This is a genomic window from Microbacterium sp. Z11_20, assembly GCF_057197605.1.
Genome location: NZ_JBXVOQ010000003.1, coordinates 171760 through 229430 on the forward strand (window position 1 = coordinate 171760; position 57671 = coordinate 229430).

A 57671-nucleotide genomic window follows, 5' to 3' on the forward strand; every position below is an offset into this window, starting at 1 on the left:
GAGCCCGGCTGCGATGGTGCTCGACGTCGTTCCGGTCATCCCGCCGGAGCTGCGCCCGATGGTGCAGCTGGACGGTGGCCGCTTCGCGACCAGCGACCTCAACGACCTGTACCGTCGCGTGATCAACCGCAACAACCGTCTCCGTCGCCTGATCGACCTCGGTGCCCCCGAGATCATCGTCAACAACGAGAAGCGGATGCTGCAGGAGGCCGTCGACGCACTGTTCGACAACGGCCGCCGTGGTCGCCCCGTCACCGGTACCGGTAACCGTGCGCTGAAGTCGCTGTCCGACATGCTCAAGGGCAAGCAGGGCCGGTTCCGCCAGAACCTGCTCGGCAAGCGCGTGGACTACTCGGGCCGTTCGGTCATCGTCGTGGGTCCCCAGCTGAAGCTGCACCAGTGCGGTCTGCCCAAGCAGATGGCTCTGGAGCTGTTCAAGCCGTTCGTGATCAAGCGCCTCATCGACCTCGGTCACTCGCAGAACATCAAGGCCGCCAAGCGTGCCGTCGAGCGCACCCGTCCCGAGGTCTGGGACGTGCTCGAGGAGATCATCCGCGAGCGTCCGGTTCTGCTGAACCGTGCGCCCACGCTGCACCGCCTCGGCATCCAGGCCTTCGAGCCTCAGCTCGTGGAGGGCAAGGCCATCCAGCTGCACCCGCTCGTATGTGCCGCGTTCAACGCGGACTTCGACGGTGACCAGATGGCTGTGCACCTGCCGCTGTCGGTCGAGGCGCAGGCCGAGGCCCGCATCCTCATGCTGGCCTCCAACAACATCCTGAAGCCGTCGGACGGCCGTCCGGTGACCCTGCCCTCGCAGGACATGATCATCGGTCTGCACCACCTGACGACCCTCAAGGAGGGCGCAGCCGGTGAGGGCCGCGTGTTCGGCTCCGTCGGTGAGGCGATCCTGGCCAAGGACGAGGGCACCCTCGACCTGCAGGCCAAGGTCCGCATCCGCATCCCGGGTCTTTCGTTCCTCGAGGGCCAGGCGCCCGAGGGCTACGAGCGTCACGGCATCGTGGACGCCTCGCTCGGTCAGGCGATCTTCAACGACACCCTCCCCAAGGGCTACCCGTTCGTACGCGAGCAGGCAGACAAGGGCAAGCTGTCGCAGATCGTCAACAAGCTGGCCGAGGAGTACCCGAAGGTGGAGGTCGCCGCGACGCTGGACCGCATCAAGGACGCCGGCTTCTACTGGGCGACGCGTTCGGGTGTGACCGTGGCGCTGAGCGACGTTCTGACCCCGCCGAACAAGAAGGAAATCGTCGCGGGCTACGAGAAGCAGGCCGCGAAGGTCCAGGCGCAGTACGAGAAGGGTCTGACGACCGACTCGGAGCGGCGCCAGGAGCTCATCAAGATCTGGACCGAAGCGACCGACGAGGTCCAGAAGGCGATGCGCGACAACTTCCCGGAGGACAACACCATCAACCGCATGGTGTCGTCGGGCGCTCGTGGTAACTGGCTGCAGATCCGGAACATCGCCGGTATGCGAGGCCTGGTGAACAACCCCAAGGGTGAGATCATCCCCCGTCCGATCATCTCCTCGTACCGCGAGGGGCTGTCGGTGGCGGAGTACTTCATCGCGACGCACGGTGCCCGTAAGGGTCTGGCCGACACGGCCCTCCGTACGGCCGACTCGGGGTACCTCACGCGTCGTCTCGTGGACGTCTCGCAGGATGTCATCATCCGCGAGGAGGACTGCGGCACGTCGAAGGGCCTCGAGCTCCCGATCGCCGCAGCGGGCGTCGACGGCAGCCTCGTCAAGGACGCGAACGTCGAGAACTCGGTGTTCGCCCGTACCCTCGCCGCCGACGTGGTCGACGCGCAGGGCACGGTCCTGGCCGAGGCCGGCGACGACGTGGGTGACGTGCTCATCAACAAGCTCGTCGATGCCGGTGTCGAGAACATCAAGGTCCGTTCGGTCCTGACGTGCGACTCGGCGGTCGGTGTGTGCGCGAAGTGCTACGGCCGTTCGCTGGCCACCGGCAAGATGGTCGACATCGGCGAAGCGGTCGGCATCATCGCCGCCCAGTCGATCGGCGAGCCCGGCACCCAGCTGACGATGCGTACCTTCCACACCGGTGGGTCGGCGTCGGCGGAAGACATCACGCAGGGTCTTCCCCGTGTGCAGGAGCTGTTCGAGGCGCGCACCCCGAAGGGTGCCTCGCCGATCGCTGAGGCCGATGGCCGCATCACGATCGACGAGACCGAGAAGGCCAAGAAGGTCATCCTCACGCCCGACAACGGCGACGAGCCCGTGGTCTACCCCGTCCTGAAGCGCGCGACGCTTCTGGTCGAGGACGGCCAGCACGTCACCGTCGGCGAGCCGCTCCTGGTCGGAACGCTCGACCCCAAGGAGGTCATGCGAGTCATGGGCGCCCGCGAGGTGCAGCGCTACCTCGTCAACGGCGTTCAGGGCGTGTACCGCTCCCAGGGTGTGCCGATCCACGACAAGCACATCGAGGTCATCGTGCGCCAGATGCTGCGGAAGGTCACCGTGGTCGACCACGCTGACACGACGCTGCTTCCGGGTGAGCTGGTCGACTTCAAGAAGTACCAGAACATCAACCGCGAGACGGTGGCGGCGGGCAAGCGCCCGGCGTCGGGTCGACCGGAGCTGATGGGTATCACGAAGGCGTCGCTCGCGACGGAGTCGTGGCTGTCGGCGGCATCGTTCCAGGAGACCACCCGCGTCCTGACGCAGGCGGCCATGGAGGGCAAGAGCGACCCGCTCGTCGGCCTCAAGGAGAACGTCATCATCGGAAAGCTCATCCCCGCCGGAACCGGACTTGCGAAGTACCGCAACGTCACGGTCGAGGCGACGGAAGAGGCCAAGAGCGAGCGGTACCCCAACCGCATCTTCGCCTCGGACGGCGCCTACAGCGACGCCGACCTGAGCTACGTCGATTTCGACAGCTTCTCGACGGACGACTTCACGCCCGGCACGTACAACTGATCGGGTCGGGATGCGGCTGACCGCCGCATCCCGTCCGCCCGAAGGCCCCCGTCCCTGCGCATCTCGCAGGGTCGGGGGCCTTCGTCGTTCCCGGGCGTCTGCCGGGTGAGGCAGGCGTGGCAGCGGGGGGAATCCGCGCGAGCGCGGCTACCGTGGGTGGGGAGGGGATGACATGGCTCGGGTGAGCGGACGTAGCCTGTGGATCGCGTGGCCGGTCGGCGTGATCTGCGCCGCCGTCGTGGGCGCGCTCGTGTGGATCGCCGCCCCCGGGGTGCCCGTGGTCATCGACTTCGTGGGGAACACCCTGCGGAGTGCGAGCTCGCCCCCGGCTGCTGTGGAGGAGGATTCCGCCGCGACACCTCCCACGGCGGACTCCGACTGCCGGAGCCTGTACCCCGACCGACTCTGGGCCGAGCTGACGTGGACGCCGGAGGCGCTGCTGTCGCAGAACGCGGCGGCGCCGGCGACGGAGTCCACGCTGGCCACGGCCCTCGCCCCGGCCGTGCGTCTCACCTGCTCGTGGCGCGCGGACGACGGCCGGTCGGCCTCCACGACGGTGGCGACGGTCGCTGCGGATGCGGCGCAGGTGGCCCACGCGGCACTCTCGGCCGAGGGCTTCGTCTGCACGAGCGAGGAATCCGCCGTGCACTGCGAGCGCAGGAAGGGCTCCGTGCACGAGATCCACGATCTGCGCGGCGACGTGTGGCTCTCCAGCATGCTGACCGCCTGGCTGCCGGAGGACTACGGCGCGCAGGTGGCTTCGCGCGTCTTCGGGCGCGGGTGAGTCAGTCGAAGATCGCCGCGACGATGCTGTCGGTGTAGCCCGACGGGGCGAGGTTGGAGAACTCGGTGTCGATGAGGATGCCGTCCCGCCAGAACAGGGTGCGTCCATCGGTGACGGGGTAGTGCGGGTTGTCCCACGTCTTCTCGCAGCGCGTGCCGGCGTCGGGGGTGTAGCAGGCGAAGCCCTCCGTGTCGGCGAGGGCATTGAGCATGTCCAGGGCGGGACCCCGGTTCATCCGGGTGATCTCCGTGGCGAGGTACGTCGTGTCTGCCCGCGGATCGCGCCAGAGGCAGATGAGGGAGCCGTCGGACTGCACTCCCACCGGACCGAAACCCTCCGGGTTCAGCGGAGTCTCGCCGAGTTGCGCGAGCACCGGGTCGGCGAGGATCGCGCGGCAGTCGGTGGGAACGACCGCGGATGCCGTCGCCGACGCCGACGGGGTGGGAGAGGCGGTCGCACCGGAGGAGGTCGGGCTTGCGGTCGGCGTCGGACCCGCCGTGCCCGTGGACGACCCCGCCTCGGGCGCGCAGGCCGCCAGACCCAGCATCCCGACTGCCAGCATCCCGACTGCCAGTGTCGCGATCAGCGCTGCGCGGACGGGGGAGCGTCGAACACCGGCGATCATGGCCACACCATAGCCCTTCGGGGGCGACGGACATCGACACACGGCGGCACGCCTCCCAGGAGCGGCGGGAAGCGCACGTTAGCCTTCGAACGCGGGGATATACCCCGCGTGAGGAGTGCTGGGCGATGAGTGATTCCAAGTCGTCGTACGGCGACCCGGTCGACGAACCGACGGACGCAGACCGCGACGCCGACGTGGTCGGCCGTGCGCGCGAGGCTCTGGCCGAAGCCGAGGCTGCACGCGCGGAGGTTCCCGCCGATGCTGCGACACCCGTGTCCGCCGAGCGTCCGGCCGCAGACGAGCCCGAGACCGTCGTGATCGAGGAGACCGTGGTCGTCGAAGATCGCACCGAAGACCCCGATGACGCGCGCTGGGCGATGTACGCCGCCTCTGCCGAGGCGGACGCCCGTGCCGAGGAGGCCCGCGCCGACCAGGCGCGCGCCGACGCCCGTGCCGAGGAGGCCCGCGCCGACCAGGCGCGCGCCGACGACACCCGTGTCCAGGACGCCCGGAGGGACGAGACCCCGACGGTGGCCGCGACGCCCGTGGTCACTCCGAGCGAGCGCGCCCCGGCCTACGGCGGTGCGCAGCCCATCTTCGTCCAGGCGCCGGAGGCCCCGCGCCCCCGCGGGAACCGCGGAGCAGCCGGGGCGATCGGCCTGCTGGCCACCCTCGTCTTCGCCGTCCTCTACCTCGCCGCGACCCTGGGTCTCGGACTCCTCAACCGCGAATTCGAGCTCTCCGGGGTCGTCGAAGCGACGACGCAGGCGGTGACCACGTGGGCGTTCTGGGTGCCCGTGGTCGTCTTCTTCCTCGCGTTCTGGCTCCTCGGCGCGGTCATCAACCGCGGACGTTGGGGTCACTGGGTCGTGTGGGGCATCCTCGTCGGGCTCGCCGCGTACGCCGGTCACCTCCTCGGCGCGCTCTTCCAGGAGCCCTTCTGGATGCTGACCGCCCGCGAAGGCGCCGAGCTCCTGGAGGGCGCGGTGCTCGCGCCCCTGGCGATCGTCGCCTTCGTGCTCGGTCGTGAGCTGACGATCTGGTTCGGTGCGTGGGTCGCCGCCCGCGGACGCCGGATGACCGAGCTCAACGAGGAAGCCCAGCGCGAGTACGAGCGCACGCTCGAAGCCGGTCCGCAGCTGCACCGCGCCTGACGATGACCCGCGACGCGGCGGGCTCGGGCGGCGGGCCGGTCGCACCCGCCGTCGCCCTGGCCTTCGCCGTCGTGGGTTTCGTCGCCGTCGCCATCGCGGGCCTGGGGCTGACGAGCCTCGCCCTCGACGCGGATGTCATCGCCGTGCGGGGGCTCGGACAGATCCCCGGCGTCATCGGGATGCTGCTGGCCACCGCGGGGTTCGCCGCGGCCCTGTGGTCGGGGCTGAGGGCGGAGCATCCGTCGTTCTGGACCGCCGTCATCACGGCGCTGTGCGCGTACCTCGGTGAGGTGGTCGGCGTCGCCGTCGGAGCGCTGATCAGCGGCAGCGACCCGGCGCTCGCCTTCGCCGCGGCCGGCGCCGTCGCCATCGGCTGGCCCGGCGTGGTGATCGCCGTCACCGGCCTGATCGGCGGATGGGCGGGCATCGCGCTCGTCCGCACGCGCGCCCGCCGTCCGCGCTGGCCGTGGGAGCGCGACGAGGACGACTCGTGACGCGCCCGCGGGGACTAGCGTAGGAAACCGTGGAGCGGTCGATCGAGACCCAGGTCAGCCAGGCGGTGGACGCTTGGCTGCGGTGGCTGCCGCGGTGGGAGCCCGCGACGCACCGCGGCCGGGTGGCCCCGTGCCGCCGCTGCTTCGGATCGCCGGTGCTCTCGGCGGCGGGGCTCGGCGCGGATGTCCCCCACGGCGTGCAGCACGGGCTCTCCACGCGCGTGAAGACGATCATCGACACCTCGGTGGCCGAGTACACCGCGCGCAACCTGCCGATGCTGCAGGCCGAGCTCGACCAGCAGTCCGCCCGCAACCGCGCGCGCAGTTACCGTCCCGCTGAGGGACTGGAGCCGGAGTTCGAGGGCCTGCCCCTGGATCCCGATCCGGTGCCCGGCGCACCGTTCCTGTTCACCGTCTCGGGCATGGCTGCGGAGGAAGAGGCGGCGATCCCCGACCTGCCGCCCCTCACCGATGAGGCCAAGGCGGCCCTCCGCCAGGAGGTGGGGCTCGCCGACGACTACGCGAACATGATCGGGCGCGAGGTGTGCGCGGTGCTGCTGCACCATCGCCTCCGCATCCAGAGCGCTGTCGCCGAGTACGTCGAGCCGCAGATCGCGGCGATGCTGGAAGAGCTGACGCGGTCGCTGGACTCGCCGTTCGACCCCAACGACCCCGGCCTGCCCACCGTCTGACCCCGCCGGAAGCGCTCGGGACGCGTCACGCGTTCCTGCGGGATCCGGTGGGTTGGTACCATGACCGGGCTTGTACTGTGATGCGCCGCCGACGGCGCTATGGGCTATACCGACCGGGGGAGGCGGGGTTGCCGACACGCCTGCCCGCTGTGCCCCCGATCCTGCCGGGGCTGGCGTACATCCGGCCGCTCGGCTCGGGGGGCTTCGCCGATGTGTTCCTGTACGAGCAGGACATGCCGCGCCGCAGCGTCGCGGTGAAGGTGCTGCCCAGCGACGTGCGCGACCCCGACCTGCTGCGCATGTTCAACGCCGAGGCCGATGTGCTGGCTCATCTGTCGGCGCATCCGTCGATCGTCACGGTGTACCAGGCGGGTATCTCCGCCGACGGACGGCCCTACATCGTCATGGAGTTCTGCCCCGGCTCACTCGCGCAGCGCTACCGGGTGGAGCGCATCCCCGTCCCCGAAGTGCTCTCGATCGGGGTCAAGATGGCCAGCGCCCTCGAATCCGCGCACCGGGCGGGCCTCGTGCACCGCGACGTGAAGCCGAGCAACATCCTCATCACGACCTTCGGCACCCCCGTGCTCGCCGACTTCGGCATCGCCTCGGCCCTCGCGCGCCAGAGTGCCGATGAGGTTCTCGCGATGAGCGTGCCGTGGAGCGCCCCCGAGGTGGTGGCCGAGCAGACCGCGGGCACGATCTCCAGCGAGGTGTGGAGCCTGGGGGCGACGGTCTATTCGCTCCTGGCCGGACACAGCCCCTTCGAGCGCCTGGAGCGCGGCCAGAACACCCGCGAGCAGCTGCGGCGGCGTATCGCCCGCGCGAGCTACACCGAGATCGCCCGGGCCGATGTCCCGCGGTCGCTCCAGCTCCTCCTCGCCCGCACCATGAGCCGCGACGCGCGCCACCGCCACACCAGCGCGATCGAGGTCGGCGAGGCGCTGCGCGCCGTGCAGGCGGAACTGGGCCTCGCGGTGACCCCGTTGGAGGTCGCGGCGGAAGAGTGGCGTCCGGGCGCGCGTCCCGTGGACTTCTCCGACACCTCGCTCCGCGGCCCCGTGCGCAGCGCCGTCGAGCACAGCGGCCGGCGGAAGGTGCGCTCGGCGACGGGCGTCGCCTCGCTCGCGCGCGATGAGGACACCGGCATCTCCGGGCCGGATCGGCGGGCCCGTCCTGTGATTCCGTGGGTCCTCGGGGGCGCGGCCCTCCTCGCGGCGTCCGCCGTGACGGTGGCGGCGCTGCTGGCGACGGGAATCCTCTGATGCGCAAGCGCTCGATCGCGGCCGTGGCCGCCGGCGCGGCAGCCGTGGCCCTCATCGTCGGGGTGAGCATCGTCTGGCCGGGGCTCGACGCGCAGGAGACCCCGGAGGTGGACACGGCGGTGTGGGCGTTGCAGACGGGGGAGGGGCGCCGCTATGCGCGGGTGAACACCTCCATCGGCGAACTCGACACCGTGCGCAGCGTCAGCAACCCCAGCTCGGTGGCGCAGTCGGGCGAGGGCGCTTTTCTCTTCTCCGACAGCTTCAGCAAGCTCACCCGCATCAACGAGGCGCTGCCGCAGGATCTGGATGAGGAGACCGTTCGCGCGTCCCCGTCCACGCCGGCGGGAACGACGGATGTCGTCACCTCGGGCGACTTCGTGGCCTACCGCACCGACTCCGGTACCGTGCACGCCGGCCGGCTGTCGACGGGCGAGACGATGCCGGTGGATCCGTTCGCCACGGAAGACGAGGACGAGGACACCCCGCCGTACACTGCCGATGCGCTCGCGGTGAACCGCGACGGGATGCTGTTCGCCTACTCGTCGGACGACGAGTCGGTGCTGCGCTACGACCTGCGCCGGGGCGAGATGAGCGGCCGCGACCCGCTGCCCGCCGACCTGGCGAGCCCCGCCCTCACGGCCATGGGGGATATCTGGGCGCTGATCGACCGCGACACCGGCGAGGTGCATCTGCGCGGCCGCGACGAGCCGGTGCCCGTGGAGGTGTCGGGCGACGTCCGCGTCGGCGAGGCAGACCCCGACGGCGACGCGGTCTACCTCGCGGACGAGACCGGACTGGTCGCGGTCTCGCGCGACGGCACGGTCACCGCGGAGGTCGATCGCGGCGCGACCGTGCTCGGTACGCCGGCAGCTCCCGTCGTGCACGACGGCGAGGTCTTCGCCGCGTGGCTCGGACCCACCGACGGGGGCGGACTGCTGTGGCGTTCGCGCTCGCGCGAGACGGTGCTCGACTACGGCGCGGAGACGATCCCCGACGAGCGGCGACCGGTGTTCGTGGCCACCGACGAGGCCGTCATCCTGAACGAAACGCGCACCGGATGGGTGTGGACCGTCCCCGGCGGAGAGCTCGTCCCCTCCAGCCAGGACTGGTCGCTGGATGACCGCACCGATCCGGCCGCCGTCCCCAGCGAAGAACAGCTGAGCGTGGTGCTCGACCCCAAGCCTCCGATCGCCGAGGCCGACTCCTTCGGCGTGCGGGCCGGGCGCCTGGCGACCCTGCCCGTGCTGCTGAACGACCACGACCCCAACGAAGACGTGCTCAGCGTCGACCCCGCCTCGGTCACCGGATTGGACCCCGGCTTCGGCGTGGTCACCGTGACCGACGACGCCCAGCGTCTCGCCGTGCGGCTCGAGCCCGGCGCATCCGGGTCGGCGACCTTCCAGTACGCCGTGACCGACGGAACCGCCGCCGACGGGTTGCGCTCGGAACCGGCGAGCGTCACCCTCACCGTGTCGGGCGGCGACGGCGCCCCGCAGTGGTGCGGTGTGGAGGGATGCCTCGTCGAATGGCCGACCCCCGAGGTCGCGCGCGGCGGGACGGTCACCGTGCCCGTCCTCCCCGGATGGGTGGACCCCGACGGCGACCCCCTCCTGCTGCTGTCGGTGGAGAACGCCTCCGGCATCGGGACGGTGGCCTCCACCCCCGGCGGAGACATCGTGTACCAGCACGCCGACGACGGGTCAGGGGGTGAGCAGCTGATCGAGCTGAACGCCACGGTCGCCGACACGGCGGGGCAGGTCTCGACCAAACCCCTTCTCGTCCGGGTGAGCCCCGACCCTGCACTGGCCGTCCAGTCCTTCGCCGTCGTCGACACCGTCGGCGCCGGGCTCACCGTCGACGTCGCCCCGCACGTCACCGGAACCGCGGGCACGCTCGCCGTCACCTCGGTCCGGGTGCTCGACGACGCCGCGGCCACCGCGACGGTCCTCGGCGGCACGACCACGTTCGACTTCTCCGCGTCCGGGCCCGGCACCTACCGCGTGGGCTTCACGGTGACCGATGGGCGAACGGATGCCACCGGCACGGCGCGCATCACGGTGCTCCCCGCCGACGCACCCGCCCAGCTGGCGACCTCGCCGGTCGTCGCGTTCGTGCATCCGCAGCAGGACGCGACGCTCGACGTGTTCGCCGCGGTGTCCAACCCCACGCGGCGGGTGCTGCTGCTCAGCGACGTCACGGCCACGGCCGATGACGGGGCGACGCTGTCGGTGGATGCGGTGGGGCAGAACAACCTCCGCGTTTCGGGCACCACGGCCGACGGCGCCCCTGGGCGCCTCGGCACGGTGGCGTACACCGTCAGCGACGGCACCGAGGACGCCGGCGCGCGCGTGGTCGGGGAGGCCACGGTCTACCTGCTGCCTCCCGCGCCGGAGATCGCCCCGATCGCCGTCGACGATGCCGTGACGGTCCGCGCGGGCTCGCAGATCGACATCCCGGTGCTCGACAACGACATCTCCCCGGCCGGTGGTCGCCCGAGCCTGGACCCGTCGTCGGTGACCTCGAGCTCGCCCGACGCCCTCGCCTTCGCCTCCGCCGGTGTGCTGCGCTATCTGGCTCCGGCCGAGCCCGGCGACTACGGCGTGGACTACTCCGTCTATACGACGGGCTCGCCCTCGCTCCGCGACACCGCCACGGTCCGCATCCGAGTCCTCCCCGAGGACGAGAACCGCGCCCCCTCCCCGCACACCCTCGAGGGGCGGGTGCTCAGCGGAGGCACCACCGCCGTCGAGTTCGACGGTTTCGGAATGGACCCCGACGGCGACGTGGTCACCCTGGACCGCATCCTCGAGCAGCCCGCGCGCGGCTCGGCCACGATCTCGGCCGACGGCGCGTCCATCGTCTACTCGGCGCTCCCGGGAGACCGCGGCCAGGTGTCCTTCCGCTACCGCGTCGAGGATGCCGCGGGGGAGACGGGCGAGGGGACCGTCCGCATCGGCGTGCTCGACACGGAGGCGAACCCGAGCCCGGTGACCTTCACCGACTACGTCGAAGTGCAAGCCGGCGAAGACAACACCATCCGGGTCAGCCCCCTCGCCAACGACATCGATCCCACCCAGGGCGCTCTGCGGCTCACCGACGTCCGGCCCGACCTGCCCGAGGTGCTCTCGGACGGCAGCGAGAATGCCGAGCACGCGCGCCTTGCGGAGCACATCCTCTCCACCAGCGACACCGGGGTGGTGCTGGCGGCCGGCGAGGCTCCCGCGACGATGTCGTTCCTGTACGACGTCGAGTCCGACTCGGGCAACACCGGCCGCGGCCTCATCGTCGTCCGGGTCGTCCGGGAGAGCGTGCCCGATTACCCGATCGTCGCCGACACCGTGCTGTCGGTGGAGAACCGCGACGAGTTCGAGTCGGGGGTGGACGTGCTCACCGGCAAGGCGACATGGTCGCGCGGTGAGGTCGACGACCTCGAGGTGAGCCTGTGGGGCCAGCCGGAGGGCGTGCAGGTGGGCGGGCGCCGGCTGAGCGGTGCGCTACCGGCCTCCACGCGCGTCATCCCGTTCGCCGTCACCGCCACGGTGGGCGACGACGAGATCACGACCTACGCCTTCCTCCGGGTCCCCGGCGACGACGACCTGGACCTTGCCCTGCGCACCGGCACCCCGCCCCAGGAAGTGCCCGAGCTCGAGTCGGTGGCGTTCGACATGGACGACCTCGTCGCGCTGCCGCGCGATGCCACCCTCGAGGTCGGCGACGACGTGCGCGCCTCGGGAGCGCGCCCCGACGCGGTGTGCGCGCGGGAATCGGGCACGCGCGTGCGCTACGACGCGGGAGCGGGAGCGCCGTGGACGGACTCGTGCCAGGTGCCCGTGCGCCTGGCCGGCACCGACGAGTGGACCTCCGTCTCGGTGCCTCTCGCCGTGGTCGCACGCGATCCGCAGCCGGAGCTCCGCCCCGGGTCCCTCACCGTCGGGCCGGGGGAGACGGCGACGTTCGATCTGCGCAACATGACGACGTGGCAGCTCGCGCGCGAGGACTGGGACGCCATCCAGTACAGCCTCGAACCCGCCGGCGGCGCCTTCGAGGTGTCGCTGGCCGGATCGATCGTGACAGTCGTGGGCGCTGACCGCGCGGTACCCGGCACCGAAACGGCGGCTCTCGTAGGCGTCACCAGTCATCCGTCGGTCGCCCCGGCCCGCCTCGTGCTCAGGGTCGGCGCGGCGCCGTCGACCCTCCCGCAGGGTGGAGCCGTGACGCAGCAGTGCTCGCAGGCTGCGGGCGTCTCCTGCACCCTGACGGTCATCGGCGCGGGCGGGGAGGTCAACCCGCTGCCGCGCACGCCCCTCGAAGTCGTCGACGTCCGGCCCACCGGAGCGTGCGCGGGCGTGAGCTTCCGTGTCGCCTCCGCCTCCGCGGTGACGGCCTCGTGGACACCGGATGCCCCGGGGGCGACCTGCACGGCATCCTTCTCGGTGCGCGACGCGCAGGGGCGCACCACCGCCTCCGAGCGCGACGGACGCATCCTGCTCGATCTCCAGGGGTACCCGAAGGCTCCCGCCAGCATCCGCCAGACCGCCTACGGCGACGGCACCGTGACCCTTCGCGTGGATGCGGGCGAGGCGCGCCTGGCCTACCCGGGGTTGTCGGGCTTCGTGGTCCGCAGCGCCGGCGCCGAGGTGACGCGCTGCTCCGCCGACGGCGCGTGCCCGGTGATCACCGCTCCCAACGGCGAGCAGCGCGTGTACGAGGCGTGGGCCGTGAACGCCGTCGGCGAATCGCGCGCGAGCGTGCGCACGACGGCGTGGGCGTACGCGACACCGGCGACCCCCGCAAGTATCGATTGGGAGCCCGTGCCCAACGGTGACGTCGGCGGTGTCATCTCACTGCGGATAGGCGGCATTGATTCAGCTCAGACCGGTTTCCTGCGGATCCAGAGCGCGACGAACGTGACACGGGACGTCGCAGTGCAACCAGGGCAGGACGCTGTTTCGGTCGATCGCTTCGACCTCGGCTCGAATGCGGCGACGACCGTGTCCGTCACACCGCACTCGCGTTTCAACACGCCGCCTGGCCTCGGCGGTGCTCCGTCGGGTGCGGCCCGCGCGATCACGGCCAACGGCATCGGCGCGCCGAACAACCTGTCCTTGGAGCTCGTGGCTCGGTCGACCGGCGATGACCGCGCCGCGGTCACCGCCATCGCGCGAGCGGATACGAACGGCGCCGGCTCTCGTCTGCTCTTCGACATCGTTCCCGCGAACCAGGCGGGGCGGTGCGACCCGCACGCGGCCGGTTCCCCTGCCTATTCAGAGGAGTTCAGCGGCCTCGAAACGGGCGACGTGGCCGAGTACGTCGCATGCGTGGCGTCGGAACGCAACGGTCAGCGCTTCGGAGACGCCGATACGCGCAGCTCGATTCGCATTCAGATCGCGCGCGACCCGCGGGGATGGCAGTACGCGGTGAACTCGCGCGCGGATGTGTCCTCCCAGCGCGCCGAGTGGCGGATCAGCGAGCCTCGATCGGACGACCGGATCCCGCGCGGCTACCGGCCGCAGTTCTCCGGCTGGCCCGCCAGCATCTTCAACAGCGACCCCGGGATCACCGTGCGTTACGTGCGGGAGGAGGAGGGTTGGCAGCCCTCCGGATGGGTGGCGGTGACGCCAGCAGCCGGGAGCGCGCCGTACCAAGTAGCGATCGAGTGGGGCGTGACCAGTTGCATCGGCGGCTCACCGCTCGCGGTCGGCAAGACGGCGGGACCGGGCACGGTGACGGCCGACACCCAGTCCGTCCTCATCCGATATTTCGATGCGCGCGGGGTGCTTCTCATCCCGTCCACCGCCGGCACTGTTCCGGAGGGCGCCGTCCGGGTTGAGAACATCCCGGTGACCGCTTCCGTCGGGCAGTGGGGGCTGAACGACGCCCCCGGTCACGCCTCTACCACCCGCTGCGATCCGAATCTTCCACCGGAAGACCCGCCTCCGCCCCCGCCCGCCCCATGACCCACGCAACTCCCACAGAAGGACCGCACCGATGACCCTCACCCAGGAGCAGGCGACCTGGTTCGCCACGACCTTCGCGCAGATCGCCGACAACGTCGAGCGGGCCGTCCTCGGCAAGCGCCACGTCGTCGAGCTGGTGCTCACCGCGATGCTCAGCGACGGTCATGTGCTCCTGGAAGACGTCCCCGGCACCGGGAAGACGTCGCTGGCTCGCGCGATCGGGCAGTCGGTGCAGGGAACGAACACCCGCATCCAGTTCACGCCCGACCTCCTCCCCGGCGACATCACCGGCATCACCGTCTACGACCAGAAGACCGGGCAGTTCGAGTTCCACTCCGGCCCGATCTTCGCGAACATCGTGCTGGCCGACGAGATCAACCGCGCGAGCCCGAAGACCCAGTCCGCGCTCCTGGAGGTCATGGAGGAGGCGCATGTCACGGTGGACGGCGTCACCCGGCCCGTCGGCGTGCCCTTCCTCGTCCTCGCCACGCAGAACCCCATCGAGCAGGCCGGCACCTACCGGCTCCCTGAGGCGCAGCTCGACCGCTTCCTGATGCGCACGTCACTGGGGTACCCCGACCACGCCGCCACCGTCCGCATCCTCGACGGCGCGGCGCTCGCCACCGACGAGCTGTCTCCCGTGATCACGCCCCAGGCCCTCGTCGGGATGGCCGACCTCGCCGCCGACACGTACGTCGACGCCCTCGTGCTGGATTACATCGCGCGGCTCGTGGATGCCACGCGCTCGGCCGACGAGGTGCGCCTGGGCGTCAGCATCCGCGGCGCCCTCGCCCTCACCCGTGCCTCACGCACCCGCGCCGTCTCGCAGGGGCGGACCTATGTCACGCCCGAGGACGTTAAGGCGCTCGCCGTCGCCGTGCTCTCGCACCGCCTGATCCTCCACCCCGAGGCGGAGTTCGACGGCGTCACCCAGGAGGCGGTCATCGGCCAGGTGCTGCTGGATGTGGCCCCGCCCCTGCAACGCGAGGCCGTATGAGTTCGACCGAGTCGCGCTTCACCCGCACGTCCGCCGTCACCGGCGCGACCACACGCTCGTCGGTCACGTCGGCGACCACGACGGCACGACGCGGGCGTGCGCTCGTGCGCGCCGCGGTGTGGGCGAGCGCGGCATGGCGGGCGATCGTGGCGTGGGCCGCGGCGGCGGTGCGATGGTGCGCGCGCACGGTGCGGCCGGCCGGCGCGCTCGTGGCGGTGGCTGCCACGGCGGGGCTCGCACTCGGGATGCTGTTCGGGTGGGTCGAGTGGATGGTGGCGGGCGCGGTGTCGCTGCTGCTGCTCGCCATGAGCGTGCCGTTCCTCTTCGGCGCCCGCGCGTACGACGTCGATCTCACCCTCGCGCACGAACGCATCGTCGCGGGGGAGGGCGTGGAGGGAGAGGTCGTCGTCCGCAACGACGGGCGGCGGATCGCGCTCCCCGGGCGCCTGGACATCCCCGTCGGCCGCGGACTGGTCGAATTCGGTGTACCGCTCCTCCGCCCGGGGCACACCGTCGCCCAGCCGCTGGAGATCCCGGCGCTTCCGCGCGGCGTCGTGCGCGTGGGACCGGTCACCACCGTCCGCAGCGACCCGATCGGGCTGCTGCGCCGCGAGCACGCCTTCCAGGACGTGCATGAGCTGTTCGTGCATCCGCGCACGGTGCTCCTCCCCTCCACGAGCGCCGGGCTGATCCGCGACCTCGAGGGCAACCCCACCCGGCGGCTCGTGAACGCCGACATGTCGTTCCACGCCATCCGCGAATACGCGCCGGGTGATGCGCGACGTCAGATCCACTGGAAATCCACCGCGAAGACCGGCCAGCTGATGGTGCGGCAGTTCGAGGAGTCCCGCCGCTCCCGGATGGCCGTGGTCCTCGCCACCGCGCAGCAGGAGTACGCCGACGCCGACGAGTTCGAGCTGGCCGTCAGCGCCGCCGCGTCCCTGGGGCTGCGCGCCGTCCGTGACGCGCGCGACCTCGACATCGTCACCGGCTCGGAGATCCCCCGCGTCGTCCGCGGGCGCCTGCGTGCCATCTCCCACGTCCCCACCGTCTCCCCGCGGGCGATGCTCGACGGCTTCAGCGCCGTCGAACGCCTCGAGAACACGATGAGCGTCGAGGACGTCTGCCGCCTGACCTCCGAGGCGAACGAACGCCTGTCGATCGCGTTCGTGGTCGTCGGCTCGCTCGTGGCGCTCGGCCGCCTGCGCTCGGCCGCGTTGGCGTTCCCGGTCGACACCACCGTCGTCGCCGTGGTGTGCGACGAGCGCGCCCACCCGCGGATGCGGGCGCTGTCGGGCATTTCCGTGCTCACCGTGGGAACCACCGAGGACCTCTCCGGACTCCTCCTCCGCGGGGCCACGTCGTGAACGCGCGGCGGGCGGTGGGCGGGTCGCTCTCGGTGGGCGTCACGGTCGTTCTCGCCGCGATCGCCGCCTGGCCGATCTACGCCTCGGGGGCGTTCGTCGTCCTCGCGGTGGTGGCGTCGGTCGTCGGCGCGGCGATCGCCGCCGCCGTGTCCTGGCGCCGGTGGGGAGGCTGGGTCGCAACGGGACTCCTCGCCGCCGCCTTCGGGGTGCTGTCCGTGCCGCTGGCCGTGCCCTCGCGACTGGGCGGACCGCTCGAGATCGTGCGGGGACTCGGCGACGCGGCCGTGGGCGTCGTCCTCGCGTGGAAGGACCTCGTCACCGTCGACCTCCCCGTCGGCGCCTACCGCAACCTGCTCGTCCCCGCCCTCGTGGTCTTCCTCGTCGGCACCTGCCTCGCCCTGATGCTGTCGTGGCGGGCGGACCACTGGGCCGTCGCGGCGGTGCCGGTGGGCTTCGGGATGCTGGCGTTCGGGCTCTTCTTCGGGCGCACGGCCGTCAGCGATCCGCTGCCGGTGGGGACGTTCGCGCTGCACGCACCGGTGGAGACGGCACTCGGCGCCGCCGGCCTCGTCTCGGCGCTCCTGTGGCTCGCGTGGCGCACGCACGACGAGCGGGTGCGGGCGCTTCACCGCGCGGCGTCGGCGAGCGGCGTGCGCGTGTCGCGGCGACCCTCCCGCACCGATCGCCGCCGCACGGCCCTGGGTGCAGGGATGGTCGTCGTCGCGCTCGTGGGCGCGGTGGCCGTCGTGCCGTGGATGGCCCGCGGCGCCGACCGTGATGTCCTCCGCTCGGTCGCCGGCCCCGAGCGCGACATCGCCGCTGCCGTGAGTCCGCTCGCCGAATACCGGTCGCTCTTCGCCGCCGACCGCTCCGACGAGGTGCTGTTCCGTGTCTCCGGTGACGGGCCGATGCCCGAGCGTGTGCGGGTGGCGACGCTGGACGCCTACGACGGGGAGACCTTCCGCGCCGGCGGGGAGGCGGATACCCCGACGTTCGTCCGCGTGCCCTCGACGCTGGACGCGGGGGAGGGGCGCCCGGTCGACGTCGACGTGACCGTGGAGGATCTCCAGGGCATCTGGGTGCCCACCGCGGGCCGGCTCGTCGCCGTCGATTTCTCCGGCGAGCGTGCGGCCGCGCTGGCCGACCGGTTCTTCTACAGTGCCGCCGGTCAGGCCGGCGTCGTGACGGCCGACGGGGGCCTCCGCCCGGGTGACTCGTACCGGCTGCGTGCCGTGGACCCGTCGCCGCGGGAGCTGGCCGCCGTCGATGCGCCCGGCGGTGACCCCACCGGCCCTGAGGCGCCCGACAACCTCCGGAGGTGGGTCGAACAGCACGCCACCGGGTCGGACGGGGCGGCGCTGGCCGGGCTGGTCGGGCTGCTCCGCGACCGCGGATTCCTCAGCCACGCGCTGTCGGTGTCGGAGGAGGCGCCGCCGTCGTGGATGACGTCTCTCACCGGGTACCGGTTCCAGCCCAGCGCCGCGGGGCACTCCCTCGCGCGCATCGACACGATGTTCTCCCGTCTCCTGGAGCGCGAGAGCGATCCCCGCGCCGAACAGTCCGGCAACTACGTCGCCGCCGTCGGCGACGACGAGCAGTTCGCCGTGGCGACCGCGCTCATCGCCGGGGAACTGGGGTTTCCCGCCCGCGTGGTCGTCGGTGCACGGCTGACCGCCGCCGACCCGGGCGTCGTCACGTGCGAGGGCGGACAGTGCCGGGCTCGCGACCTCTCCGCCTGGACCGAGGTGCTCTCCGACGACGGTGCCTGGATCCCCATCGACGTCACCCCCCAGTGGACGCAGGCGCCGAGCCTGGAAGTGACCGAGCAGCGCGATCCGGAGAACGTCACCGAAGTGCGCCCCGACAGCGTCGAGGAGGTCGTTCCGCCCGAGCCGGTGCAGGACGATACCGCGCGCGACGACGACGACGACGACCCCGCGGGATGGGATCTGTCGTGGCTGTGGCCGATCCTGCGCATCACGGGCCTCGTCCTCCTCGTCCTCCTCGTGCTGCTCGGCCCTTTCCTCCTCGTCGTCGCCGCGAAGGCGCTCCGCCGTCGTGGTCGCCGCCGCGCCGCCGAGCCGGCACGCAGCATCGCCGGCGGATGGGACGAGTACGTCGACGCCGGGGTGGATGCGCGACGCCCGGCACCTCCCACCGGAACCAGGCCGGAGGTCGCCGCCGCATTCGGCACGGCCGCCGGCGCGCACCTGGCGTCCGTCGCCGACCGCGCCGTTTTCTCGGGCCAGAACACCACCGAGGACGACGCGGAGGAGTTCTGGCGCATCGTGGAGGCGGAGCGACGCGCCCTGACCCGCGGCGGGGGGCTCCGGCGGAGCATCCTCGCGGCCGTATCGTTGAGATCGTTCGTGCGCCTCGTGGCGCCGCAGGCGTCGACGGGGAAGTCGCGCATCGTTGAGAGGGGGAAGCGCCGGGCCGTCGGTCGCGGGCGCACAACGTCATGAACACGGAAAGCATCACGATCGCGCTGGGAGTGACCTCGGTCGTCCTCGCCATCGTCCTATACGTCTGGATGGCGCTCGCATTGGCGGCGCTGTTCCGCAAGGCCGGCGAACAGGGGTGGAAGGGCTGGGTGCCGTTCCTCAACCAGGCCATCGTGCTGCAGCTGGGCGCATTCTCCCCGTGGCTCATCCTGCTGGTGCTCATCCCGGTTCTCGGTCAGCTCGCCGTCTGGGTGCTGATCGTGATCTCGGCGCATCGGATCAACCGCTCCTTCGGGTACGGCGGCGGGATGACGGTGCTCGCCGCGCTGCTGTTCCTCATCTGGGCGAGCGTCCTGGGGTTCGGCTCGGCCCGCTGGATCGGGGCGCCCGCCGGGGGTCCCGCTCGTGCGGCGGCACCCCCCGCGCCGCCGGCGCCGCCCCTCGTGGGCGGGTGGACGCCCTCGGCGCAGCCCCCGCCCGTCCCGCCCCTCGGACCGGCGCGAGCCCCCTCGGCCGCACCGGCCGCCGAGCCGGCGTCCTGGGCCCCCGCCTTCCCGTCCGAGCCCGTTGCGCGCGTCGTGCCGACGCTGGACCGCGAGGTCGAGGACAGCGCCGTGGATCCCGGAGACCGCCTGGAGCCCGCGCCGCGCCGCTCCGGTTCGTTCACGCCCCCGCCGGTTCCCCCCACGCCGACCGCACCCGGCGAGCCGGTCGTCCCCATCTCCTCGGTGCCGGGAACGCGGTCGGCCCCGCCGCCGGCACCCGCTCCCGCTCCGGTGGAGAGCGTCCCCGCTCCGCCGCCGGTCGCCGAAGAGCGCGAGCCGTGGTCGGCGGATCGGCACGCGCCGGATGACAGCTTCCCCGAGCCCTCCGAAGCGATCTCGGCCGTCGTCGGTGCCCCCGATGCCGGTGCGCCGCGTTCTGCGCGCTCCTCCGTGTCGGCGTTGTACGCGCAGCCCGAGATCCCCGATGACGAGGTCGGCCCCGACGTCGACGACGACGAGCCCATCGATCAGACGATCATCGCCAAGCGGCGTCGCACGCCGTGGACGCTCGTGCCGCCGATCGGCTCGCCCATCGAGATCGCCTCGGACGTGGTCATCCTCGGTCGCCGCCCGGCGCCTGACCCGGCGTATCCCGACGCGCAACTGGTGTCGATCCCCGACGAGACGCGGACCGTCTCCAAGACCCACGCGCGGCTGGAACTGCGCGGCGAGACCTGGTTCGTCACCGACCTCGGATCCACCAACGGCGTGCTGTTCGCCACCCTCATGGGCACGGAGGTCGAGGCGCAGCCCGGGCAGGAGCTCGAAGCCGGCGAGCGGTTCTTCCTCGGCGACGCCGAGGTGCGTCTGCGCCGCAGCGACACGTGAGGCGGATCGGGCGGTGAATGAGCGCGAGGACGAGGACGACGTCACGATCTGGGCGGGGCGTCTTCGGGGCTGGCCCGCCGCCGAACCGGACCCGGACGCCGACCTCGACGATGCCACCACCCTCGCCGCGCGCCAACCGGCCGGCCCGCGCCGCCGCGGCGGAGAGCCGCTTCCGCCCCGACCGGACGAAGCCGACGGTGCGCCCGAGGAGGCCACCGGCCCCCGTGCCACCGGCGGCCGCGCCCTGCCCCCGGCCGCCGGCCGCGCCCTGCCCCCCGGTGCCCGCCCCGTTCCGCAGGCCCCCGCCGAGGGGCGACGCGTGGCGCAGGTGCCCGACGCGGGGTCGCGCGAGATCTATCGCCCGCGCCCTCCCGAGCCGGAGATCGTGGAGCGACGACCTGCCGCACGACGGGCGCCGCAGCATCCGGCCGGCGATGCGGCGGGGGTTTCGCGCGGTCGCCGCGGACGCCGCCTCGTCTGGATGCTCGTGGCGGGGGCAGGCGCGTTCACCGCCCTCGCCGTGGCGGTGCTCGTCCTCGTGCTCGCTGTGGGCTGAACCGCAGGTTTGCCACCCCCCGGCCAGGCGCGTATCATTAAGTAGGTGTGCGCACGTGCGCGCTCTGCGTCGTGCCTCGGCCGCTGCAGGCGAGCCGGCGCTGCATCTCAGGGAAACGGCCTGCGAACAGGCCACCCCCACGGCATACCCACCACCAGAACGCGCCGGATTTCCGGGCGCGCCGGCGGGTCTGTGGTGAAACCACACGGCTGTCACCGTGCAGCATTATCAAGGAGAGAACGTGCCAACCATTCAGCAGTTGGTTCGCAAGGGGCGTGCGCCGAAGGTCTCGAAGACCAAGGCTCCCGCGCTGAAGTCGAACCCGCAGCAGGCCGGCGTCTGCACCCGCGTGTACACGACCACGCCCAAGAAGCCGAACTCGGCGATGCGCAAGGTCGCCCGTGTCAAGCTGCGCAACGGCGCCGAGGTCACCGCGTACATCCCCGGTGAGGGCCACAACCTGCAGGAGCACTCGCTCGTGCTCGTCCGCGGCGGTCGTGTGAAAGACCTCCCCGGTGTCCGTTACAAGATCGTCCGCGGTGCGCTCGACACCCAGGCCGTCAAGAACCGTAAGCAGGCTCGCAGCCGCTACGGCGCCAAGAAGGGTTGAGTTAGATGCCTCGTAAGGGTCCCGCTCCCAAGCGTCCCGTTGTCAACGATCCCGTCTACGGCGCTCCGATCGTCACGCAGCTCGTGAACAAGATCCTCGTCGATGGCAAGAAGTCCATCGCCGAATCGATCGTGTACACCGCGCTCCGCGGCGTCGAGGCCAAGAACAGCCAGGACGCCGTCGCCACCCTCAAGAAGGCGCTCGACAACGTGCGCCCCACCCTCGAGGTCAAGAGCCGCCGCGTCGGTGGCTCGACCTACCAGGTGCCGGTCGAGGTCAAGCCTCACCGCGCCAACACGCTCGCGCTGCGCTGGCTCGTCAGCTACGCGAAGGGCCGCCGTGAGAAGACCATGACTGAGCGCCTCCAGAACGAGATCCTGGATGCCTCGAACGGCCTGGGTGCCGCGGTGAAGCGCCGCGAAGACACTCACAAGATGGCCGAGTCGAACCGCGCGTTCGCGCACTACCGCTGGTAAACAGCTTTTCTGCATCCGGCCGGGGACACTGTCCCCGGCCGGATGCACCCCACAAGACGTAAAGGAAAACCCCGTGGCACAAGAAGTGCTCACCGACCTCACCAAGGTCCGCAACATCGGCATCATGGCGCACATCGATGCCGGCAAGACGACGACGACCGAGCGCATCCTGTACTACACCGGAACCAACCACAAGATCGGCGAGACGCACGATGGCGCGTCCACGACCGACTGGATGGAGCAGGAGCAGGAGCGCGGCATCACGATCACCTCGGCCGCCGTGACCTGCTTCTGGGACAAGAACCAGATCAACATCATCGACACCCCCGGCCACGTCGACTTCACGGTCGAGGTCGAGCGTTCGCTCCGCGTCCTCGACGGCGCCGTCGCGGTGTTCGACGGCAAGGAGGGCGTCGAGCCCCAGTCCGAGACGGTGTGGCGCCAGGCCGACAAGTACGACGTACCGCGCATCTGCTTCGTCAACAAGATGGACAAGCTCGGTGCCGACTTCTACTTCACCGTCGACACGATCGTCAACAAGCTCAAGGCGAAGCCGCTCGTCATCCAGCTCCCCATCGGCGCCGAGAACGACTTCGTCGGCGTGGTCGACCTCGTCGAGATGCGCGCCCTCGTGTGGGCCGGTGACGCCAAGGGTGATGTGACCATGGGCGCCAAGTACGACGTGCAGGAGATCCCGGCAGACATGGCCGAGATCGTCGCGAAGTATCGCGAGATGCTGCTCGAGACGGTCGCCGAGTCCGACGAGGCCCTGCTCGAGAAGCACTTCGGTGGCGAGGGTCTCACCGTCGCCGAGATCAAGGCCGCCATCCGGAAGATGACCGTCAACTCGGAGCTCTACCCCGTGCTCTGCGGATCGGCGTTCAAGAACCGCGGCGTGCAGCCGATGCTCGACGCCGTCATCGACTACCTCCCGTCTCCCCTCGACGTGCCCGCGATCGAGGCGCACGACCCGAAGAACGAAGAGAACATCATCGAGCGTCACGCCGACCGCGATGAGCCGTTCACGGCGCTCGCGTTCAAGATCGTGACGCACCCGTTCTTCGGTCGCCTGACCTACATCCGCGTCTACTCGGGTCACCTCGACTCGGGGAGCCAGGTGGTCAACTCGACCAAGAGCAAGAAAGAGCGCATCGGGAAGATCTTCCAGATGTACGCGAACAAGGAGAACCCGGTCGACGCCGTCACCGCCGGGCACATCTACGCCGTCATCGGGCTCAAGGACACCACGACCGGTGACACGCTCTCCGACGCGCAGCACCAGGTCGTGCTCGAGTCGATGACGTTCCCCGAGCCGGTCATCGAGGTCGCCATCGAGCCGAAGACGAAGGCCGACCAGGAGAAGCTGGGTCTCGCGATCCAGAAGCTCGCGGAGGAGGACCCGACGTTCCGCGTCGAGCAGAACTCCGACACCGGTCAGACGGTCATCCGCGGCATGGGCGAGCTGCACCTCGACATCCTTGTGGACCGCATGAAGCGGGAGTTCAAGGTCGAGGCCAACGTCGGCAAGCCCCAGGTGGCGTACCGCGAGACGATCAAGAAGGCCGTCGAGCGTCACGACTACACGCACAAGAAGCAGACCGGTGGGTCGGGTCAGTTCGCGAAGATCCAGTTCGCGCTGGCACCTCTCGAGGTCACGGCCGACAAGACGTACGAGTTCGAGAACAAGGTCAGTGGTGGCCGGATCCCGCGCGAGTACATCGAGCCGACCAACCAGGGCTTCCAGGATGCGATGGCCGTGGGCGTGCTCGCGGGCTACCCCATGGTCGGCGTCAAGGCGACGCTGACCGATGGTGCCGCGCACGACGTCGACTCCTCGGAGATGGCGTTCAAGATCGCCGGTTCCATGGGCTTCAAGGAGGCCGTCCGCAAGGCCAACCCGGTCATCCTCGAGCCGATCATGGCCGTCGAGGTGCGCACGCCCGAGGAGTACATGGGCGACGTCATCGGCGACCTGAACTCCCGTCGTGGCCAGATCCAGTCGATGGAGGACGCCGCCGGCGTCAAGGTCGTCCGGGCCAACGTCCCGCTGTCGGAGATGTTCGGCTACATCGGCGACCTCCGCTCGAAGACCTCGGGCCGCGCCGTCTACTCGATGGAGTTCGACAGCTACGCCGAGGTTCCTCGCGCCGTCGCCGACGAGATCATCCAGAAGACCAAGGGCGAGTAACACTCGCCCGGATGCCGGGGGCTCCGAGCCTGGCGACGAGCCCCCGCCATCCAGCAAACTCAATACCCACTCTCTAGTAATCTGAGAACCATCCCCGTAGCTGACCGGTCGCAATCCAGTGCCCGGAAGTCCTACAAGAACGTCCTGAGGAGGACCCAGTGGCTAAGGCCAAGTTCGAGCGCACCAAGCCGCACGTGAACATCGGAACGATCGGTCACGTCGACCACGGCAAGACCACGCTCACCGCCGCAATCTCGAAGGTGCTCGCCGACAAGTACCCGTCGTCGACCAACGTTCAGCGCGACTTCGCGTCGATCGACTCGGCGCCCGAAGAGCGCCAGCGCGGCATCACCATCAACATCTCGCACGTCGAGTACGAGACCCCGAAGCGTCACTACGCCCACGTCGACGCCCCGGGCCACGCTGACTACATCAAGAACATGATCACCGGTGCCGCTCAGATGGACGGCGCGATCCTCGTGGTCGCGGCGACCGACGGCCCGATGGCTCAGACCCGCGAGCACGTTCTGCTGGCCAAGCAGGTCGGCGTGCCGTACCTGCTCGTCGCCCTGAACAAGGCCGACATGGTCGATGACGAGGAGATCCTGGAGCTCGTCGAGCTCGAGGTCCGCGAACTGCTCTCCAGCCAGGACTTCGACGGCGACAACGCCCCCGTCGTCCGCGTCTCGGGCCTCAAGGCTCTCGAGGGCGACGAGAAGTGGGTCAACTCCATCGTCGAGCTCATGGAAGCCGTCGACGAGTCGATCCCCGACCCGGTGCGCGACAAGGACAAGCCGTTCCTGATGCCCATCGAGGACGTCTTCACGATCACCGGTCGTGGCACCGTCGTCACGGGTCGCGCCGAGCGTGGCACGCTGGCCATCAACTCCGAGGTCGAGATCGTGGGCATCCGCCCGACGCAGAAGACCACGGTCACCGGTATCGAGATGTTCCACAAGCAGCTCGACGAGGCGTGGGCCGGCGAGAACTGCGGTCTGCTGCTCCGCGGCACCAAGCGTGATGACGTCGAGCGCGGCCAGGTCGTGGTGAAGCCCGGTTCGGTCACCCCTCACACCAACTTCGAGGGCACCGCGTACATCCTGTCCAAGGACGAGGGTGGGCGTCACAACCCGTTCTTCACGAACTACCGCCCGCAGTTCTACTTCCGCACCACGGACGTCACGGGCGTCATCTCGCTGCCCGAGGGCACCGAGATGGTCATGCCCGGTGACACCACCGAGATGTCGGTCGAGCTCATCCAGCCGATCGCCATGGAAGAGGGCCTCGGCTTCGCGATCCGTGAGGGTGGCCGCACGGTCGGCGCCGGCACGGTGACGAAGATCCTCAAGTAACACGTCGCACAAGGCGGTAGGGGTCGGACCTTCGGGTCCGGCCCCTTCGTCGTTTCCGGGTCGCAACTGGCCGGATTGTTACGCGCCGATGAAGAGTTCCTGACCCTGGATCATCCAAACTTGTGCTTTTCCTGAGAACCCCGATAGCCTGACGCGAGAAGTGGTGGGAAGGTGCCGTATCCCCCACGCCGCGCGACATCGGACGGATCCCCGTCCTCCTTCGCAGCTCACCGCACGTCACAAGCATCGGAGTACTGTATGAAGAACTTTCGGACCAAGTTTGCGGCGGTAGTCATCGCCGCCGCCGCCATCACCGCTGTTCCTGCCGTCGCCATGGCGGCTCCCCAGGGCGGGTCGTACCCCGCTCCGTCCCCCGCCTCGGGTCCGGTCGTCCTGGCTCCCGGCGCCAGCAGCACGTACACGTTCGGCGGCTTCGCACCTGGCGAGGACGTCACCTTCACCCTGACGGGTGAGAGCGTCGCCGATCAGCACCTGGCGCTCGTGCGCGCCGCAGTGACGTCCACGACAGAGGTCAAGATTGCCGCAGCCGACGGCACCGCCTCCGTGGTGGTCACCCTTCCGGCCAACGCCACGGGCACCTACACGCTCACCGCCGACAGCGCGTCGACGAACGCCGGCTCGATCATGATCAGCGTGGCCGCCGCCGGCGGCCTCCCCGCGACCGGTATCGACGCGGCCTCCATGACGAGCGTCTGGATCGGTGGCGGCGCGCTGCTGGCCGCCGGTATCGCCGTCACGAGCGTTGCGATGATCCGTCGTCGCCAGGCTCAGGAGAGCTGAACTCAGCACTGACACTCAGCACTGCACGAAGGCCCCTCGTCCACGGACGGGGGGCCTTCGTCATGTTCACGCGTCTGGGCCGGAGAGCGGCCCGGCCGCTAGCGCGCGTTCTGCTCGCGCAGGCGGGCCACTTCCCGGGCCACCTGGTCCTGGCGCACCCGGAACGGTGCTCCGCCGTAGATCACCAAGCCCGCCACGATGACGACGACAGCCGTGCCGAGGATGGGCCATACCGGCCAGAAGTACCCGCCCGGCGTGGTCAGCCCCCAGATCAGCAGCATTCCGGCGGCGAGGACGACCCAGAGGCCGGCGACCGCCTTGTAGACGTTCTTCGCTATGACGATCGCGCGGGCGCGGTGTTCCAGGGTGTATTGGTCGTTACTCATGATGTTGCTCCGTTGTTCTGGCCGCGGATGCCCGCGGCGCGTTGGTGTGGTGTGGATGGAACGCCCTCGGTCATGACGACACGAGGGACGAGGGGCGGGGGTGGCGGCTGAATGCCGGCACCCGTCCGTACGCGATGGTGGCGAGCACCCCGAGGGCGATGCCGATGGCGCCGCCGATGCCGACGCTCAGCCAGGCGTCGGACAGTCCCGCCGCCGGGTTGCCGTCGAAGTAGAACAGGGCGCGCACCCCGTCGACGATGGGGCGGAACGGGGCGAAGCCCGAGACCCACTGGAAGAACGGGGGAGTGGCCTCCAGGGGCACGGTTCCCCCGGACGAGGTCATGGCCAGTGCGATGAAGAAGACGGTGTTCACGAGCGCACCGAGGCCGGGACCGAAGATCGCGAAGACCGACAGGGCGCCGGCTCCCACGGCCGCGATGACCGCGCTGGAGAACAGCCAGAGGATCAACGGATCCGCGGTGGGAACGCCGATCACCTGAGTGGCCATCAGCTGCGTCGCGATCGCCGCCACGGGTGAGGCGACCAGGAGGATCGCGAGCTTTCCGAGGTAGGTCTGAAGCCGGGAGGCGGGCACATAGGGTCGTCGCTCCACCCTGGGTCCGACCTCGCTCGGGGCGAATCCGAGCGCCGAGTCCACGAGCGGTCCCACGAGGGATGCGCCGATGAAGGCGATGAGAACGAGGATCAGTGCGTAGTAGAAGGCGCTCGTTCCGAGGCCCGCATTCGCCGGCAACTCTGCGAATGCCGTCGTGGTGACGTGGAACGGCTGCTCCAGCAGTGCCGCGTTGGCCGCGGGCAGTGGGGTCTCGCCGGCTCCGGCGGTGAGCCGCGCACCGACATCGGTGGCGACGCCGTGCAGCACCGGTACGAGGTTGCCCGTCAGGAGGCCGTTACTGAGGCCGCCGTCACCGGCGTTCGTGAGGATGGTCACCACCGGGACGGAAACGGGCGCGCCGGTCGGGAGGAGGCTAACGATCCCCTCGTCGAAGCCCGCCGGGATGACGACGGCTCCCGCGATGCGGTCCTCCTCCATCGCGCGGGTCATGTCCTCCTCGGTCATCCGGGTGAAGGCGATTTTGTCGCCGACGCCGTCCTCAAGGGCGTCGGCGACGGTGCCCGCGAGAGGCGGCGCGACTCCGGACTGCTCCTCGAGCACGAGACCGACGGGAAGACCCTCGAGGTTCGACTGCGGGTCGGTCGTTCCCGCGAGATAGATGGTGGGGAACAGTGCGGCGATCCCGATGATGAGCATCAGCGGGATGAGCCACGTGCGGTAGTGGGTGAGGACTCGTGCAGCGGACATGTTGGCCGCTCCTTTCGTAGATAGTAAGCTATCTAGCTACAAGATAGTATAAATATCTACAGGAGGCAAGGTGCGAATTTCCGAACTGGTCAGCCGAGCTGATGTGCCGTTGGCGACGGTGAAGTTCTACATCCGGGAGGGCATGCTCCCGTCGGGCCGTGTGACCAGCGCCCGGCGTGCGGAGTACGACGAAGCGCACCTCGAGCGTCTCCGCCTCATCCGGTCGCTCACCGTCGTCGCGGGGCTGCCGCTGAACCGCGCGAAGCGGATCCTCGACATCATCGACCACCCGGAGGGCTCGCTCTACGCGACGCTGGGGCGCGCGATCGACGCTCTGGCCGACCGGCCCGCCGCCGACGCGACCGGCGAGGGGGAGGAGCGGACGTCCTATCCGCGAGCGAGGGCGGCGTTGCCGGCCCTCGGGGAGACGTACGCGAGATCGGCCGAGCACATGGCGGCCTTCGCACAGCTGGACGATGCCCTCCGGGCAGCCCAGGAGGCCGGCATCGTGCTCGATGAGGAGAGCCTGCGCATCTACGGTGAGCACGTCGCGGCGATCGCCCGCGCAGAGGTCGAGCGAATGCCGCGGGATGACCCGCGGGCGACCGTCCAGTACGCGGTCCTCGGCACGGCGTTGGGGGAGCCCGTTCTGGCTGCCCTCCGCCGCCTTGCGCACCAGAATCTGGCGGCGGCCATCACCTCCGAGGCCGACTGACCCGTGCCAGGAACGGGGACCAACGACCCGGGCCCTTCGTCGTGTCTTTCGACCTGTTTCTGCCCGCTTCGCGCGCCGCCGAGGTGCGTACTCATGGGCCCGCGCTGCGGGCCGGATCCCTGAAAATACGCGGGCCACGGCCCTCGACAGCGCTCACCACAGCCAGGATGATCAGTCGGCGGGGGACGGGTGTAACGGGTCGAACGCACCTTGACCGCGTGGAAAATCCCCCCCTATCGTCGCCCCCAAGAGGCGGCATGCCAGGAGACGTCTGGGGCCTCGTCACAGTCCCCCCCCCCCCGATAGGCGTTAGCCGAGGTAGTCATGGGTGCAAAGGCACGCCCGTCCGGGCCCCCGAGCCATTCGCTCCGCCGCCGGGCCCGGAGAAGGACGAACGACGCTCGTGCGCAGCGCGGACGCCCGCTCTCCATCGCCCTCTCGGCCCTGCTGACGGCGGTGCTGGTCCTCACCGGCACGCCCGCGCTGGCGGCGGTCGAGCCGCCCGCCCCGGCCGGTTCCACGGCGGCCGTTCCGCCGACCGAAGGCCCCCCGGCGGCGCCGGAGACGCCTTCCGCGCCCGCCGAGCCGGCCGAGGAACCCGCCCCGCCAGCCCCGCCCGCCCCGCCGGCCCCGCCCGCGCCGACGCCCGCCCCTGAGCCCGTGACGCCCCCCAGCCCGCCGACCCCCGCGCCGGAGGAGCCGAGTGCCGAGCCCACCGCGGCGCCGTCCGAGGAGGCGCCCGCCCCGGGTCCGGCCGACGATGCCGTCCCCGACGTCGGGGTCCTCGCCGTGCCCGCCCCGGGGACGACCACCGCGGTCATCACCGTGAAGGTGGGGTCGGACCGCACGGGTATCACCGGGGTGACGAACCTCGCCGGCGTGGTGCTCCTGCTGAACGAGGGCGGTGCGTCCGGGCCGAACGGCGTGCGCCCGGACGGGGTGGCCGGCACCGCCGACGGATGGGCCAAGTGCACGTCGGATGCCGCCGGGGACTGCTCGTTCGTGGTGCCCGACACCGGCGTGGGGCCGTTCGGCTTCCCCCAGGCCAACCGAGACGACCGGTACTGGGTGGTTCAGTCCAGCGTGCCGGAGGGGTACTACGCCAACCCGTCGCTGCGCACCGGGCCCGGCACCGGAGGAGGCACGGCCACCGCGTACCAATTCCGTACCGGTACCCAGTTGCGGGCCGGCAACGTCTACAGCTCGCAGAACGCGAGCGACTTCATGCTGTCATCCGGATCGCAGGCCACGGCGTCCGGCGGGATCTGGCAGCAGTCGCGCAACAATCCGCCCCTGGGCGCCTCCTGCGGCCTGGACGTCGCCCTGATCCTCGATCTGTCGGGATCGGTCGGATCCAGCACCGGGCAGTTGAAGGCCGCCGCGGATACCTTCGTGAACTCCCTCCAAGGCACCCCGTCGCGCATGTCGCTCTTCTCTTTCTCCACCGTGTCGCCGGCCCAGGGTGCAACCGCGAATTACCCCAGCCTGACCTCCGTGGCCACCTCCACCCAGGCCGACGCCTTCAAGAACCGGTACGCGAACTGGACGGCGGTGGGCGGCACGAACTGGGACCGGGGACTCGGCGTGGCGGCCGCGGCGAACACGGCGGCGAACAACTTCGACCTCGCCGTGGTCATCACCGACGGCGATCCCACCTTCTACAACCAGCCCTCCCAGGGGCCGGGCAACTTCAATCGCTTCCGCGAGACCGAGAACGGCATCTTCTCCGCCAACGCGCTGAAGGCGGGCCCGGCCGGCGGATCCCCCACACGGCTCGTAGCGTTCGGCGTCGGTGACGGAGCGAGCGGCGCCGCAACGGCGCTGAACCTCCGCGCCATCTCGGGCCCCACCGCCTACGACGGTTCCAACGGCACGTCGGCCGACTACTACCAGACCGCGAATTACGCCGCAGTCGGGACGGCGCTGCGCACTCTCGCCCTCGGCAACTGCGAGGGAGACCTGACCGTCACCAAGCAGATCGTCCCCGCGTCCGCCCCCGCCGGCTCGATCGAGGGGGCGACGCCCGCCGGCGCCGGCTGGCAGTTCACGAGCGACATCGGCACGCCCGGCGTCACGACGCCCGATCCGGTGCTCACGACGACCGCGAACGGCACGGGCACGGTCAGCTACCGGCTGCAGTACCCCGGCGGAACGGAGGCGGCCTCGGTCACCGTCACCGAGGCGCAGCAGCCCGGATTCACGCTGCAGCCGGTGGACGCGCAGAACGCGGTGTGCACGAATCTGAACACCGGTGATCCGGTCCAACCCACTGCCTCGCCGACGGACGGCTTCACGGTCACCGTGCCCAGCACGCAGGCGGTCAACTGCACCGTCTACAACCGTGCGCCCAGCCCGGAGGCCGATATCACCGTGACGAAGAACTGGGTGGTCAACGGCGTCGCCTATGAAGAGGGCGCCCAGCCGGGGAACCTGTCCGCACAGCTTCAGCTGACCGGACCCGGCGACGCGGAGGCGAGCGGCCAAGGATGGGGCGTGACCCGGTCCGGGTACGCGCAGGGCGACACCGTCACGCTGTCCGAGCAGGTCACCCTGATCGACTCCACCCTGTGCACCGACGACGCGGTCGTGACCAGCCTCAACGGGTCCGCCGTGGACTTCCCGCTCGGCGACGGGTACGACGTGGACCTGACGCAGGCGCAGAACACCGCGACGATCACGAATACCGTCACGTGCGAGAGCCGACTCACCCTGGCCAAGCAGGTGGACGGCGGTGATGCCGATCCGACCAGCTGGACCCTCAACGCGTCCTTCCTACCCGACGCACCGGTTGCCGAGGGACTCCCCGGGTTCTCCGGCTCCTCGGGCGAGGAGGCGACGACGTCGCAGGAGGTCACCCCCAACGCCCGCTACCAACTCTTCGAGACGGGCGGCGACGCACGGTACATCCAGGTCGACGAGCGGACGGACCTGCAGTCCAACCCCCTGTCCACGGGTTCGGCGACGTGCATCCGCGTCGACGAGAACGGCGACAGATATCCCGACAGCGGATACTCGGACGGCATCAACGGCGGCGTGAACGTGCCGCTGGGCTACCGCGTGCAGTGCACCTTCGTGAACCAGGACGCGCAGGTGACGCTCCTGAAGAACGTCGTCAACGACAACGGTGGTTCCACGCCCGCCGAGGAGTGGGACTTGACCGCCACACCCGCCACGCGGGAGGGGCTGACAGCCACGACCGTGACGGGATCGGAGGACATCGTCGCCGCCAGCATCATCCAGGTGCGTCCCGACCACGTGTACACGCTCACCGAGTCCGCCGAGGAGGGGTACGAGTTCTCGCGTCTGCAGCAGCGCGTGGGCGAGGAGTGGGTGGATGTCGAGGCCAACCCCGATCCGGCCGGCTACCCGCGGCAGAACGCGGCGGGAGACTGGGAGGTCACGGTCCCGGCTCTCGGCAACCCGGTGTACCGCTTCGTCAACGACGACGTCGCCCCCACCCTCACCCTGGTGAAGGAGGTCGTCAACGACACCGGCGGCACCGCGGAGGAGCCGGAGTGGACCCTCACGGCGACGACCCCGGACGGCCCGAACCTGAGCGGCGCGACCGGAACGTCGGGGGCGGTGGCCGCCGGCGCTGTGTACACGATCGGGGAGACCGGCCCGCCCGGATACGACTGGACGACCCTGAGCTGCACCGGATATCCCGACACGACGAGGGCGGCTCCGGAGCTGACCCTGGAGCCCGGCGACGCCGTCACATGCACGCTGACCAACGACGATGTCGTCGTCCCGGTGATCATCGAGAAGTCCGACGGCGCGGCAGCGCAGTCCGCCGACGGGGTATGGACCATCCGCTACCCCGTCGTCGTCACCAACACCAGCAGCACCCTGCCCACGACGTACTCGCTCACCGACGTGCCGGGGTTCGACGCCAGCTTCACCGTCCTCACGCAGGGGTGGGAGGGCGCGCCCGATGTGACCGACGTGCCTCTCGAGGCCGGCGGCACCGACGAGTACACGTACGTGATCACGGCCGAGGTGAACCGCACCCCGGTCGACGCGTCGGCGCTGGAGTGCTCGGCGACCGGAGGCGGATTCTTCAATACCGCCGAGGCGACCTACCCCGGCGGCGAGGCGAGCGACACCGGATGCGCCGTCCCGGCCGCCCCGACCGTCGAGAAGATCGCGCAGCCCTCGGTGCAGAACCTCACCACGGGCGAGTGGACGCTCAGCTACCGGGTCGCCGTGGCCAACCCCAGCCAGATCGAGCTGGCCTACGACCTCACCGATATTGCCGCGGAACTGCCCGCCGGCGTCGCCGGGGGTACATGGACGGCCTCGGATCCCGTCGCCGTCGGCGGTGGCACGTTCGTGCGCAGCGCCGATCCGGTGGGTGACGGGCCGCTCGCGACCGGCACGCTTCCCGCCGGTGCGACGCACACCTACACGCTCTCGCGCACCGTGACGGTGGCGGCATCCGTCGCCGACGAGGCGCTCACCTGCGGCCCGGTCATCGGCGAGGGCGGCGGCGTGTGGAACACCGCGACGGTCACGAACGGAATCGCTGAGCCCTCCTCCTCCGACTGCGCCCAGATCGAGCGCCCCGACGCCGACGTCACCAAGACGGTCACCTCGACGCTGCAGCTGGCGGACGGCACGTGGCAGATCACGTACGACATCGCGGTGGCGAACGCCTCGGATACGCTCGCGGCGGTCTACAGCCTCGACGACGCGCTGCAGTTCGGCGGCGACATCACGGTCGAGGGGGCCACGTGGACGGGCCCCACGGGCACCGGCGACTTCGCCGCCGACGGTACGGCCACGCTCGCGACGGACCGCGCACTGGCGCCGGGCACCACGGAGACGTACACCGTCGTGGCGCGGGCCGGCATCGACGCGGCCGCGTGGGAGGGTGGCGACCTCGCGTGCGACGGCACGACGGCCGGCGGATTCCTGAACACCGCGACGGTCACCGTCGCCGGCGAGGAGGTTCCGGCCTCCGACTGCTCCGAACCCGCCCTGCCGACGATCGAGAAGGTCGGCGTCGCGGTGACCCAGGACCCCGACGCACCCACGCGATGGACGGTCACGTACGACCTCACCGTCACCTCGGGCGGCTACGACACCGTCTACTCCCTGGCCGACAGCCCGTCCTTCCCGGAAGGCGTCACACTCGGCGCCGGGACGGCCCAGCGCACCGACACGGAGGTCCAGCCGCTCCTGCCCGTGACCCGCGGCGTGGACTTCGTCACCGGCGTCCCGCTGGCCGCCGGCGCGACCCACGTGTACCGCGTGACCTGGCAGGCCGAGCTCACCGATGCCTACAGCGAGGATGACGCCGCCTGCACCGGCGAGGCCGGCAGCGGGTTCTTCAACGCCGCCCTGCTGCAGGTCGGCGACATCCCGATCGACGCCACCGACTGCATCCCCGTCGACGAGCGGGTGTACCCGGCCGTGGCGAAGACGGTGACGACCACCGCGCAGGACCCGCAGACGGGCCTCTGGACCATCGAGTACGACCTCCAGGTGACCCTGCCCCCGCTCGGCGAAGACAACCCGGAGGGGCTGTCGGCGGCGTACGACCTCACCGACACGCTCCAGTTCGGCGGAGACATCGACATCCGCAGCGCCTCCTGGTCGGGCGAGTCCTCCGGGGACTTCACGTTCTCGCCCGACCCGGCCGTGCTCGCGTCGGACAAGGCGATCGCCGCCGGGGTCACGCACACCTACACCGTGCGCGTGGTGGCCGCCGTCACCGCCGCCGCGGTGGAGGGTGGCACCACCGCGTGCCTGCCCGACGGGGCGGGCGGGTTCCTCAACACCGCGCAGCTGACCTCGGCGACCGTGGAGACCGACGTGCGCGCGTGCTCCGAGCCGGTGTTCCCGGAGGTGGAGAAGACCGCCGTGGGCGAGGCGGTGCTCGACCCCGACACCGGGCTGTGGTCGGTGGTCTACGACATCGCCGTGCGCTATCCCGACGCCGCCGACCCCCTTCCGACCCTCGGGTACGTCCTCACCGACGTCCCCGACCTGCCTGAGGGCGTCGAGCTGGCCGGCGAATGGACCGCGGAGGCGGGCACGACCGACACGCCGGCACCGGACCAGCCCTCGTGGGACGGCACCGGCACCTGGACGATCGTGACGGGCGCCTTCGACCCCGCCGTCGACGGAGTGCGGGAGCACCTGTTCACCATCACCGCGCAGGTGCGCATCACGGCGACGCCGACCGGCGAGCCGGTGCAGTGCGACGACATCGAGGCGCCGGGCGTCCCCATCGCCAACACCGCGACCGTCGTGTCGGGCGGGTACCGCGCCGACGACGACGCGTGCGAGCTCGTGCCCTTCGACGACGTCGGGATCGTCAAGACCACCGACGGCGTGGAAGGACCGCTGGAAGCCGGCGCCACGTTCGACTACGTGCTCACGGTGACGAACAACGGCACCCTGGATGCCACGGACGTGAGGGTCGCCGACCCCGTTCCGAGTCGGCTGACCGTGACCGCGATCGACCTCTCCGCGGCTCCAGGATGGTCGAACGACAACGCGCCCGCGCTCGTGGACGAGGACAACGGCGTGGCACTGAGCGCGGCGCGGCTGGCGGTGGGTGCGAGCGTGCAGATCCGGCTCTCGGTGACGGTGGACGCGCTGCCTGCCCCCGACGTGGTCGCCCTCGGCCCCGACGACCCCGCGCCCACCCCCGAGCTGCCCGACAGCACGCTGACCAACGAGGCATGTGTGACCGCCGTGGGCGACAGCGACCCCTCCAACGACTGCGGCGATGTCACAGTAGGGACTCGCGACATCGCCGCAGCCGTCTTCACGCGCTGCGTGTCGGACGTCCCCAGCATCGGCTTCACGCTGGTCAAGACCCAGAACCTCGTGGCCGAGCCGGTCGAGCTGTCGTGGACGCCGGATGGCGCGAGCACGGCGACCGATCCGGCCGCTGTCGAGCGGTCCTACCCCGGGGGGTCGACGGTCCACACGGACGAGTTCCCGTGGGTGGGAGCGACCTCCACGCCCGCCGGCATCGGGATCGACAACGCCGGTCTGCGCCCGCTCCGCGCGTCGGACTACGCGCCCGGTGGCGGCTACTACCTCCCCGGCACCACGACCGTCATGACGCCGGAGCAGCAGGCGGAACTGGTTGTCAACGGACTCATCGTCGATCCCAGCGAGGCCGACTTCGCCTGGCGCGGCCCCACCACCCTGACCCTCACCGTCAACCCGAGCCAGACCTTCCAGATCGCCGAGATGCCCACCGGCGGAGACTGCGCGGCCGCCCGCCACTCGGAGGTGCGGATCGAGAAGACCACCGCCGTCGAACGCGTGGCGCCCGGGGGGGAGTTCTCCTACCAGCTGGAGACGGCCAACGTCAGCGACCACTCCGCGGCAGAGGGGGTCGTCGTCACCGACGAGATCCCGTCGGAGATCCGCATCACCGGCGTGTCGTGGCCGGGGCAGGGCGACCCCGACGTGTTCCCGAACTGGCGCACGTGCGCCGTGACGGGCCAGAGCAGCACCGGATACGGCGGAACGCTGCGCTGTGAGCTGCTCGGGCCGCTGCATCCGGCCGGAGCGGGGCTCGGCGCCTCCAGCGCCCCGACCATCACGCTCGAGGCCACCGTCGATCCCGGCGCCGGCTCGACCACCATCCGCAACGTCGCCGTCGTGGAACACCAGACCTTCGGAGAACCGGGCGATCGCGGCACGGACAGCGACGACGCGGTCGTGCGCGTGTTGACGCTGCCGGCCACCGGCGGCTCGCCCCTGCTCGCACTCGTCCTGTTCGCTCTGCTGGCCCTGGGCGGGGGAGCGGCGGGGCTCCTCGTACGGGATCGACGCCGGGAGGCGGGTGCGCCGACGCCCTGAGGCCTGCGGGGCGGGTCGCGACACGCCCGGGTTTGCGACACGCCCGGGCTGCACGTAGACTAGTTCAGTTCCACATTCCGACTTGCTTCGTGCAAGTCCGGATCACTGCCAGGGCAGTGCATAGGCAGCGCGCAAGCGTACGACCTAGGCCGCGGGCAGCAGAACATCACACCGACCCCCTCCTCCTCACGGAGACGTGCGTCCGCGCGCGGGTGGGTCGGGCCGGATGCGAAAGCGTGCGGTTTGACACCTGAACAGCGGTGCAGCATCGCCCGAGAGGGCGGCGAAGTGCCCGGCGCGCAAGCGCCACCGTGCGTCCAATGCCCGTGTTCCGAATGAGCACAGCGGTATGACGCGAGAAAGAGAGTGAGCAGACAATGGCGGGACAGAAGATCCGCATTCGCCTGAAGTCGTACGATCACGCCGGACTGGATTCGTCCGCGCGCAAGATCGTCGACACCGTGACCCGAGCCGGCGCGACCGTTGTCGGACCGGTGCCGCTGCCGACCGAGAAGAACGTCGTCGTCGTCATCCGGTCGCCGCACAAGTACAAGGACAGCCGCGAGCACTTCGAGATGCGCACCCACAAGCGCCTCATCGACATCATCGACCCGACGCCCAAGGCCGTCGACTCGCTGATGCGTCTCGACCTCCCGGCTGACGTCAACATCGAGATCAAGCTCTGAGGTCCGACATGGCACAGTCACATTCAGAACAGGTCAACTCCAAGGTTTCCAAGGGACTGCTGGGCACGAAGCTCGGCATGACCCAGGTCTGGGACGCGAACGGCAAGCTCGTTCCCGTCACCGTCATCGAGGTCGCTCCGAACGTGGTCACCCAGGTGCGCACGCCGGAGAAGGACGGCTACAACGCCGTTCAGATCGCCTACGGGCAGATCGACCCCCGCAAGGTGAACAAGCCGCTCACCGCCCACTTCGAGGCGGCCGGCGTGACTCCCCGTCGCCACCTCACCGAGATCCGCACCGCGGATGCCGCTGACTACTCACTCGGTCAGGAGCTCACCGCGGACGGTCTCTTCGAGGCCGGCCAGCTGGTCGACGTCGTCGGCACCAGCAAGGGCAAGGGCACGGCGGGTGTCATGAAGCGTCACAACTTCAAGGGCGTCTCCGCCTCGCACGGTTCGCACCGCAACCACCGCAAGCCCGGTTCGATCGGCGCCTCGTCGACCCCGAGCCGCGTGTTCAAGGGCATGCGCATGGCCGGCCGTATGGGTGGCGAGCGCGTGACCGTCCTCAACCTCACGGTGCACGCCGTCGACGCCGAGAAGGGTCTGCTGCTCGTCAAGGGCGCCGTCCCCGGCGCACGCGGCCGCATCGTCTACGTCCGCAACGCAGTGAAGGGTGCCTGATTACGATGGCTGACTCGACTCTCGCGCTCGACGTCGTGAAGGCAGACGGCAAGAAGGCCGGCTCCGTGGAGCTGCCCGCCGCTCTGTTCGACGTCAAGACGAACATTCCGCTCATCCACCAGGTCGTCGTCGCGCAGCGCGCGGCGGCTCGCCAGGGCACGCACTCGACCAAGCGTCGTGGCGAGGTCTCCGGCGCCGGCCGCAAGCCCTTCAAGCAGAAGGGCACCGGTAACGCCCGTCAGGGCTCCATCCGGGCGCCCCAGATGACCGGTGGTGGCATCGTGCACGGCCCGAAGCCGCGCGACTACGGCCAGCGCACCCCCAAGAAGATGATCGCCGCTGCGCTTCTGGGTGCACTGAGCGACCGTGCCCGCGGTGACCGTCTCCACGTCGTGGACTCGTTCGCCATCGAGGGCGCACCGTCCACGAAGGCTGCAGCCGCCGTGCTCTCCACGCTCGCCCCGGCGCAGAAGAGGGTGCTCGTCGTGATCGAGCGCGGTGACGAACTGACCATCAAGAGCGTGCGCAACCTCGCGTACGTCCACGTGCTCAGCTTCGACCAGTTGAACGCCTACGACGTGCTCGTCTCCGACGACATCGTCTTCACCAAGGCCGCCTACGACGCGTTCGTCGCGTCCAAGGGCGGCACCACCGAGGAGGTCTCGGCATGAGCAACATCGCCGTCAACAAGGACCCGCGCGACGTGATCCTGCGGCCGGTCGTCTCCGAGAAGAGCTACGGGCTCATCGACGAGGGCAAGTACACGTTCTACGTGGACACCCGCGCCACCAAGACCGAGATCAAGCTGGCGATCGAGAAGATCTTCGGTGTCAAGGTCGCCTCGGTGAACACGCTCAACCGGGCCGGTAAGACACGCCGCACCCGCTTCGGGACGGGAAAGCGCAAGGACACCAAGCGCGCCATCGTCACGCTGAAGTCGGGCACCATCGACATCTTCACGGCTGTCGGCTGACGGTCGGGACAGAAGGACACCAACTATGGCTATTCGCAAGTACAAGCCCACGACCCCCGGTCGCCGCGGCTCGTCGGTGGCGGACTTCGCTGAGATCACCCGATCGACGCCTGAGAAGTCTCTCCTCCGCCCGCTGTCCAAGACCGGTGGTCGCAACAACCAGGGTCGCATCACGACGCGTCACATCGGTGGTGGTCACAAGCGTCAGTACCGTCTGATCGACTTCCGTCGTAACGACAAGGACGGCGTCGACGCCAAGGTCGCGCACATCGAGTACGACCCCAACCGCACCGCGCGCATCGCGCTCCTGCACTACGTGGACGGCGAGAAGCGCTACATCCTCGCGCCGAACAAGCTGAAGCAGGGCGATGTCGTCGAGTCCGGTGCCGGCGCCGACATCAAGCCGGGCAACAACCTGCCGCTGCGCAACATCCCCACCGGTACCGTCATCCACGCCATCGAGCTCCGCCCCGGCGGCGGCGCGAAGATGGCCCGGTCGGCCGGCGCTTCGGTGCGTCTGGTCGCCAAGGACGGCCCGTACGCGCAGCTGCGTCTGCCCTCCGGCGAGATCCGCAACGTCGACTCGCGCTGCCGCGCCACCATCGGCGAGGTCGGCAACGCCGAGCAGTCGAACATCAACTGGGGCAAGGCCGGCCGCAAGCGCTGGAAAGGCGTGCGCCCGACCGTCCGTGGTGTCGCGATGAACCCGGTCGACCACCCGCACGGTGGTGGTGAGGGTAAGACCTCCGGTGGGCGTCACCCGGTGACGCCGTGGGGTCAGCCTGAGGGCCGCACCCGCCACGCCAACAAGGAAAGCGACAAGCTCATCGTCCGCCGTCGCACCGCCAGCAAGAAGCGCAAGTAGGTAGGAACAGAAGATGCCACGCAGTCTCAAGAAGGGCCCCTTCGTCGACGAGCACCTGCTTCGCAAGGTCGTGTCGCAGAACGAAGCCGGTACCAAGAACGTCATCAAGACCTGGTCTCGCCGATCGATGATCATCCCGGCGATGCTGGGCCACACGATCGCCGTCCACGACGGTCGCAAGCACATCCCCGTGTTCGTGACCGAGACCATGGTCGGCCACAAGCTCGGCGAATTCGCGCCCACCCGCACCTTCCGCGGCCATGTGAAGGACGACAAGAAGGGCCGCCGCCGCTGACGCGGAGGCGTAAGAGGAGAGAGAAATGGTGGAGTCCATCGCACGCGTGCGACACATCCGCGTGACCCCTCAGAAGGCTCGTCGTGTCGTCGCGCTCATCAAGGGCAAGCAGGCTCAGGAGGCCTTGGCCATCCTGAAGTTCGCGCCGCAGGGCGCCAGCGAGCCGATCTACAAGCTCGTCGCGTCGGCTATGGCCAACGCGCGAGTCACGGCCGACAAGACCAACGAGTTCCTGGATGACGCCGACCTGTACGTGTCCAACGCGTACGTCGACGAGGGCACGACGCTCAAGCGTTTCCAGCCCCGCGCGCAGGGTCGTGCGTTCCAGATCAAGAAGCGCACGAGCCACATCACGGTCGTGCTCTCGACGCCGGAGGTCGCGGACGCATCGACAGGCGCCGACGCCGGCACCACAAAGAAGGCGAGCAAGTAATGGGCCAGAAAGTCAACCCGTACGGCTTCCGCCTCGGTATCACCACGGACCACGTGTCCCGTTGGTTCTCGGATTCGACGAAGCCGGGACAGCGCTACGCCGACTACGTTGCCGAGGACATCAAGATCCGTCAGTTGCTGAAGACGCAGCTCGACCGTGCCGGTGTGAGCAACATCGAGATCGAGCGCACGCGTGACCGCGTCCGCGTCGACATCCACACCGCCCGCCCGGGCATCGTGATCGGCCGCCGCGGCGCCGAGGCCGAGCGCATCCGCTCCGACCTCGAGAAGCTCACCGGCAAGCAGATCCAGCTGAACATCCTCGAGGTCAAGAACCCCGAGGCCGACGCTCAGCTGGTCGCTCAGGGCATCGCCGAGCAGCTCTCCGCCCGCGTGGCCTTCCGCCGCGCGATGCGAAAGGGTCTGCAGGGCGCCCAGCGCGCTGGTGCCAAGGGTGTCCGCATCCAGGTCTCCGGCCGCCTCGGCGGCGCCGAGATGAGCCGGTCGGAGTTCTACCGCGAGGGTCGCGTGCCGCTGCACACCCTTCGCGCGAACATCGACTACGGCTTCTACGAGGCGAAGACCACCTTCGGTCGCATCGGCGTGAAGGTCTGGATCTACAAGGGCGATCTCACCAACAAGGAGCTCGCGCGCGAGCAGGCCAACGCCCCGAAGGCCCCCCGCGGTCGTGACGACCGTGGTGGAGACCGTCGCCGTAGCCCCCGCACCGATGCCCCCGTCGCAGAAGGAGCGTCTGCCTGATGCTTATCCCCCGCAAGGTCAAGTACCGCAAGCAGCACCACCCGGGTCGCTCCGGGCAGGCCACCGGTGGCACGCAGGTCTCCTTCGGAGACTTCGGCATCCAGGCGCTCACGCCCGCGTATGTGACGAACCGTCAGATCGAGTCCGCTCGTATCGCGATGACCCGTCACATCAAGCGTGGCGGCAAGGTGTGGATCAACATCTACCCCGACCGGCCGCTCACCAAGAAGCCTGCCGAAACCCGCATGGGTTCCGGTAAGGGTTCGCCGGAGTGGTGGGTCGCCAACGTCAAGCCGGGCCGTGTCCTCTTCGAGGTCGCGGGCGTCAGCGAGGAACTTGCTCGTGAGGCGCTGACCCGTGCCATTCACAAGCTGCCTCTGAAGGCACGCATCATCAAGCGCGAGGAGGGCGACGCGTAATGGCGATCGGCACCAAGACGCTCGCACCCAGCGAGCTCGACACGTTCGAAGACTCCCGTCTCGTGGAGGAGCTCCGCAAGGCCAAGGAAGAGCTGTTCAACCTGCGCTTCCAGTCGGCCACCGGCCAGCTCGAGAGCCACGGCCGCATCCGTGCGGTCAAGCGCGACATCGCGCGGCTGTACACCGTGATCCGCGAGCGCGAGCTCGGGATCCGGGCCACGCCGGCGCCGGTTGCTGCCCCGAAGGCGAAGAAGTCCACGAGGGCCAAGAAGGCGGATACCGCTGACGAGGCCGTGAAGGAAGAGGCTGAGTGATGGCCACCACCAAGAAGACCGCTGAGGTCGCCCCCGAGGCAGCCGGGCACGAGAGCTCCGCGCACGACGTGCGCGACGCCGACGCCCGCGGGTACCGCAAGTCCCGCCGCGGCTACGTCGTGAGCGACAAGATGGACAAGACGATCGTCGTCGAGGTCGAGGACCGCGTGAAGCACCCGCTCTACGGCAAGGTCATCCGCCGCACCTCCAAGGTGAAGGCGCACGATGAGGCGAACTCGGCCGGCATCGGCGACCTCGTCCTGATCAACGAGACCCGTCCGCTCAGCGCCACCAAGCGCTGGCGCCTGGTCGAGATTCTCGAGAAGGCCAAGTGATCGCATGATTCAGAACGAATCCCGAATCAAGGTCGCCGACAACACCGGCGCCAAGGAGCTGCTCACCATCCGTGTGCTCGGTGGCTCCAACCGTCGGTACGCGGGCCTGGGCGACGTCATCGTCGCCACGGTCAAGGACGCGATTCCCGGCGGCAACGTCAAGAAGGGCGATGTCGTCAAGGCAGTCGTCGTTCGCGTCGTGAAGCAGACCCGCCGTCCCGACGGCTCATACATCAAGTTCGACGAGAACGCCGCCGTGATCCTGAAGAGCGACGGGGAGCCGCGTGGCACCCGCATCTTCGGGCCGGTCGGTCGTGAACTTCGCGACAAGAAGTTCATGAAGATCGTCTCGCTCGCCCCGGAGGTCATTTGATCATGGCGAAGATCAAGAAGGGCGACCTGGTTCAGGTCATCTCGGGCCCCAAGCCCGAGCGCGGCGGAGATCGCGGTAAGCAGGGCAAGGTCCTCGAGGTCCTCGTCGAGCAGAACCGCGTGATCGTCGAAGGCGTGAACTACGTCACCAAGCACAACCGCGTGGGTCAGACCCAGCGCGGAACCAAGACGGGCGGCATCGAAACCTTCGAAGCCCCCATCCACATCTCCAACGTCGCCCTGGTCGACCCCGAGACCAAGAAGCCGACCCGCGTCGGCCACCGGGTCGAGGAGCAGGTCAAGGACGGCGTCAAGCGCACGGTTCGCGTGCGCTTCGCGAAGAAGTCAGGCAAGGACCTCTGAATATGAGCACCGCGACTGCCGCGGAGGCTGGCAAGATCCAGCCCCGCCTGAAGCAGAAGTACCGGAACGAGATCCAGCAGAAACTGCGGGAAGAGTTCGGGTACACCAACGTCATGCAGATCCCCGGCCTGGTCAAGGTCGTGGTGAACACCGGCGTCGGCGAGGCTGCTCGTGACAGCAAGGTGATCGATGGTGCGGTCGACGACCTCACCAAGATCACCGGCCAGAAGCCGCTCGTCACGAAGGCCCGCAAGTCCATCGCGCAGTTCAAGCTGCGCGAGGGCCAGCCCATCGGCGCACACGTCACCCTCCGCGGTGACCGTGCGTGGGAGTTCATCGACCGTCTCGTGAACCTCGCGCTTCCCCGCATCCGCGACTTCCGTGGCCTGTCGGACCGTCAGTTCGACGGCACCGGCAACTACACGTTCGGACTCCAGGAGCAGGCCGTGTTCCACGAGATCGACCAGGACCGGATCGACCGGGTCCGCGGTTTCGACATCACCATCGTCACCACGGCGAAGACCGATGAAGAGGGCCGCTCGCTGCTGCGTCAGCTGGGCTTCCCCTTCCGTTCGGCCGAGCAGGCCTGACAACTCCACAATCCAAGCCCCGTCCCCGAGCCTGTCGGAGGGACGAGGCATCCATGGAAGGTCGTCTGCCGCGTAACGGCAGCCGAAACCTCATGATCGAAAGAAGCAACCCATGACGATGACAGACCCGGTCGCAGACATGCTGACCCGTCTGCGCAACGCGAACTCGGCGCACCACGACTCCGTGTCGCTGCCGAGCTCCAAGCTCAAGACCCACATCGCCGACATCCTCCAGCAGGAGGGCTACATCGCCGGCTGGACCGTCGAGGACGCCCGCGTCGGCCAGACGCTCACGCTGCAGCTGAAGTACGGCCCGAACCGCGAGCGGTCGATCGCCGGCATCAAGCGCGTGTCCAAGCCCGGTCTGCGCGTGTACGCACGTTCGACCGAGATCCCCACCGTCCTCGGTGGCCTCGGCGTCGCCATCCTGTCCACCTCCTCCGGTCTGCTCACAGACCGCCAGGCCGAGCAGAAGGGCGTGGGCGGGGAAGTTCTCGCCTACGTGTGGTGATCTGACATGTCGCGTATCGGACGTCTTCCCATCGACATCCCCTCCGACGTCACCGTCACGGTGACCGGCTCGGATGTCGCCGTCAAGGGCCCCAGGGGCGAGCTTTCGCTCACCGTGGCGCGCCCCATCGAGGTCAAGGTCGAGGACAACCAGGTCTTCGTCTCCCGTCCCGACGACGAGCGCGAGTCGCGGTCGCTTCACGGCCTGACCCGCACGCTCATCAACAACAACATCATCGGTGTCACCCAGGGCTACACCAAGGGCCTCGAGGTCGTCGGCACGGGTTACCGTGTCGCCCAGCGGGGCAGCTCGATCGAGTTTGCGCTCGGTTTCTCCCACCCCGTGCTCGTGGAGCCGCCCGCCGGCATCACGTTCACGGTCGAGGGCAACAACCGCGTGACCGTGACCGGCATCGACAAGCAGGCCGTCGGCGAGGCCGCAGCCAACATCCGCAAGATCCGCAAGCCCGAGCCCTACAAGGGCAAGGGTGTGCGTTACGCGGGCGAGGTCGTCCGTCGCAAGGCCGGAAAGAGTGGTAAGTAGCCATGGCTCTCAAGTCAAAGTCTGACGCCCGTAGCCGTCGTCACACGCGCCTTCGCAAGAAGGTCGTGGGCAGCGAGGCTCGTCCTCGCCTCGTCGTGACCCGCTCGGCGCGCCACGTCTTCGTCCAGCTGGTCGACGACAGCAAGGGTCACACCGTGGCCTCCGCATCCACCCTCGAGACCGACCTCCGGGCGCTCGATGGGGACAAGACCGCCAAGGCGCGCAAGGTCGGCGAACTCGTCGCCGAGCGTGCAAAGGCCGCCGGGGTCACCGACGTGGTCTTCGACCGCGGTGGTAACCGGTACGCCGGTCGCGTCGCCGCGATCGCCGAAGGCGCCCGCGAAGGAGGGCTGAACCTGTGAGTGACAACAAGGAGACCGAAGTGACCGATGCGTCCCAGGCCGCACCGGCCACGGCCGAGACGGCCACCGCCGGCACGGCCGACGCCAGCCGCGAGCCTCGTGAGGCCCGCCGCGGCGGGCGCGAGCGCAACCCGAACCGCGGTGACCGCGGATCGCGCGACCGCAACGAGAGCCAGTTCCTCGAGCGCGTCGTGACGATCAACCGCGTGTCGAAGGTCGTCAAGGGTGGCCGCCGCTTCAGCTTCACGGCCCTCGTGGTCGTGGGCGACGGAAACGGCGTCGTCGGCGTCGGATACGGCAAGGCCCGCGAGGTGCCCCTGGCGATCTCGAAGGGCGTCGAAGAGGCCAAGCGCAACTTCTTCCGCGTGCCGCGCGTCGGCTCGACCATCCCGCACCCCGTGCAGGGTGAGGCCGCCGCCGGTGTCGTGCTGCTTCGTCCCGCCGCTGCCGGTACCGGTGTCATCGCCGGTGGTCCGGTGCGTGCGGTGCTGGAGTGCGCCGGCATCCACGACATCCTGTCGAAGTCGCTCGGCTCGTCGAACACGATCAACATCGTGCACGCGACCGTCGCCGCGCTGAAGCAGCTCGAAGAGCCCCGCGCCGTGGCCGCCCGCCGTGGCCTGGAGTACGACGCGGTCGTCCCCGGCATCATCATCCGCAACGAGGCCAAGGCCGCCGCTGCGGCGAAGGCAGGTGTCTGATGGCGAGCCGACTCAAGGTGACCCAGATCAAGTCCAAGGTGAGCGAGAAGCAGAACCAGCGTGACACGCTGCGCAGCCTCGGTCTCAAGCGGATCGGCGACGCTGTCGTCCGTCCCGACGACGCGCAGACGCGCGGCTACGTCAAGACCGTCGCCCACCTCGTGAAGGTTGAGGAGATCGACTGATGGCTGACAACGACAACGTCGCTGCCGACAAGCCCGCCAAGAAGGCGCCCGCGCGCAAGCCCGCGGCCGCCAGGGCGACCAAGCCCGCCGCCGCCCAGGCCGCCGCTCCGGCGACGCGTCCGGGTGTGCTGAAGGTGCACCACCTGCGTCCGGTCCCCGGCGCCCACACCGCCAAGACCCGTGTCGGTCGCGGTGAGGGCTCCAAGGGTAAGACCGCGGGCCGTGGCACCAAGGGCACCAAGGCCCGCTACTCGGTGCGCATCGGCTTCGAGGGTGGCCAGATGCCGCTGCACATGCGGACGCCGAAGCTGCGCGGGTTCAAGAACCCGTTCCGCGTCGAGTACCAGGTCGTGAACCTGGACAAGCTCGCGGATCTGTACCCCTCCGGTGGCGACGTGACCGTGAGCGACCTGGTCGCCAAGGGCGCCGTGCGCAAGAACGAGAAGGTCAAGGTGCTCGGCACCGGCGACATCTCGGTGAAGCTGAACGTGACGGTCGACAAGGTCTCGGGTTCTGCCGAGCAGAAGATCGTCGCGGCGGGCGGCTCGGTCAACTGACCTCGCCTGCATCTCAGAGGGCCGGAGCGCGCTAGCTCCGGCCCTCTGGGTTACCCTGGTTGTCTGTGCGCCTCTGCGCGCCGGAACCACTCTGGAGGAATCCACTTGTTCAGCGCCATCGCGCGGGTCTTCCGCACGCCTGACCTGCGTCGCAAGATCGCCTTCACCCTGGGCATCATCGCGATCTACCGGTTCGGCGCACACATTCCGACGCCGTTCGTGGACTTCCCGAACGTGCAGTCCTGTCTCGACCAGCAGGGGAGCACCGAGGGCCTGCTGTCCCTGGTGAACCTCTTCTCCGGTGGTGCGCTGCTGCAACTGTCGATCTTCGCGCTGGGCGTCATGCCCTACATCACCGCGACGATCATCGTGCAGCTCCTCCGCGTGGTCATCCCGCACTTCGAGACCCTCTACAAGGAGGGCCAGGCCGGGCAGTCGCGTCTGACCCAGTACACGCGCTACCTCACGATCGCACTGGCACTGCTGCAGTCCACGACCCTCGTGACGGTCGCCCGCAGCGGACAGCTGCTGGGCGTCGGCATCCCGGAGTGCGAGAACCTCCTCACCAACGACGTGTGGTGGGCCCAGCTGCTCATGATCATCACGATGACCGCCGGTACCGGCCTCATCATGTGGTTCGCCGAGCTGGTCACCGAGCGCGGTGTCGGCAACGGCATGTCGATCCTCATCTTCACCTCGATCGCCGCGACCTTCCCGGCCGCGATGTGGTCGATCTGGCAGGCCCGCGGCTTCGAGATCTTCCTCCTCGTGCTGGCCGTCGGAATCCTCGTCGTCGCTCTCGTCGTCTTCGTCGAGCAGTCCCAGCGCCGCATCCCGGTGCAGTACGCCCGGCGGATGGTGGGACGCCGGACCTACGGCGGAACCAACACGTACATCCCGATCAAGGTCAACATGGCCGGTGTCGTCCCGGTCATCTTCGCCTCGTCGCTGCTGTACATCCCCGCGCTGATCGCGCAGTTCAACCAGCCGCAGGCAGGGCAGGAGACCCCGGGCTGGGTGGTGTGGATCTCGCAGTACTTCACGACGGGCGACCACCCGCTGTACATGCTGGTCTACTTCCTCCTCATCATCGGCTTCACCTACTTCTACGTCGCGATCACCTTCAACCCGGTCGACGTCGCCGACAACATGAAGCGCTACGGCGGCTTCATCCCCGGCATCCGCGCGGGGCGGCCCACGGCCGAGTACCTCGACTACGTCCTCACCCGCATCACGCTGCCCGGATCGATCTACCTGGGCCTCATCGCCCTCCTGCCGCTCATCGCCCTCGCGACCGTCGGCGCCAACCAGAACTTCCCGTTCGGCGGCGCGTCGATCCTGATCATCGTCGGTGTGGGCCTGGAGACGGTGAAGCAGATCGACGCCCAGCTGCAGCAGCGTCATTACGAAGGGCTCCTCCGCTGATGGCTCAGGCTGTGCGTCTCCTCATCGTCGGTCCGCAGGGTTCGGGGAAGGGCACTCAGGGCGTCCGCATCGCTGAGGCCTTCGGCATCCCCGTCGTCTCCACCGGCGACGTCTTCCGCGCCAACGTGGCCGAGGGCACCGAGCTGGGCCTGCAGGTGCGCGAGATCATCGACGCCGGCCGGCTCGTCCCCGACGAGCTCACCAGCGCCGTCGTGCGCGACCGGCTGTCGAAGGAGGATGCCGCGGGCGGGTTCCTCCTCGACGGCTACCCCCGCAACCTCGGGCAGGTGATGCACCTGGACGAGTTCCTCGGCGGGCGCGACGAGAGCCTGGACGCCGTCCTGGCGCTCGTGGTGCCCCGCGAGGAGTCCATCGAGCGGCTCACAAAGCGTGCGCAGGAGCAGGGCCGCGCGGATGACACCGAAGAGGCCATCGCGCACCGTCTGGCGATCTACGACTCCGAGACCGCGCCGATCCTCGGCGTGTACGGCGCACGGGGCATCGTCGACGAGGTCGACGGCATCGGCACCCTCGACGAGGTCACCGAGCGGATCTTCGCTGCGCTCGAGGCCCGCGGCCTCGCGCGCACGGCCGCGGCCTGACGTGGTGTTCCGCTCGTCCGCATACAAGACGCCCGCGCAGCTGCGGGCGATGGTGGAGCCGGGGCTCATCACGGCGGCGGCCCTGGACGCGGTGCGCGCCCTGGTCGCGCCCGGTGTGACGACGCTCGAGCTGGACGCCGAGGCATCCCGCGTCATCCTCTCCCGCGGCGCCCGCTCGAACTTCCAGCTCGTGCGGGGCTACCGGCACACCCTCTGCACGTCGGTGAACGAACAGGTCGTGCACGGCATCCCCGGTGACCGGGTGCTGCAGGCCGGCGACCTCGTCTCGATCGACGCCGGCGCCGAGCTGCGCGGATGGAACGGCGACTCGGCGATCAGCGTCATCGTGCCGGGGGAGGCGCCCACCGATGTCGTGGCGGCGCGCCGGCGGCTCTCCGAGGTCACGGAGGGGTCGCTCTGGGCCGGCATCGCGAGGCTGGCGACCGCCTCGCACCTCGGCGAGGTGGGCGCGGCCATCCAGGACTACATCGACGAGCACGCGCCCGAGGGCGGGTACGGCATCCTGCGCGACTACGTCGGGCACGGCATCGGCCGCAAGATGCACGAGTCGCCGAGCGTGTTCAACTACCGCACGCCCGACCCCGGCGCGCCCGTGCGACCGGGCCTGGCCGTCGCGATCGAGCCGATGGTGGTCGCCGGCGACCAGGAGACCTTCGTCGAGGACGACGGCTGGACCGTGTCGACCGTCGACGGGTCGGACGGCTCACACTGGGAACATAGCGTGGCCGTGCATGATGGAGGGGTCTGGGTGCTCACCGCCCCCGACGGCGGTGCCGAGAAGCTCGCGCCGTTCGGAGTCGTCCCGAAGGAGATCTGACCGTCATGGCCGCCCCCCGGAAGGTCAATTGGTTCGCGATCGGCGTCAGCATCGCCGTCGTGGTCGTGCTGATCGGTGTCGGCGCCGCGGTGTGGTGGGGAAACGCCGTGGCGAACTCCGCCGGTGAGGTGCCCGACACTCCCGCGGTGAACGCGGAGACCGGCGCCATCGCGGTGGGCGAGGGCCCCGACACGGTGGACACCTACGTGGACTTCATGTGCCCGGTCTGCAACGACTTCGAGCAGGCCTACGGCCCCACCCTCGAAGAGCTCGCCGCCGACGGCACCATCACGCTCAACATCCACCCCATCACGATCCTCGACCGTTTCTCCGGCGGCACGGAGTACTCCACGCGTTCTGCCGGCGCGGCGTACTGCGTGGCAGAGGACGACCCGGCCAACGTCCTCCCCTTCGTCCAGGCGATGTTCGCGAACCAGCCCGCCGAGAACTCCTCCGGCCTCACCGACGACGAGATCATCGCGATCGCCGAGCAGTCCGGAGCATCCCCCGATGCCGCCGAATGCATCGCGGACGGCACGTACACGCGATTCGCGACGGCGATGACCCGCGAGACGCCCGTGCAGGAGGGGTCGTCCGGCATCGCGACCCCGACCGTCGTGGTGAACGGGGAGGTTCTCTCGAACCAGACCGACCTGACCGGCGACCCCCAGGCCGACATCGTCGCTCGCCTAGGCTGACCGCCCGCGCCCCCCGTCCCCCCGTCCTTCGCCGAGAAACGACGTTCCGGACGAGAAACGGCGCGCCGCGTCCTGTCTCGTCCGGAACGTCGTTTCTCGCTCAGCGGGAGCGCGGATTGCGGCGGAGAGTCGCCAGCATCGGATGCTGCGGCGCGAAGGGCTGCGGCACCCCGGCGTGCGTCAGGGCGGTGCAGAGAGGCGTGACGCGCATCGCTGCCGCCAGATCCCAGCGGGCGAAACCGCCCTCGTGACGGCGGAGTCGATCTTCGCGCTGCTTCTCCGTGCGGATCCGCCGCGCCGCCTCTCCGGGGTCGTCGGTGTACTTGTCGTAGCCGTCGGATTCGCCGATCGCGCGGTACGCCGCCCAGTAGAAGTCGGAGCGATCCCCTCGTAGTGGAACACCTGCTGCAGTTCGGGCGGGGGGAAGCCGCACCACTGGATCACCGCCCGGCTGACGGATTCGCCGACCGACTCGGCGCGCGCATCCAGGTGGGGGAGCACCCAGCGCAGGCGCCTGCTCCCGCGCCCGTTCACCTGCGCGGCCGCGATGTCACCGAGAAGCCCGGGGCTCACGCTGTCGGGGAACCCGCGGAGGGCAGCGTCGCCCACGGCGAGGCCGAACGCCGGCGGAAGGGCGCGGATGAGATCGACCGTCGTGTCCTCCGGCGACGTGACCGAGAGGGCGCCGACGCTCACGACCCGCGGGTCGGCGCTGGTATGGACGGCTACATCCCCGAAGCGGTGCGACCGATCCCGGCCAGGGTCGTACACGTGGATGTCCCGCGGCTCGCCGAACAGCGGAAGGCCGAGAAGGGCGGCCGCGGATTCGAGGCAGAAGACGGCCCCGGGCGAGACGGACGCGAAAGCGTGCACCCGCGCCAGATAGCGCTCCCAGGGTTTCAGGTCTTCCCACGCCTGGCGGGGCGCGTACACCCCGGGTCTCACCCTCACGCGGCGATCGTCCTCGCGAAGGCGCAGGCCCGCCTCCTCGGCATCCCGCGCCCGCAGGAGGGGCAGAGGGGATGGCATCAGCGGGTCACCGGGTACAAGCAGCATCCCGACATGGTGGCCCGCGACACGCGCGCCGCCCGCGCGCATCCCGCGCCCCGTGGACAACCCGCCCGAACCCGCCCCGGGGGAGGAGTGGTCGGGCGCGCCCGCTCTGCCGCCGGGTGCCCCGAGAAACCACAAGCGGGACGAGACGTAACGCGCCGCGCCGTTTTTCGCCCGCATCGTCGTTTCTCGCCGGGGGAGAGGGGAGGAGCGGGGGGCGGGGGCCGGCGAGCGGCGGGGAGGAGCGGGGGGCTGGTTTGCCGGGGGGCGCAATACCACGTATGATTGGTCGTTGGTGCTTTGCGCCTCTATTGGCGTGTCGAAGCACCGAATCCCATCCACCGCAGACCGACCGGTCTGCAACAAGCGATAGCGAGTATATGGCGAAGAAAGACGGTGTCATCGAGATCGAGGGTGTCATCTCCGAGGCCCTGCCCAACGCGATGTTCCGCGTCGAGCTGACCAACGGACACAAGGTGCTCGCCACGATCTCCGGCAAGATGCGGCAGAACTACATCCGCATCATCCCCGAAGACCGTGTCGTCGTGGAACTCAGCCCCTACGACCTCACCCGGGGCCGGATCGTCTATCGCTACCGCTAGGCCGGTCGAGAAGTAACGACCGTGCTTCGAAAGCTCAGCAGCCGAAGCGCGGTACGAAGACAGCGAACAGGAACATCATGAAGGTCAATCCCAGCGTCAAGCCCATCTGCGATCACTGCAAGGTCATCCGCCGTCACGGCCGGGTGATGGTGATCTGCAAGAGCAACCCGCGCCACAAGCAGCGCCAGGGCTGAGGCTTCGACAAGCTCAGCCACCGGCTGAGCCACTCACAACTGAATACATAACGGCAGGATCAGATCTCCCGCTCCCGGACCCCTCGACAAGCTCGGGGACCGCGATCGGGAGGGACACCTCGGGGCGGAGGCCCGGGCACCGATCCTGCTCCACACCTCCACGACACTCCTTTGGAGATCCGCATGGCACGTCTCGCCGGCGTCGACATCCCGCGCGACAAGCGCGTGGTCATCGCCCTGACCTACATCTACGGCGTTGGCCGTACCCGCTCGAACGAGATCCTCACGGCAACCGGCATCGGCCCGGATGTCCGCGTCAAGGACCTGACCGACGACCAGTTGATCGCGCTGCGCGATCACATCGAAGGCACCTACAAGGTGGAGGGTGACCTCCGCCGCGAGGTCGCCGCCGACATCCGCCGCAAGGTCGAGATCGGCTCCTACGAGGGCATCCGCCACCGTCGCGGCCTTCCGGTGCGCGGCCAGCGCACGAAGACCAACGCGCGCACCCGCAAGGGTCCGAAGCGCACGGTCGCCGGCAAGAAGAAGGCGCGCTAGGCCTCCGCCGGCGCCCCAGGATTTAGGGAGAACGGACACCATGGCACAGGCCAAGTCCGCGGCGCGCAAGCCGCGTCGCAAGGAGAAGAAGAACATCGCGCTGGGCCACGCCCACATCAAGTCGACGTTCAACAACACGATCGTCTCGATCACCGACCCGTCCGGCGCTGTCATCAGCTGGGCGTCCTCGGGTGGCGTGGGCTTCAAGGGCTCGCGCAAGTCCACGCCCTACGCCGCAGGCATGGCCGCAGAGTCGGCCGCCCGCCAGGCGCAGGAGCACGGCGTGAAGAAGGTCGACGTCTTCGTGAAGGGTCCGGGTTCGGGCCGCGAGACCGCGATCCGCTCGCTGACGGCCGCCGGCCTCGAGGTGGGGTCCATCCAGGACGTCACCCCCCAGGCACACAACGGCTGCCGCCCGCCCAAGCGCCGCCGCGTCTGACGCTTCGCCGCCCAGATTTCCTCGCGGATGCCGCGGGTTCCGCTCCGGCGGGCCCTCGGCATCCCTGAACACAACTCAACATTTCACCCACCGCACGTGTCATATAGCGGGCACGTGATCGAAAGGAACCCATAGTGCTCATCGCACAGCGTCCCACTCTGACCGAGGAGAAGATCGGGGAGTTCCGCAGCCGCTTCGTCATCGAGCCGCTCGAACCCGGATTCGGTTACACGATCGGCAACGCGCTGCGTCGCAGCCTCCTGTCCTCCATCCCCGGCGCCGCCGTCACCAGCATCCGCATCGACGGCGTGCTGCACGAGTTCAGCACCATCCCGGGCGTGAAGGAGGATGTCACCGAGATCATCCTCAACATCAAGCAGCTGGTCGTCTCCAGCGAGCGTGACGAGCCCATCACGGCGTACCTGCGCAAGACCGGCGCCGGTGAGGTCACCGCCGCCGACATCTCCGCCCCCGCCGGCGTCGAGGTGCACAACCCTGAACTCGTCATCGCGACCCTGAACGACACCGCGAAGTTCGAGCTCGAGCTCACCATCGAGCGTGGCCGCGGCTACGTCTCGGCGACCCAGAACCGCAACGAGTACGCCGAGGCGGGCCAGATCCCGATCGACTCGATCTACTCGCCCGTGCTCAAGGTCAGCTACCGCGTGGATGCCACGCGCGCCGGGGAGCGCACCGACTTCGACAAGCTCGTGCTGGACGTCGAGAGCAAGTCCTCGATGGCCCCGCGCGACGCCGTCGCGTCGGCCGGTCGCACCCTGACCGAGCTGTTCGGCCTCGCCCGCGAGCTGAACGTCGAGGCCGAGGGCATCGAGATCGGCCCCGCGCCGGTGGAGACCGTCCTCTCCAACGAACTCGCCATGCCGATCGAAGACCTCGACCTGTCGGTGCGTTCGTACAACTGCCTCAAGCGCGAGGGCATCAACACCGTGTCGGAGCTCGTCGCCCTCTCGGAGACGCAGCTCATGAACATCCGCAACTTCGGTCAGAAGTCGGTCGACGAGGTGCGCGACAAGCTCACCTCGCTCGGTCTGTCGCTGAAGGACTCGGTGCCCGGTTTCGACGGCGCCCAGTTCTACGGCGGCTACGACGAAGAGACCGTCTGACCGCGGCCGCCCGACACGAGACCTTCCAGGAGTAACTGAGACATGCCCAAGCCCACGAAGGGTCCCCGCCTCGGCGGCGGCCCCGCCCACGAGCGTCTGCTGCTTGCCAACCTCGCCGCGGCCCTGTTCACCCACCGCTCGATCCAGACGACCGAGACGAAGGCCAAGCGCCTGCGTCCGCTCGCCGAGCGCCTGGTCACCTTCGCCAAGCGCGGCGACCTGCACGCGCGCCGCCGCGTGCTGAGCGTCATCGGCGACAAGGAAGTGGTGCACGTTCTCTTCACCGAGATCGCGCCGCTGGTCGCCGACCGCCCGGGTGGTTACACGCGCATCACCAAGATCGGCAACCGCAAGGGCGACAACGCCCCGATGGCCGTCATCGAGCTGGTTCTCGAGCCGGTGACCCCGAAGGTGAAGTCCTCCAGGAACTCCGCCGCACCGGCCGCCGCCGCGCCCGCCGCGGAGGAGCCGGCCACCGAGGATGCCGCCGAGACCGAGGCCACCGATGAGGTCGCCGAGGTGGAACCCGCCGAGGATGCTGTCGCCGACGGCGACGCAGACGCCGGTGCCGAGTCGCCCGAGGAGGGCGCCGCGGCCGAGGCTGCTGCCGAGGACGCACAGAAGTAACGTTCTCCCGGTTCGATCGAGACCCCCGTCCTTCGTGGCCGGGGGTCTCGTCGTAGGCTGGAGCAGTGAACGCCACACCCCTGTCCGCGCGGGTGACGGCTCCGGCGCACATCCCCGCCCCGCAGCATCCCGAGGTCGCGCAGTGGCGGGGAGCCACCGCCGACGACATCGACGCGCTGCACGCCCTCTTCGCCGCCGCCGGGCGCGTGGATCACCCGACCTACACGATCCCGCGCGCGGAGGTCGCCGACGGCTTCACGCTGCCGCATATCGATCAGGCGCGCGACACGATCCTCGCCCTCGACGACGCCGGACGTCTCCTGGCGGCCTCCAGCGCGATCCTGCATCCGTCGCGGGACGTCGCCGCCAAGGCGCACCTCGACGGGGCCGTCCACCCGGAGCACCGCCGCCGTGGCATCGGCACCGTCGCGATGCGGTGGGCCTACGACCGCGCGCTGCAGCAGCTGGCGTCGGTGGATGCGCCGGTTCCCGGTCAGGTGGCGCTGTACACGCCAGAGCGCAATGCGGATGCGGCGGCGATCGCCGAGCGGCTGGGGCTCCAGACGGAGCGGTGGTTCACCACGATGGTGCGCGACCTCGACGCGCCGGCGGAAGCCCGCCCGGCACCCGAGGGCACCGCGCTCGTGACGTATACGCCGGACCGAGCGTTGGACGCCCTCGCAGCCCGCAACGACGCCTTCCGCGACCACTGGGGGAGTCTCCCGTCCGTGGCGGATTCGTGGCGCACGTTCGTGGACGGCCCCTTCCTCCGGCCCGACCTGTCGACGCTGCTGGTGGAGGACGGCCGGATCGTGGCCTTCTGCCTGGCCTCGGTGAACGAGGACGACTGGGAGGCGCTGGGGGCATCCCACGCCTACGTCGACCTGATCGGCGTGGTCCGCGATCGTCGGGGCCGCGGCTATGCTCCCACGGTGATCGCGCGCACGCTGGAGGCTGCTCGTGCGGCGGGGCTGGAGAAGGCCGTGCTCGATGTGGACACCGCGAGCCCCACCGGCGCGCACGGTCTGTACGAGCGCCTCGGATTCGCCGCGACCGATCGCGACCGCGTCCTGACGCAGAACTTCTGACGCAGCACTTCTGACGCAGCACTTCTGACGCAGAACTTCTGATGCGGCACTTCTGACGCAGCAGCGCGGCGCCCGCCGGCCAGCGCGCAGGAGGCGCCGATTAGGCTGGGCGGGTGCGCATCCGTCTCGACATCTCCTACGACGGCACGCACTTCCGGGGGTGGGCGGCCCAGCCGGGCCTGCGGACCGTCCAGGGAACCCTCGAGGACGCCCTCACCCGGATTCTCGGCAGCCGCCCGCGCCTCGTCGTGGCGGGACGCACCGACGCCGGTGTGCACGCGTCGGGCCAGGTGGCCCACATCGACCTCGACGAGACGCAGCAGGCACGGCTGCCGCGGGGCCGCCGCGACGGCGACCCGGTGACGGCGTTCGCCGGACGGCTGCGCGGCGTCCTCGGCGCGTACCCCGACGTGACGGTCACGGCCACCAGCGCGGCGCCCGACGGGTTCGATGCGCGGTTCTCCGCTGTCTGGCGCCGGTACCGGTACCGGCTCGCCGACGGGGCCGCCGGCTACGACCCGCTCGAGCGGCACCGGACCACCAGCATCCGCGCCGCGCTGGATGACACCGCGATGGATGCCGCGGCGCGCTCCCTCATCGGATTGCACGACTTCGCCGCCTACTGCAAGCCGCGCGACGAGGCGACGACGATCCGCACGCTGCTGGATTTCCGGTGGCACCGAGACGCGTCCGGCGTGCTCGTGGCCGAGGTGAAGGCCGACGCGTTCTGTCACAGCATGGTGCGTGCCCTCGTCGGCGCGTGCGCGGCCGTGGGCGAGGGGCGCCTGGACGTGGCCGACGTGGCCGCGATCCGGGATGCGGGCATCCGCACGGCCGCGACGAAGGTGCTGGCCGCCCGGGGCCTGACCCTTGTGGAGGTCGGATACCCCGCGGACGAGCTGCTCGCCCAGCGCGCCGATCAGACCCGCAACCGCCGCGACCTCGAGTGATGTCGTCGACACTTGGGGGTCGCTGAGGGTCGCTGTCAATACTCCGCTCCGACGGGTGCGGTGTGCCAGGGTGGAACAGCCATGAGAGTCATCTCGTACAACCTGCGCAAGCATCGCGCCGCCGGCGAATTGGCCACGCTCGTCGAACGCCACGGTGCGGACGTCCTGTGTCTGCAGGAATGCGACACGCGGGAGATGCCCGAGGAGATCTCCGGGCTGCGCCTGGCCGAGGCCACGCAGCGCAACCGGCTCGGTCTGGCGGTGTACTACCGCGCGAACACGTTCCGCGCCGTGGATGTCCGCGCCATGGCGCTGAAGAAGTCGCTGCACGACTACGTGCTGAAGCCGGCCGAGGAGCGCCTACTCGGGGTGCGCCTGCACGACATCGACCACGGGCGGGACATCATCGTCGCGTCGTTCCACGCGGCGCCGCTCACGGCGCTCAACTCACTGCGCAGGCACCAGATCCGAACGGCCCTGGCCGAGCTGCAGAAGCTCGGGGAGGGGCTGCCGGCGCTCATGGTGGGCGACTACAACTACCCGATCTTCAAGGAGAATCTGGGGCAGCAGGTGCGGGCGCAGGGGTATGAGCTGACCCTCAGCGACGCGCGCACCTACACCCGCTACCGGTTCTTCCGCGGCCACTACGACTTCGCGACGTCGTACCTGTTCGACATCCAGCACGTGAGCACACTGCCGCAGGGGTCGAGCGACCACCTCCCGATCCTGGTCACGGCCGAGCTGTCCGCCGCGCGCGCGGCGGACGTCGCCTGACCGGGCGGGTCCTCACGCCGCGTCGCGGCGCCGTCGTACCACCGCGGTCGACACGGCCACAGCGCCGCCGGCCAGCACCAGTGCGCCACCGCCGACCCAGATGCCGAGGTACGGACCGAAGTCCGCTCCGGTGGCACTGAGCCCGTTGACGGTCACAGTGACGGTGTCGCCGGGCGACGAAGAGGTGAAGACGGCGATCGTGTACGCACCGCGCGCATCGGCGGGGAAGGTCAGGCGCACGGGGTCCAGTCCGCCCCGCTCGGTGGTCGTGGCATCGCGGAACGTCGCCGTGGACACCGCCGCGCGCACCATGCCGAAGGTCACGTCCGCGCCGTTCTCGCCGGTGACCGTGATGGTGGCCGCCTCGTTCGCGCCGAAGGTTCCGTCCGCCACCGTGAGCGTCACCGT

General features: G+C 69.8%; 57 protein-coding genes (2 of these 57 only partly in view). 52 read left to right on the forward strand and 5 right to left on the reverse strand.

The window, feature by feature from the left end:
• Positions 1–2956, forward strand: the 3' portion of a protein-coding gene (rpoC, locus tag AC2DFQ_RS08860; RefSeq protein WP_484510375.1) for a DNA-directed RNA polymerase subunit beta'. Its footprint begins 920 nt before the window's first position; 2956 of the gene's 3876 nt are visible here — the last part of the coding sequence; its start codon lies beyond the left edge, outside the window; the stop codon is at positions 2954–2956.
• A 181-nt stretch (positions 2957–3137) separates the two neighbouring features.
• On the forward strand, positions 3138–3740 hold the full coding sequence (locus tag AC2DFQ_RS08865; RefSeq protein WP_484533640.1) for a hypothetical protein: 603 nt from the start codon (positions 3138–3140) through the stop codon (positions 3738–3740).
• Position 3741: 1 nt separating this feature from the next.
• On the opposite strand, the gene AC2DFQ_RS08870 is transcribed toward AC2DFQ_RS08865, so the two are convergent.
• Positions 3742–4365 (reverse strand): hypothetical protein, encoded by a 624-nt coding sequence (locus AC2DFQ_RS08870; protein ID WP_484533641.1) that lies wholly within the window; start codon positions 4363–4365, stop codon positions 3742–3744.
• Between the two features lie 125 nt (positions 4366–4490).
• Here AC2DFQ_RS08870 and AC2DFQ_RS08875 point away from each other — a divergent pair, with 125 nt between their 5' ends.
• The 15 genes from AC2DFQ_RS08875 (at position 4491) to AC2DFQ_RS08945 (ending at position 26088) form a co-directional block, all read left to right on the forward strand.
• Complete coding sequence (locus AC2DFQ_RS08875) at positions 4491–5519, forward strand: ABC transporter (protein WP_484533642.1); 1029 nt, start codon at positions 4491–4493, stop codon at positions 5517–5519.
• Positions 5520–5521: 2 nt separating this feature from the next.
• A complete protein-coding gene (locus AC2DFQ_RS08880; RefSeq protein ID WP_484510379.1) occupies positions 5522–6013 on the forward strand; it encodes a hypothetical protein in 492 nt (163 codons plus the stop codon).
• 29 nt (positions 6014–6042) lie between these two features.
• Positions 6043–6705: a spermidine/putrescine ABC transporter substrate-binding protein gene (locus AC2DFQ_RS08885; protein ID WP_484510380.1), complete on the forward strand. Its 663-nt coding sequence runs from the start codon at positions 6043–6045 to the stop codon at positions 6703–6705.
• A gap of 128 nt (positions 6706–6833) precedes the next feature.
• On the forward strand, positions 6834–7967 hold the full coding sequence (locus AC2DFQ_RS08890) for a serine/threonine-protein kinase (protein ID WP_484533643.1): 1134 nt from the start codon (positions 6834–6836) through the stop codon (positions 7965–7967).
• The gene (locus AC2DFQ_RS08895) at positions 7967–13924 is read left to right on the forward strand and encodes an Ig-like domain-containing protein (RefSeq protein ID WP_484533644.1); all 5958 of its coding nucleotides are present in this window, start codon (positions 7967–7969) and stop codon (positions 13922–13924) included. Before AC2DFQ_RS08890 ends, AC2DFQ_RS08895 begins: the two co-directional genes overlap by 1 nt.
• Before the next feature lie 31 nt (positions 13925–13955).
• Complete coding sequence (locus AC2DFQ_RS08900) at positions 13956–14921, forward strand: AAA family ATPase (protein ID WP_484533645.1); 966 nt, start codon at positions 13956–13958, stop codon at positions 14919–14921.
• Complete coding sequence (locus AC2DFQ_RS08905; protein ID WP_484533646.1) at positions 14918–16288, forward strand: DUF58 domain-containing protein; 1371 nt, start codon at positions 14918–14920, stop codon at positions 16286–16288. The genes AC2DFQ_RS08900 and AC2DFQ_RS08905 overlap by 4 nt, the downstream gene beginning before the upstream one ends.
• Positions 16285–18753, forward strand: a complete 2469-nt coding sequence (locus tag AC2DFQ_RS08910) for a transglutaminase TgpA family protein (protein ID WP_484533647.1) — start codon at positions 16285–16287, stop codon at positions 18751–18753. The genes AC2DFQ_RS08905 and AC2DFQ_RS08910 overlap by 4 nt, the downstream gene beginning before the upstream one ends.
• Positions 18750–20105 carry a DUF5684 domain-containing protein gene (locus AC2DFQ_RS08915; protein ID WP_484533648.1) on the forward strand — a complete coding sequence of 452 codons (1356 nt, stop codon included), beginning with the start codon at positions 18750–18752 and terminating at the stop codon, positions 20103–20105. The genes AC2DFQ_RS08910 and AC2DFQ_RS08915 overlap by 4 nt, the downstream gene beginning before the upstream one ends.
• 13 nt (positions 20106–20118) lie before the next feature.
• Positions 20119–20661: a hypothetical protein gene (locus AC2DFQ_RS08920; RefSeq protein ID WP_484533649.1), complete on the forward strand. Its 543-nt coding sequence runs from the start codon at positions 20119–20121 to the stop codon at positions 20659–20661.
• A 241-nt stretch (positions 20662–20902) separates the two neighbouring features.
• Complete coding sequence (rpsL, locus tag AC2DFQ_RS08925) at positions 20903–21271, forward strand: 30S ribosomal protein S12 (protein WP_484510388.1); 369 nt, start codon at positions 20903–20905, stop codon at positions 21269–21271.
• Between the two features lie 5 nt (positions 21272–21276).
• Positions 21277–21747 carry a 30S ribosomal protein S7 gene (gene rpsG, locus AC2DFQ_RS08930; RefSeq protein ID WP_484510389.1) on the forward strand — a complete coding sequence of 157 codons (471 nt, stop codon included), beginning with the start codon at positions 21277–21279 and terminating at the stop codon, positions 21745–21747.
• Positions 21748–21820: 73 nt separating this feature from the next.
• On the forward strand, positions 21821–23935 hold the full coding sequence (gene fusA / locus AC2DFQ_RS08935; RefSeq protein WP_484510390.1) for an elongation factor G: 2115 nt from the start codon (positions 21821–21823) through the stop codon (positions 23933–23935).
• 158 nt (positions 23936–24093) lie between these two features.
• Entirely contained in the window at positions 24094–25287 is a 1194-nt protein-coding gene (gene tuf / locus AC2DFQ_RS08940; protein ID WP_484510391.1) for an elongation factor Tu, read from the forward strand.
• A gap of 258 nt (positions 25288–25545) precedes the next feature.
• Positions 25546–26088 carry a hypothetical protein gene (locus AC2DFQ_RS08945; RefSeq protein WP_484533650.1) on the forward strand — a complete coding sequence of 181 codons (543 nt, stop codon included), beginning with the start codon at positions 25546–25548 and terminating at the stop codon, positions 26086–26088.
• A 98-nt stretch (positions 26089–26186) separates the two neighbouring features.
• Here the strand turns inward: AC2DFQ_RS08945 and AC2DFQ_RS08950 are convergent, their stop codons facing one another.
• Together AC2DFQ_RS08950 and AC2DFQ_RS08955 are read right to left on the reverse strand one after the other, a co-directional pair.
• A complete protein-coding gene (locus tag AC2DFQ_RS08950; RefSeq protein ID WP_484533651.1) occupies positions 26187–26474 on the reverse strand; it encodes a hypothetical protein in 288 nt (95 codons plus the stop codon).
• 70 nt (positions 26475–26544) lie between these two features.
• The gene (locus AC2DFQ_RS08955; protein ID WP_484533652.1) at positions 26545–27798 is read right to left on the reverse strand and encodes a YhgE/Pip domain-containing protein; all 1254 of its coding nucleotides are present in this window, start codon (positions 27796–27798) and stop codon (positions 26545–26547) included.
• 70 nt (positions 27799–27868) lie between these two features.
• Here AC2DFQ_RS08955 and AC2DFQ_RS08960 point away from each other — a divergent pair, with 70 nt between their 5' ends.
• The 26 genes from AC2DFQ_RS08960 to AC2DFQ_RS09085 all read left to right on the forward strand — a co-directional run bounded on the left by AC2DFQ_RS08960 (position 27869) and on the right by AC2DFQ_RS09085 (position 49854).
• Entirely contained in the window at positions 27869–28513 is a 645-nt protein-coding gene (locus AC2DFQ_RS08960) for a MerR family transcriptional regulator (protein WP_484533653.1), read from the forward strand.
• Between the two features lie 660 nt (positions 28514–29173).
• Positions 29174–36343 (forward strand): hypothetical protein, encoded by a 7170-nt coding sequence (locus AC2DFQ_RS08965; protein WP_484533654.1) that lies wholly within the window; start codon positions 29174–29176, stop codon positions 36341–36343.
• A gap of 377 nt (positions 36344–36720) precedes the next feature.
• On the forward strand, positions 36721–37029 hold the full coding sequence (gene rpsJ / locus AC2DFQ_RS08970; protein ID WP_045246810.1) for a 30S ribosomal protein S10: 309 nt from the start codon (positions 36721–36723) through the stop codon (positions 37027–37029).
• Between the two features lie 8 nt (positions 37030–37037).
• Complete coding sequence (gene rplC / locus AC2DFQ_RS08975) at positions 37038–37712, forward strand: 50S ribosomal protein L3 (protein WP_484510397.1); 675 nt, start codon at positions 37038–37040, stop codon at positions 37710–37712.
• A 5-nt stretch (positions 37713–37717) separates the two neighbouring features.
• Entirely contained in the window at positions 37718–38383 is a 666-nt protein-coding gene (rplD, locus tag AC2DFQ_RS08980) for a 50S ribosomal protein L4 (protein ID WP_484510398.1), read from the forward strand.
• Complete coding sequence (rplW, locus tag AC2DFQ_RS08985; RefSeq protein ID WP_484510399.1) at positions 38380–38685, forward strand: 50S ribosomal protein L23; 306 nt, start codon at positions 38380–38382, stop codon at positions 38683–38685. The genes rplD and rplW overlap by 4 nt, the downstream gene beginning before the upstream one ends.
• Positions 38686–38710: 25 nt before the next feature.
• Entirely contained in the window at positions 38711–39550 is an 840-nt protein-coding gene (gene rplB / locus AC2DFQ_RS08990) for a 50S ribosomal protein L2 (protein ID WP_484510400.1), read from the forward strand.
• Positions 39551–39563: 13 nt separating this feature from the next.
• On the forward strand, positions 39564–39845 hold the full coding sequence (gene rpsS / locus AC2DFQ_RS08995; protein ID WP_147911206.1) for a 30S ribosomal protein S19: 282 nt from the start codon (positions 39564–39566) through the stop codon (positions 39843–39845).
• Between the two features lie 25 nt (positions 39846–39870).
• Positions 39871–40278 (forward strand): 50S ribosomal protein L22, encoded by a 408-nt coding sequence (gene rplV, locus AC2DFQ_RS09000; protein ID WP_484510401.1) that lies wholly within the window; start codon positions 39871–39873, stop codon positions 40276–40278.
• Positions 40278–41039, forward strand: coding sequence for a 30S ribosomal protein S3 (rpsC, locus tag AC2DFQ_RS09005; protein WP_484510402.1), 762 nt, complete (start codon positions 40278–40280; stop codon positions 41037–41039). The genes rplV and rpsC overlap by 1 nt, the downstream gene beginning before the upstream one ends.
• Positions 41039–41458, forward strand: a complete 420-nt coding sequence (gene rplP / locus AC2DFQ_RS09010; protein ID WP_484510403.1) for a 50S ribosomal protein L16 — start codon at positions 41039–41041, stop codon at positions 41456–41458. Before rpsC ends, rplP begins: the two co-directional genes overlap by 1 nt.
• Positions 41458–41772 (forward strand): 50S ribosomal protein L29, encoded by a 315-nt coding sequence (gene rpmC, locus AC2DFQ_RS09015; RefSeq protein ID WP_484510404.1) that lies wholly within the window; start codon positions 41458–41460, stop codon positions 41770–41772. Before rplP ends, rpmC begins: the two co-directional genes overlap by 1 nt.
• Entirely contained in the window at positions 41772–42107 is a 336-nt protein-coding gene (gene rpsQ, locus AC2DFQ_RS09020; RefSeq protein ID WP_484510405.1) for a 30S ribosomal protein S17, read from the forward strand. The genes rpmC and rpsQ overlap by 1 nt, the downstream gene beginning before the upstream one ends.
• A 4-nt stretch (positions 42108–42111) precedes the next feature.
• Positions 42112–42480: a 50S ribosomal protein L14 gene (rplN, locus tag AC2DFQ_RS09025; RefSeq protein WP_484510406.1), complete on the forward strand. Its 369-nt coding sequence runs from the start codon at positions 42112–42114 to the stop codon at positions 42478–42480.
• Positions 42481–42482: 2 nt separating this feature from the next.
• Positions 42483–42842 (forward strand): 50S ribosomal protein L24, encoded by a 360-nt coding sequence (rplX, locus tag AC2DFQ_RS09030; RefSeq protein WP_484510407.1) that lies wholly within the window; start codon positions 42483–42485, stop codon positions 42840–42842.
• Between the two features lie 2 nt (positions 42843–42844).
• Complete coding sequence (rplE, locus tag AC2DFQ_RS09035) at positions 42845–43432, forward strand: 50S ribosomal protein L5 (RefSeq protein WP_484510408.1); 588 nt, start codon at positions 42845–42847, stop codon at positions 43430–43432.
• A 112-nt stretch (positions 43433–43544) separates the two neighbouring features.
• Positions 43545–43943, forward strand: coding sequence for a 30S ribosomal protein S8 (gene rpsH, locus AC2DFQ_RS09040; RefSeq protein ID WP_484510409.1), 399 nt, complete (start codon positions 43545–43547; stop codon positions 43941–43943).
• Positions 43944–43949: 6 nt separating this feature from the next.
• A complete protein-coding gene (gene rplF, locus AC2DFQ_RS09045; protein ID WP_484533655.1) occupies positions 43950–44486 on the forward strand; it encodes a 50S ribosomal protein L6 in 537 nt (178 codons plus the stop codon).
• Positions 44487–44488: 2 nt separating this feature from the next.
• A complete protein-coding gene (rplR, locus tag AC2DFQ_RS09050; protein WP_484510411.1) occupies positions 44489–44848 on the forward strand; it encodes a 50S ribosomal protein L18 in 360 nt (119 codons plus the stop codon).
• On the forward strand, positions 44845–45549 hold the full coding sequence (rpsE, locus tag AC2DFQ_RS09055) for a 30S ribosomal protein S5 (protein ID WP_484510412.1): 705 nt from the start codon (positions 44845–44847) through the stop codon (positions 45547–45549). The genes rplR and rpsE overlap by 4 nt, the downstream gene beginning before the upstream one ends.
• On the forward strand, positions 45549–45734 hold the full coding sequence (gene rpmD / locus AC2DFQ_RS09060; protein ID WP_135063347.1) for a 50S ribosomal protein L30: 186 nt from the start codon (positions 45549–45551) through the stop codon (positions 45732–45734). The genes rpsE and rpmD overlap by 1 nt, the downstream gene beginning before the upstream one ends.
• Positions 45734–46291, forward strand: coding sequence for a 50S ribosomal protein L15 (rplO, locus tag AC2DFQ_RS09065; RefSeq protein ID WP_484510413.1), 558 nt, complete (start codon positions 45734–45736; stop codon positions 46289–46291). Before rpmD ends, rplO begins: the two co-directional genes overlap by 1 nt.
• A gap of 105 nt (positions 46292–46396) precedes the next feature.
• The gene (secY, locus tag AC2DFQ_RS09070) at positions 46397–47716 is read left to right on the forward strand and encodes a preprotein translocase subunit SecY (protein ID WP_484510414.1); all 1320 of its coding nucleotides are present in this window, start codon (positions 46397–46399) and stop codon (positions 47714–47716) included.
• On the forward strand, positions 47716–48318 hold the full coding sequence (locus AC2DFQ_RS09075; protein WP_484533656.1) for an adenylate kinase: 603 nt from the start codon (positions 47716–47718) through the stop codon (positions 48316–48318). The genes secY and AC2DFQ_RS09075 overlap by 1 nt, the downstream gene beginning before the upstream one ends.
• Before the next feature lies 1 nt (position 48319).
• On the forward strand, positions 48320–49156 hold the full coding sequence (gene map, locus AC2DFQ_RS09080; RefSeq protein WP_484533657.1) for a type I methionyl aminopeptidase: 837 nt from the start codon (positions 48320–48322) through the stop codon (positions 49154–49156).
• 5 nt (positions 49157–49161) lie between these two features.
• Positions 49162–49854 carry a DsbA family protein gene (locus tag AC2DFQ_RS09085; protein ID WP_484510417.1) on the forward strand — a complete coding sequence of 231 codons (693 nt, stop codon included), beginning with the start codon at positions 49162–49164 and terminating at the stop codon, positions 49852–49854.
• A 180-nt stretch (positions 49855–50034) separates the two neighbouring features.
• Here AC2DFQ_RS09085 and AC2DFQ_RS09090 read toward each other — a convergent pair whose 3' ends face one another.
• Entirely contained in the window at positions 50035–50910 is an 876-nt protein-coding gene (locus AC2DFQ_RS09090) for a hypothetical protein (protein ID WP_484533658.1), read from the reverse strand.
• A gap of 377 nt (positions 50911–51287) precedes the next feature.
• On the opposite strand from AC2DFQ_RS09090, the gene infA reads away from it, so the two are divergent.
• From infA to AC2DFQ_RS09135, 9 genes are all read left to right on the forward strand, one after another.
• On the forward strand, positions 51288–51509 hold the full coding sequence (gene infA / locus AC2DFQ_RS09095) for a translation initiation factor IF-1 (protein ID WP_028496510.1): 222 nt from the start codon (positions 51288–51290) through the stop codon (positions 51507–51509).
• Between the two features lie 77 nt (positions 51510–51586).
• A complete protein-coding gene (gene rpmJ, locus AC2DFQ_RS09100) occupies positions 51587–51703 on the forward strand; it encodes a 50S ribosomal protein L36 (RefSeq protein WP_005050492.1) in 117 nt (38 codons plus the stop codon).
• 183 nt (positions 51704–51886) lie between these two features.
• Entirely contained in the window at positions 51887–52261 is a 375-nt protein-coding gene (rpsM, locus tag AC2DFQ_RS09105) for a 30S ribosomal protein S13 (RefSeq protein WP_484510419.1), read from the forward strand.
• A gap of 40 nt (positions 52262–52301) precedes the next feature.
• Entirely contained in the window at positions 52302–52700 is a 399-nt protein-coding gene (gene rpsK, locus AC2DFQ_RS09110) for a 30S ribosomal protein S11 (RefSeq protein ID WP_023954078.1), read from the forward strand.
• A 134-nt stretch (positions 52701–52834) separates the two neighbouring features.
• Positions 52835–53824 (forward strand): DNA-directed RNA polymerase subunit alpha, encoded by a 990-nt coding sequence (locus AC2DFQ_RS09115; RefSeq protein WP_484510420.1) that lies wholly within the window; start codon positions 52835–52837, stop codon positions 53822–53824.
• A 42-nt stretch (positions 53825–53866) separates the two neighbouring features.
• A complete protein-coding gene (gene rplQ / locus AC2DFQ_RS09120; protein WP_484510421.1) occupies positions 53867–54451 on the forward strand; it encodes a 50S ribosomal protein L17 in 585 nt (194 codons plus the stop codon).
• A 65-nt stretch (positions 54452–54516) separates the two neighbouring features.
• Positions 54517–55539, forward strand: coding sequence for a GNAT family N-acetyltransferase (locus AC2DFQ_RS09125; protein WP_484533659.1), 1023 nt, complete (start codon positions 54517–54519; stop codon positions 55537–55539).
• A 113-nt stretch (positions 55540–55652) separates the two neighbouring features.
• Positions 55653–56489, forward strand: coding sequence for a tRNA pseudouridine(38-40) synthase TruA (gene truA / locus AC2DFQ_RS09130; protein ID WP_484533660.1), 837 nt, complete (start codon positions 55653–55655; stop codon positions 56487–56489).
• A gap of 81 nt (positions 56490–56570) precedes the next feature.
• Positions 56571–57263, forward strand: coding sequence for an endonuclease/exonuclease/phosphatase family protein (locus tag AC2DFQ_RS09135; protein ID WP_484510424.1), 693 nt, complete (start codon positions 56571–56573; stop codon positions 57261–57263).
• Between the two features lie 12 nt (positions 57264–57275).
• Here AC2DFQ_RS09135 and AC2DFQ_RS09140 read toward each other — a convergent pair whose 3' ends face one another.
• Positions 57276–57671, reverse strand: partial view of a cell wall protein gene (locus AC2DFQ_RS09140; RefSeq protein ID WP_484510425.1) — the 3' portion only. The gene runs 135 nt beyond the window's last position; only the last 396 of its 531 coding nucleotides appear in the window; its start codon lies off the right edge, out of view; the stop codon is at positions 57276–57278.

Bases quoted from the DNA above. Each gene is read 5' to 3' on its own strand.
- AC2DFQ_RS08870 (WP_484533641.1), bottom strand. From the start codon at position 4,365: ATGATCGCCGGTGTTCGACGCTCCCCCGTCCGCGCAGCGCTGATCGCG.
- AC2DFQ_RS08875 (WP_484533642.1), top strand. From the start codon at position 4,491: ATGAGTGATTCCAAGTCGTCGTACGGCGACCCGGTCGACGAACCGACG.
- AC2DFQ_RS08880 (WP_484510379.1), top strand. From the start codon at position 5,522: ATGACCCGCGACGCGGCGGGCTCGGGCGGCGGGCCGGTCGCACCCGCC.
- AC2DFQ_RS08895 (WP_484533644.1), top strand. From the start codon at position 7,967: ATGCGCAAGCGCTCGATCGCGGCCGTGGCCGCCGGCGCGGCAGCCGTG.
- AC2DFQ_RS08900 (WP_484533645.1), top strand. From the start codon at position 13,956: ATGACCCTCACCCAGGAGCAGGCGACCTGGTTCGCCACGACCTTCGCG.
- AC2DFQ_RS08905 (WP_484533646.1), top strand. From the start codon at position 14,918: ATGAGTTCGACCGAGTCGCGCTTCACCCGCACGTCCGCCGTCACCGGC.
- AC2DFQ_RS08915 (WP_484533648.1), top strand. From the start codon at position 18,750: ATGAACACGGAAAGCATCACGATCGCGCTGGGAGTGACCTCGGTCGTC.
- rpsG (WP_484510389.1), top strand. From the start codon at position 21,277: ATGCCTCGTAAGGGTCCCGCTCCCAAGCGTCCCGTTGTCAACGATCCC.
- AC2DFQ_RS08945 (WP_484533650.1), top strand. From the start codon at position 25,546: ATGAAGAACTTTCGGACCAAGTTTGCGGCGGTAGTCATCGCCGCCGCC.
- AC2DFQ_RS08950 (WP_484533651.1), bottom strand. From the start codon at position 26,474: ATGAGTAACGACCAATACACCCTGGAACACCGCGCCCGCGCGATCGTC.
- AC2DFQ_RS08955 (WP_484533652.1), bottom strand. From the start codon at position 27,798: ATGTCCGCTGCACGAGTCCTCACCCACTACCGCACGTGGCTCATCCCG.
- rpsJ (WP_045246810.1), top strand. From the start codon at position 36,721: ATGGCGGGACAGAAGATCCGCATTCGCCTGAAGTCGTACGATCACGCC.
- rplC (WP_484510397.1), top strand. From the start codon at position 37,038: ATGGCACAGTCACATTCAGAACAGGTCAACTCCAAGGTTTCCAAGGGA.
- rplD (WP_484510398.1), top strand. From the start codon at position 37,718: ATGGCTGACTCGACTCTCGCGCTCGACGTCGTGAAGGCAGACGGCAAG.
- rplW (WP_484510399.1), top strand. From the start codon at position 38,380: ATGAGCAACATCGCCGTCAACAAGGACCCGCGCGACGTGATCCTGCGG.
- rplB (WP_484510400.1), top strand. From the start codon at position 38,711: ATGGCTATTCGCAAGTACAAGCCCACGACCCCCGGTCGCCGCGGCTCG.
- rpsS (WP_147911206.1), top strand. From the start codon at position 39,564: ATGCCACGCAGTCTCAAGAAGGGCCCCTTCGTCGACGAGCACCTGCTT.
- rplV (WP_484510401.1), top strand. From the start codon at position 39,871: ATGGTGGAGTCCATCGCACGCGTGCGACACATCCGCGTGACCCCTCAG.
- rpsC (WP_484510402.1), top strand. From the start codon at position 40,278: ATGGGCCAGAAAGTCAACCCGTACGGCTTCCGCCTCGGTATCACCACG.
- rplP (WP_484510403.1), top strand. From the start codon at position 41,039: ATGCTTATCCCCCGCAAGGTCAAGTACCGCAAGCAGCACCACCCGGGT.
- rpmC (WP_484510404.1), top strand. From the start codon at position 41,458: ATGGCGATCGGCACCAAGACGCTCGCACCCAGCGAGCTCGACACGTTC.
- rpsQ (WP_484510405.1), top strand. From the start codon at position 41,772: ATGGCCACCACCAAGAAGACCGCTGAGGTCGCCCCCGAGGCAGCCGGG.
- rplN (WP_484510406.1), top strand. From the start codon at position 42,112: ATGATTCAGAACGAATCCCGAATCAAGGTCGCCGACAACACCGGCGCC.
- rplX (WP_484510407.1), top strand. From the start codon at position 42,483: ATGGCGAAGATCAAGAAGGGCGACCTGGTTCAGGTCATCTCGGGCCCC.
- rplE (WP_484510408.1), top strand. From the start codon at position 42,845: ATGAGCACCGCGACTGCCGCGGAGGCTGGCAAGATCCAGCCCCGCCTG.
- rpsH (WP_484510409.1), top strand. From the start codon at position 43,545: ATGACGATGACAGACCCGGTCGCAGACATGCTGACCCGTCTGCGCAAC.
- rplF (WP_484533655.1), top strand. From the start codon at position 43,950: ATGTCGCGTATCGGACGTCTTCCCATCGACATCCCCTCCGACGTCACC.
- rplR (WP_484510411.1), top strand. From the start codon at position 44,489: ATGGCTCTCAAGTCAAAGTCTGACGCCCGTAGCCGTCGTCACACGCGC.
- rpmD (WP_135063347.1), top strand. From the start codon at position 45,549: ATGGCGAGCCGACTCAAGGTGACCCAGATCAAGTCCAAGGTGAGCGAG.
- rplO (WP_484510413.1), top strand. From the start codon at position 45,734: ATGGCTGACAACGACAACGTCGCTGCCGACAAGCCCGCCAAGAAGGCG.
- AC2DFQ_RS09075 (WP_484533656.1), top strand. From the start codon at position 47,716: ATGGCTCAGGCTGTGCGTCTCCTCATCGTCGGTCCGCAGGGTTCGGGG.
- AC2DFQ_RS09085 (WP_484510417.1), top strand. From the start codon at position 49,162: ATGGCCGCCCCCCGGAAGGTCAATTGGTTCGCGATCGGCGTCAGCATC.
- AC2DFQ_RS09090 (WP_484533658.1), bottom strand. From the start codon at position 50,910: ATGCTGCTTGTACCCGGTGACCCGCTGATGCCATCCCCTCTGCCCCTC.
- infA (WP_028496510.1), top strand. From the start codon at position 51,288: ATGGCGAAGAAAGACGGTGTCATCGAGATCGAGGGTGTCATCTCCGAG.
- rpmJ (WP_005050492.1), top strand. From the start codon at position 51,587: ATGAAGGTCAATCCCAGCGTCAAGCCCATCTGCGATCACTGCAAGGTC.
- rpsM (WP_484510419.1), top strand. From the start codon at position 51,887: ATGGCACGTCTCGCCGGCGTCGACATCCCGCGCGACAAGCGCGTGGTC.
- rpsK (WP_023954078.1), top strand. From the start codon at position 52,302: ATGGCACAGGCCAAGTCCGCGGCGCGCAAGCCGCGTCGCAAGGAGAAG.
- rplQ (WP_484510421.1), top strand. From the start codon at position 53,867: ATGCCCAAGCCCACGAAGGGTCCCCGCCTCGGCGGCGGCCCCGCCCAC.
- AC2DFQ_RS09135 (WP_484510424.1), top strand. From the start codon at position 56,571: ATGAGAGTCATCTCGTACAACCTGCGCAAGCATCGCGCCGCCGGCGAA.